This window comes from Pseudomonas sp. EL_65y_Pfl2_R96, from assembly GCF_963970905.1.
Taxonomy (GTDB): Bacteria; Pseudomonadota; Gammaproteobacteria; order Pseudomonadales; family Pseudomonadaceae; genus Aquipseudomonas.
This window is the reverse complement of record NZ_CAXAQH010000001.1, coordinates 1-56,248: the sequence shown is the minus strand read 5'-3', so window position 1 is coordinate 56,248 and position 56,248 is coordinate 1. Positions and strand designations below refer to the sequence as shown.

Genomic DNA, 56,248 nt, shown 5'->3' with positions numbered 1-56,248 from the left:
CGGCCATCGAGCGTCTGCAATCCCCAGAAGAGCGTGAAAAGCTCGACGGTCTGTACGAGTGCATCCTGTGCGCTTGCTGCTCGACTTCGTGCCCGTCCTTCTGGTGGAACCCGGACAAGTTCCTGGGCCCGGCTGCTCTGCTGCAAGCGTACCGCTTCCTGGCAGACAGCCGCGACACCAAAACGTCCGAGCGTCTGGCTTCGCTGGATGACCCGTTCAGCGTATTCCGCTGCCGGGGGATCATGAACTGCGTCAACGTTTGTCCGAAAGGCCTGAACCCGACTAAGGCCATCGGTCACATCCGTAACATGCTGCTGCAAAGCGGCGTGTGATTCAGCTGCTGTACCCGTAGGACCGCAATACCCGTAGATGCTACGGCGCAGGCTTCAACCGGCGCCGTAGTTTTAACCTGAGCAGCAGCCCATAAGGCTGCGGCTCTTATTTTGAAGAAATGAGACAAGCAGGGGCATCCGGGCTGGTACCCGGACTATCAGCGTGATCCTAAGTGGCTTGTTTTAGTCGCTGCATTCGGACTTCTGCAAGTTTGCTCGGTGTCGACGCCGGTGGTGTTCCCCTAACCGAGGGTGACCAAGCATGCAAGAAAGCGTGATGCAGCGCATGTGGAACAGCGCCTACCTTTCCGGTAGTAACGCTGCCTATGTGGAAGAGCTCTACGAGCTCTACCTGCACGACCCTAACGCTGTGCCAGAAGAGTGGCGCACCTACTTCCAGAAGTTGCCTGCTGACGGCAACACTGCTACCGATGTTTCGCACTCCACAATTCGCGATCATTTCGTCTTGCTGGCAAAGAACCAGCGCCGCGCCCAACCGGTTTCCGCCGGCAGCGTGAGCAGTGAGCACGAGAAGAAGCAAGTTGAAGTGCTGCGATTGATCCAGGCCTACCGTATGCGTGGCCACCAGGCAGCCCAGCTTGACCCGCTGGGGCTGTGGCAGCGTCCTGCACCTGCAGACCTGTCAATCAATCATTACGGCTTGACCAATGCCGATCTTGATACGACCTTCCGTGCCGGCGACCTGTTCATCGGCAAAGAGGAGGCGAGCCTACGCGAAATTCACGAAGCGTTGCAGCAGACATATTGCCGCACCATCGGCGCTGAATTTACGCATATCACCGATTCCGAGCAGCGCCAGTGGTTCCAGCAGCGTCTGGAAAGCGTGCGCGGTCGTCCGACGTACTCCGCCGACATCAAGAGCCACTTGCTCGAGCGCGTGACCGCCGGTGAAGGCCTGGAAAAATACCTGGGCACCAAATACCCGGGTACCAAGCGTTTCGGTCTGGAAGGCGGCGAAAGCCTGATTCCAATGCTTGACGAGCTGATCCAGCGTTCCGGTTCCTACGGCACCAAGGAAATCGTCATCGGCATGGCCCACCGTGGTCGTCTGAACGTATTGGTCAACACCTTCGGCAAGAACCCGCGCGAGCTGTTCGACGAGTTCGAAGGCAAGAAGAAGGTCGAGCTGGGTTCCGGTGACGTTAAATACCACCAGGGCTTCTCGTCCAACGTGATGACCGCCGGCGGTGAAGTTCACCTGGCCATGGCGTTCAACCCGTCTCACCTGGAAATCGTTTCTCCGGTGGTCGAGGGTTCGGTTCGCGCCCGTCAGGACCGTCGTAACGATCCTACCGGCGAGAAGGTTCTGCCGATCTCCATCCACGGTGACGCTGCATTCGCAGGTCAAGGCGTGGTCATGGAAACCTTCCAGATGTCGCAGACCCGCGGTTTCAAAACCGGCGGCACCGTGCACATCGTGATCAACAACCAGGTCGGTTTCACCATCAGCAACCCGCTGGACTCGCGTTCCACCGAGTACGCCACCGACGTCGCGAAAATGATCCAGGCGCCGATCCTCCATGTGAATGGTGATGATCCGGAAGCTGTATTGTTCGTGACCCAACTGGCCATCGACTACCGCATGCAGTTCAAGCGTGACGTGGTGATCGATCTGGTCTGCTACCGTCGTCGCGGCCACAACGAGGCTGACGAACCAAGCGGTACCCAGCCGATCATGTATCAGCAGATCACCAAACAGCGCACTACCCGTGAGCTGTATGCCGATCGCCTGACCCAGAGCGGTGTGCTGGACGCAGAGCGTGTGCAGTCGAAAATCGACGAATACCGCAACGCGCTGGACAACGGTCTGCATGTTGTAAAAAGTCTGGTCAAAGAGCCGAACAAAGAGCTGTTCGTGGACTGGCGTCCGTATCTGGGCCATGCCTGGACTGCGCGTCACGACACTCGCTTCGATCTGAAAACCTTGCAGGAACTGTCCGCCAAGCTGCTGGAAATTCCTGAAGGCTTCGTGGTTCAGCGCCAGGTCGCGAAAATCTACGAAGACCGTCAGAAGATGCAAGCCGGCGGCCTGCCGATCAACTGGGGTTACGCCGAAACCATGGCGTACGCGACCCTGGCGTTCGAAGGTCACCCGATTCGCATGACGGGTCAGGACATCGGTCGCGGTACGTTCTCGCACCGTCATGCTGTCTTGCACAACCAGAAAGACGCGGGCACCTACATCCCGTTGCAGAACCTGTATAACGGCCAGCCACGTTTCGACCTGTACGATTCGTTCCTGTCCGAAGAAGCCGTACTGGCGTTCGAATACGGTTACTCGACCACCACGCCTGATGCGCTGGTGATCTGGGAAGCCCAGTTCGGCGACTTCGCCAACGGTGCCCAGGTGGTTATCGATCAGTTCATCACCAGTGGCGAACACAAGTGGGGCCGTCTCTGCGGTCTGACCATGCTGTTGCCGCACGGTTACGAAGGTCAGGGGCCTGAGCACTCCTCGGCTCGTCTGGAGCGTTACCTGCAGCTGTGCGCCGAGCACAACATTCAGGTAGCCGTACCGACTACGCCGGCTCAGATCTATCACTTGCTGCGTCGTCAGGTCATTCGCCCGCTGCGCAAGCCATTGATCGTTCTGACTCCGAAGTCGCTGTTGCGCCACAAACTGGCCATTTCGACCCTGGAAGATCTGGCCGAAGGTTCGTTCCAGACCGTTATCCCGGAAATCGATGCGCTTGACCCGAAAAAGGTCACTCGCATGATCCTGTGCAGCGGCAAGGTCTACTATGACCTGCTGGAAAAACGCCGTGCCGAAGGTCGTGAAGACATCGCCATCGTGCGTCTCGAGCAGCTGTATCCGTTCCCTGAGGACGACCTGATGGAGACGCTCGCCCCTTACACCAACCTCGAAAACGTGGTCTGGTGCCAGGAAGAGCCGATGAACCAGGGCGCCTGGTACAGCAGCCAGCATCACATGCGTCGCAGCCTGACCAACCATAAACAAGGCTTGGTCCTGGAATACGCTGGTCGTGAGGCGTCTGCCGCACCTGCTTGCGGTTACGCATCGATGCACGCCGAGCAGCAGGAACAACTGCTGCAAGATGCTTTCACTGTTTAACGCCTTCGCGCACCTGAAACCGAATTTAAGGACCCACAGATAATGGCTATCGAAATCAAAGCCCCCACTTTCCCGGAATCGGTTGCCGATGGCACCGTTGCCACCTGGCACAAAAAACCGGGCGACGCCGTCAAGCGCGATGACCTGATCGTCGACATCGAAACTGACAAAGTCGTATTGGAAGTGTTGGCCACCGCTGATGGCGTGCTGGGCGCTATCGTCAAGAACGAAGGCGACACCGTTCTGTCCGACGAAGTCCTGGGCTCCATCGAAGCAGGCGGCGCTGCTGCCGCTCCAGCTGCCGCCGCTGCTCCGGCCGTTGCACAAGCTTCTGCTCCAGCCGCTGAAGGCGAAGATGATCCTGTTGCTGCACCGGCTGCTCGCAAGCTGGCTGAAGAAAACGGCATCAACATCGCTTCCGTTGCCGGCACTGGCAAAGGCGGTCGTGTGACCAAGGAAGACGTTGTTGCCGCTGTAGCTGCCAAGAAAGCCGCTCCGGCTGCCGCGCCTGCCAAGGCGGCTGCTCCTGCCGCTGCTGCTCCAGTGTTCGCTGCCGGCGATCGCATCGAGAAGCGCGTACCGATGACCCGCGTGCGGGCCACCGTCGCCAAGCGTCTGGTTGAAGCTCAATCGAACATGGCAATGCTGACCACTTTCAACGAAGTCGACATGACCGAAGTCATGGCGTTGCGTTCGAAGTACAAGGATCTCTTTGAGAAGAGCCATAACGGTGTGCGTCTGGGCTTCATGTCGTTCTTCGTGAAAGCGGCCACCGAAGCGCTGAAACGCTTCCCGGCTGTCAACGCGTCGATCGACGGTGCTGACATCGTTTACCACGGCTACGCTGACGTCGGTGTAGCTGTTTCCAGCGACCGCGGTCTGGTTGTTCCGGTTCTGCGTAACGCCGAACTGATGAGCCTGGCTGAAATCGAAGGCGGCATCGCCACCTTCGGCAAGAAGGCTCGTGACGGCAAACTGTCGATGGACGAGATGACCGGCGGTACTTTCACCATCACTAACGGTGGTACTTTTGGTTCGATGATGTCGACCCCGATCGTCAACCCGCCACAAGCGGCCATCCTGGGCATGCACAACATTCTGCAGCGTCCTATGGCGATCAACGGTCAAGTCGTTATCCGTCCGATGATGTACCTGGCACTGTCCTACGATCACCGTCTGATCGATGGCAAAGAAGCTGTGACCTTCCTGGTTACCATCAAGAACCTGCTGGAAGACCCGGCTCGTTTGCTGCTGGATATCTGATTTCGTTGCACGGGCCGTTCAGCGATGGGCGGCCCTTTTGTAATGACCAGCTTCGTCCCACGACGGTCCCCAAAAGGGGCCGTCCGGTTTGATTCGAGAAGGAATGACACATGACTCAGAAATTCGACGTGGTAGTGATTGGCGCGGGCCCTGGCGGCTACGTGGCTGCCATTAAAGCAGCGCAACTGGGCCTCACCACTGCCTGCATCGAGAAATACACCGACAAGGAAGGCAAACTGGCCCTCGGCGGTACTTGCCTGAACGTCGGCTGCATTCCATCCAAGGCGCTGCTGGACAGCTCCTGGAAGTTCCACGAAGCGCAAGACGGCTTCGCGATCCACGGCATCAACCACGCTGGCGTGACCATGGACGTACCAGCAATGGTCGGCCGTAAAGCCAACATCGTCAAAGGCCTGACCTCTGGCGTTGCCACCCTGTTCAAGGCTAATGGCGTCACTTCGATCCAGGGCCACGGCAAACTGCTGGCCGGCAAGAAAGTCGAAGTCACCAAGCCTGACGGTTCGGTTGAAGTCATCGAAGCCGAAAACGTCATCCTGGCTCCGGGCTCGCGTCCGATCGACATTCCACCGGCTCCGGTCGACCAGAATGTGATCGTCGATTCGACTGGCGCTCTGGAATTCCAATCCGTACCAAAACGCTTGGGTGTGATCGGCGCTGGTGTTATCGGTCTGGAACTGGGTTCGGTATGGTCCCGTCTGGGCGCCAAAGTCACCGTTCTCGAAGCGCTGGATACCTTCCTGATGGCAGCGGACACCGCTGTTTCCAAGGAAGCGCTGAAAACCCTGACCAAACAGGGTCTGGACATCAAACTGGGCGCTCGCGTGACCGGTTCCAAAGTGAACGGCGACGAAGTCGTTGTGAACTACACCGATGCCAACGGCGAACAGAACATCACTTTCGACAAGCTGATCGTAGCCGTTGGTCGCCGTCCGGTGACCACTGATCTGCTGGCTGCCGATTGCGGCGTGACCCTCGACGAGCGCGGTTTCGTGCACGTTGACGATCACTGCGCCACCACCGTACCGGGCGTTTACGCCATCGGTGACGTGGTTCGCGGCATGATGCTGGCTCACAAAGCCTCGGAAGAGGGCATCATGGTTGTCGAGCGCATCAAGGGCCATAAAGCCCAGATGAACTATGACCTGATCCCTTCGGTTATTTATACTCACCCGGAAATCGCGTGGGTCGGTAAAACCGAGCAGGCCTTGAAAGCTGAAGGCGTAGAAGTTAACGTCGGCACCTTCCCGTTCGCAGCCTCTGGCCGTGCCATGGCCGCCAACGATACCGGTGGTTTCGTCAAGGTCATCGCTGATGCCAGGACTGACCGCGTATTGGGTGTCCACGTGATTGGCCCGAGCGCCGCAGAACTGGTTCAGCAGGGCGCGATCGGCATGGAATTCGGCACCAGCGCTGAAGACTTGGGCATGATGGTTTTCTCCCATCCGACCCTGTCTGAAGCCTTGCACGAAGCTGCGTTGGCAGTGAATGGCGGCGCCATCCACATCGCCAACCGCAAGAAACGCTAAGACAATAAGAAACCACGGCGGTACGGCCCGTCGTGAGCCTTGCATGCAAGACTCACCGCGGAATGTCCGCTGGACGCAGTCTTGCGTAGCTGCACCGGGTACCCGGAAAGGTTACGCAAGCAGCAGTCACAGGTGGTGCGGCACTTGAATGAGTGCAGCACCGAATGCGCAGTACCTAACGAAGACGGTAATAAGCATGAATCTTCACGAGTATCAGGGTAAGCAGCTGTTCGCTGAATACGGCCTGCCAGTTTCCACCGGTTACGCGGTAGACACCCCGGAAGCAGCAGCAGAAGCTTGCGACAAAATCGGCGGCAGCGAATGGGTTGTCAAAGCCCAGGTTCACGCCGGTGGTCGCGGTAAAGCGGGCGGCGTCAAGCTGGTTCGCAGCAAAGAAGACGCCAAAGCCTTCGCACAGCAGTGGCTGGGCAAGCGTCTGGTGACTTACCAGACTGACGCCAATGGTCAGCCAGTCACCAAGATCCTGGTTGAGTCGTGCACTGATATCGCTAAAGAGCTGTACCTGGGCGCTGTCGTTGACCGTTCGAGCCGTCGCATCGTGTTCATGGCTTCCACCGAAGGTGGCGTGGACATCGAGAAAATCGCTCACGACACCCCTGAGAAAATCCTCAAGGCCACTATCGATCCACTGGTTGGCGCTCAGCCATTCCAGGGTCGCGAGCTGGCATTCCAGCTGGGTCTGGAAGGCAAGCAAGTCGCTCAGTTCGCCAAGATCTTCGTAGGTCTGGCCAAGCTGTTCAAGGATCACGACCTGGCTCTGCTGGAAGTGAACCCGCTGGTGATCAAGGCTGACGGCGATCTGCATTGCCTCGATGCCAAGATCAACATCGACGCCAACGCCATGTACCGTCAGCCTAAGCTGAAGACTTTCCACGATCCGTCGCAAGACGATCCGCGCGAAGCGCACGCTGCCAAGTTCGAACTGAACTACGTGGCACTGGAAGGCAACATCGGTTGCATGGTCAACGGTGCTGGCCTGGCCATGGGTACCATGGACATCGTCAACCTGCATGGCGGCAAACCAGCCAACTTCCTCGACGTGGGCGGCGGTGCTACCAAAGAACGCGTTACCGAAGCGTTCAAGATCATCCTGTCCGACACTAACGTCGCTGCAGTACTGGTCAACATCTTCGGCGGCATCGTTCGTTGCGACATGATTGCCGAAGGCATCATCGGCGCCGTGAAAGAAGTCGGCGTGAAAATCCCGGTTGTTGTTCGCCTTGAAGGCAACAACGCTGAGCTGGGCGCTAAAGTACTGGCAGAAAGCGGTTTGAACATCATCGCTGCTACCAGCCTGACCGACGCTGCTCAACAAGTCGTTAAAGCTGCGGAGGGCAAATAATGAGCGTCCTGATCAATAAAGACACCAAAGTTATCTGCCAGGGCATTACCGGTTCGCAAGGTAGTTTCCACACCCAGCAAGCCATCGAATACGGCACCAAGATGGTTGGCGGCGTAACTCCAGGCAAAGGCGGCACCGAGCACCTGGGTCTGCCAGTGTTCAACACCGTGAAAGACGCTGTAGCAGCCACTGGCGCCACCGCCAGCGTGATCTACGTTCCAGCTCCTTTCTGCAAGGACTCCATCCTGGAAGCAGCATTCGGCGGCATCAAGCTGATCGTTTGCATCACCGAAGGCATTCCTACCCTGGACATGCTGGATGCCAAGGTCAAGTGCGACGAGCTGGGTATCACCCTGATCGGCCCTAACTGCCCAGGCGTGATCACTCCAGGCGAATGCAAGATCGGCATCATGCCAGGTCACATTCACTTGCCAGGCAAGGTCGGTATCGTTTCCCGTTCCGGCACCCTGACCTACGAAGCTGTGAAGCAGACTACTGACGCTGGTTTCGGTCAGTCGACTTGCGTCGGCATCGGTGGTGACCCGATCCCGGGTTCGAACTTCATCGACATCCTGAAGCTGTTCCAGGAAGACCCGAAGACCGAAGCGATCGTCATGATCGGCGAGATCGGCGGTTCGGCTGAAGAAGAAGCGGCTGCCTACATCAAGGCACACGTGACCAAGCCGGTTGTTTCCTACATCGCTGGTGTGACTGCTCCTCCGGGCAAGCGCATGGGCCATGCTGGCGCAATCATCTCTGGCGGCAAAGGCACTGCAGACGAGAAATTCGCTGCACTGCAAGACGCAGGTGTTAAAACCGTGCGTTCGCTGGCAGACATCGGCAAGGCCCTGGCCGAGCTGACCGGTTGGGCCGTCAAATAAGCCTCGGGCTTAACTGACGCTTCACCAGACAAAGGCCACCTTCGGGTGGCCTTTGTTGTTTCTGAAGATCAAAAGATCGCAGCCTTCGGCAGCTCCTACAGTGAATGCGATGCCATGTAGGAGCTGCCGAAGGCTGCGATCTTTTGATTTTCAAGGAAAATTAGATATGTAAGCGCGACATTGAAATGTCGCGTATCGGATAGTTCGCCCTGTAATAGTGCGTTTGTCAGACAAATTCGTTAGGCTAGCAGCCATTTTTGCGTCCGCGGCCCACAAGGCAGCGACGCGCTAAACGGGTCGGTCCTATACGGATCGACAGCATTTCCCTCACCCATAAGGGAAATCCCTCTCTAAATTCCGATTCAGTAGTGTGGTATTTCCTTAATGAAAGTGTTGAAAGGCCAGGACATCCTGGCACTGGGTTTTATGACGTTTGCCCTGTTCGTCGGGGCCGGCAACATCATTTTCCCGCCTATCGTCGGTTTGCAGTCCGGGCCTAATGTCTGGATGGCGGCGCTGGGTTTCCTGATCACCGCAGTCGGTCTGCCGGTGATCACCGTTGTCGCCCTGGCCAAGGTCGGCGGCGCAATGGATGCCTTGAGCAGCCCGATCGGTAAAATCGCCGGCGGCCTGCTGGCAGCCGCGTGCTACCTGGCTGTCGGCCCGTTGTTCGCGACGCCGCGCACCGCGACCGTGTCGTTCGAAGTAGGTCTGGCGCCGCTGACTGGCGAGAGCCCGCTGGCGCTGTTTCTCTATAGCTCGGTGTACTTCCTGCTGGTGTTCTTCATCTCGCTCTATCCAGGCCGTCTGCTGGACACCGTAGGACGGTTCCTCGCACCGCTGAAGATCATCGCCCTGGCCGTTCTCGGTATCGCAGCGTTCGCGCTGCCGGCTGGCGACATCGGCGTGGCCACCCCTGAATACGTGGCAGCACCGTTCTCCCAGGGCTTCATCAATGGTTACCTGACCATGGATACCCTGGGCGCATTGGTATTTGGCATTGTCATCGTCAATGCGATCCGCTCTCGTGGCGTGGATTCGCCGGTGTTGATCACCCGTTACGCGATCATTGCCGGGCTGATTGCCGGCGTGGGTCTGGCGCTGGTTTACGTCAGTCTGTTCCGGCTCGGTTCGGGCAGCCATGAAGTGGCCGCCGGTGCTACCAACGGCGCGGCGGTATTGCACGCGTACGTGCAGCACACCTTCGGCTCCCTGGGCAGCGGTTTCCTCGCGGTGCTGATCTCCCTGGCCTGCCTGGTGACAGCGGTCGGTCTGACCTGCGCCTGTGCCGAATACTTCAGCGGTGTATTGCCGCTGTCCTACAAGACGCTGGTGATCATCCTGGCTGCGTTCTCCCTGTTGGTGTCCAACCTGGGCCTCACCAAGCTGATCGCGTTCTCGATCCCGGTGCTGACCGCCATCTACCCGCCGTGCATCGCCCTGGTCGCCCTGAGCTTCTGCAAGGACTTCTGGCATGAGCAGGGCCGCATCGTCGGACCGGTGATGCTGGTGTCGTTCATCTTCGGCCTGATCGACGCCCTCAAAGGCGCCGGTCTGGCCGACTGGATGCCGACGCAACTGGCTCACCTGCCGCTGAGCGAGCAGGGGCTGGCGTGGCTGGTGCCGTCGGTCATGACTCTGGCGGTCGCCGTGGTCTGCGACCGTCTGCTGGGCAAGCGCGAAGAAGCGCTGGCTTAAACTGCTTCATGGCTCGCCACAAGCGGGCTTTGAGCTGCAAATTGAAATGCCCCGTATCAATCGATATGGGGCATTTTTTATGGGCGTGCGAAGATCAAATGTGGGAGCGGGCTTGCTCGCGAAGAGGGCTTAACATTCAATAGTGATGTTGACTGGAAGTCCGCTTTCGCGAGCAAGCCCGCTCCCACAGGATCCCGGTATTTCACACTGATCTCACAAGGAACTGCATGTCGTTCATCCACGCTAATCTGATCCATATCCTCGCCGCGCTCTGGTTTGTCGTCTGCTGGGGTGGCTACACCCGTTACGCGACATGGAAGGGCCGTGACACTGCATGCCTGGCCAGTGTGCTGCACCTGTATCGTGAAGACTGGATGCGCCGCATGCTGTTGCGCGACAACCGTATTGCCGATGCCAGCGTGATCGGCAACCTTGAGCGCAACGCCTCGTTCTTCGCTTCCAGTACGTTGATTATCCTGGCCGGCATTCTCACGGTATTGGGCGCGTCCGAAAGAGCTGTGTCATTGCTGGCGGATATTCCGATGGTGCAACAGGCCTCCCAAGGCATGTCGGAGATCAAGCTGTTGTGCCTGGCGCTGGTGTTTGTCTATGCGTTCTTTACGTTCAGCTGGTGCATGCGTCAGTACAACTTTGCGGCCATTCTTGTGGGCTCGGCACCGATGATTGGTGAGCGCCATGTGTCCGAGCAAGAGCGTAAAGCCTTTGCTTCCCGAGCCGCTCGTGTCATTTCCATGGCGGCCAACCAGTTCAACTTCGGTCTGCGTTCCTATTACTTCGGCATGACCATGTTGGCGTGGTTTGTCAGCCCCTGGTTGTTCATGTTGATGAGCGCCGGTGTCGTGTTTGTGTTGTATCGCCGCGAGTTTCACTCCGACGTTCTTGACGTGATGGTCTATACCCCTACAGAGGCGCCATTGCCTGAGCTGAACAAAGAGGCGGCTTGATGAGTATTCCGTTCTGGTGTGTGTTTATCAGCGCCTTGTTGATCTTCGTGGCGCGCATGCCAGTGGCCAAGGCCATGAGCGCGCAGGGCGGTTACAACAATCACCTGCCGCGCCAGCAACAGGCGCAACTTACAGGCTTCGGTGCTCGTGCATTGGCGGCCCACCAGAACAGTTTCGAGGCGTTCATAATATTTGCAGTTGGGGTGTTGATGGCGCACACCACGCAGACGGCGGGGTGGCTGATCGATACGCTGGCAATCATCTTCGTGATCACACGCATCATTTACTTGCTGTGCTATTGGGCAGATCTGGCCTGGCAGCGCAGTCTGGTGTGGTTCGTGGGTTTAGTGTGTTCGTTGCTGCTGATGATTAGTCCGACTTTTAGGACGATTTTGATCTAATACTGCATTGCAAACAAAAGCCGCCGATAAAAGAAAACCCGCACTTGGCGGGTTTTCTTTTATCACTAAAAACGCTTTTAGTTTTTAGGTGCTTCTGGCGCGGCTTCTTTTGTCGCTGCTGCGTTCGATTCGGCCTGAGCTTTGGCAGCTTCGGCGTTTTCTTTTGCTGCCTCGTTCACTTTATCCTGAGCTTCGCTCATTTTTTCCTGAGCTTGCTCGGCATGTTGGTTAGCATCTTGAGCTTTGTCCTCGGATTTTTTATCGCAAGCAGCGAGACCGAGGGAAGCGGTCAACATCAAGGCAATAGCTAAAGTCTTACGCATGGGGTGTTTCTCCTGATGGAAAATATCTACTGGCCTTTCGAGCGCGGTGATCAGGGTTAAGTTCCTCAATTCACAGATATATATATGTTTGTTTTGCCACGGAACTTTTGCCCACTAGCCTGCTACTTTGTCTGGACACTAAGAAGAGTTTCATCAAATGGCCGAAAACCCCGTTTTTGAGCGTGCGACGCGATTCCTGTCGGCATTGCGGCATTGTCAGGTTCTCGGAATGCGCGTTCACAGTGCCAGCAGCGAAGGGCTGACGGTGATTCTGCCGTACAGCCCGCAAATCGTTGGCAACCCGCAAACCGGGGTGATTCATGGCGGTGCGCTGACCTCACTGATGGACACCGCCTGCGGCATGGCCACGCTCTGCGTGCTGCCTGAGTTCGAGGTTTGCCCGACGCTCGACTTGCGTATCGACTACATGTACGCCGCCGAGCCGCACAAGGATGTGTACGGCTTCGCCCAATGTTACCGAGTGACCACCGACGTGATCTTCGCGCGCGGTTTTGCCTATCAGGACGACCCCGAACAGCCCATCGCCCACGTGGTGGGCACCTTTATGCGTATGGGCAAGGGCGTCAAAGGCACCAAGGGCTTTGGTGGTGTCATTGCTGGAGGTGCGAAATGACCGGCACGTTCAAGGAGCAACTCCAACAGGCTCATGCGCAGGGGGACTACACAGCGCTGCTGCAGCTGATTCCTTACGCCGAGCTGATCGGCGTCGAATGTTCGCGGGTAGGAGATGAGCTGCTGTTTCGTCTGCCGGCCAACAAGGACAACATTGGTAACCCTTTATTGCCGGCGATTCATGGCGGGGTGATTGCCGGGTTCATGGAGCTTTCGGCGGCGCTGCACCTGTTGATTTTCACCGGTTCGCCCGGCGTGCCAAAGATTATCGACTTTTCCCTCGACTACCTGCGCGCGGGGCAATTTCGCGATACCTGGGCCCGATGCCTGGTTTGCCGACAGGGGCGCCGGGTGGCAAACGTGGCGATTACCGCCTGGCAAAGCACTGAAGCCGAGCCCATTGCCACGGCCCGGGCCCACTTCAAAATCGAAGAGCCCTTGAAATCCTGATCTAAGCCCCCAACTTTGATGACAACCCGCCGCCGACCCTCAAGGTCGCGGCCACTGCCATCTGATTGGAGTTTGATGACCATGAGTGTGGAAACTCAAAAGGAAACCCTGGGCTTCCAGACCGAGGTGAAGCAACTGCTGCACCTCATGATCCATTCGCTGTATTCCAACAAGGAAATCTTCCTTCGCGAATTGATCTCGAACGCCTCTGACGCTGTCGATAAATTACGTTTTGAAGCGCTGGCCAAGCCTGAGTTGCTGGAAGGCGGCGCTGAACTGAAAATCCGTGTGAGCTTCGACAAGGACGCTAAAACCGTCACCCTCGAAGACAACGGCATCGGCATGAGCCGTGAGGATGCGGTCACCCATCTGGGCACCATCGCCAAGTCCGGCACTGCCGATTTCATGAAGCACCTGTCTGGCGATCAGAAAAAAGACTCGCACCTGATCGGTCAATTCGGTGTCGGTTTCTATTCGGCCTTCATCGTCGCCGATAAAGTTGACGTATTCAGCCGCCGTGCCGGCCTTGCTGCCAGCGAAGGTGTGCACTGGTCGTCCAAGGGCGAAGGCGAATTCGAAATCGCCACCGTCGAGAAAGCCGACCGTGGTACTCGCATCGTCCTGCACCTGAAGTCTGGTGAAGACGAGTTCGCTGATGGCTGGCGTCTGCGCAACGTCATCAAGAAGTACTCCGACCACATCGCCTTGCCGATCGAGTTGCCGAAAGAAGTGGCAGCCGCCGAAGGCGAAGAGAAGCCTGCGCTTGAGTGGGAAACCGTCAACCGCGCCAGCGCCCTGTGGACTCGCCCTCGCACTGAAGTAAAGGATGAGGAATACCAGGAGTTCTACAAACACGTCGCTCACGATTTCGAGAACCCGCTGAGCTGGAGCCATAACAAGGTCGAAGGCAAGCTCGAGTACACCTCGCTGCTTTATGTACCGACCCGTGCTCCGTTCGATCTGTACCAGCGTGAAGCGCCAAAAGGCCTGAAGCTGTATGTGCAGCGTGTATTCGTCATGGATCAGGCCGAGTCGTTCCTGCCGCTGTACCTGCGCTTCATCAAAGGCGTGGTCGACTCCAACGACCTGTCGCTGAACGTGTCGCGGGAAATCCTGCAGAAAGACCCGATCATCGACACCATGAAATCGGCGCTGACCAAGCGCGTTCTGGACATGCTGGAAAAACTGGCGAAGAACGAGCCTGAGCAATACAAAGGCTTCTGGAAGAACTTCGGTCAGGTCATGAAAGAAGGCCCGGCAGAAGATTTCGCCAACAAAGAAAAAATTGCCGGTCTGCTGCGCTTCGCGTCCACTCAGGGCGACGACGGCGAGCAGGTTGTGGGTCTGGCCGACTACCTGGCCCGTGCCAAGGAAGGTCAGGACAAGATCTACTACCTGACTGGCGAAACCTACGCGCAAGTCAAAAACAGCCCGCACCTGGAAGTCTTCCGCAAGAAAGGCATCGAAGTGCTGCTGCTGACCGACCGCATCGACGAGTGGCTGATGAGCTACCTCAGCGACTTCGACGGCAAGAGCTTCGTCGACGTGGCACGCGGTGACCTGGACCTCGGCAACCTGGACTCGGAAGAAGACAAGAAAGCCGCGGAAGAAGTCGCCAAGTCCAAAGAAGGTCTGGTTGAGCGTCTCAAGACCGCTTTGGGTGAGTCCGTTGCTGAGGTGCGGGTTTCCCACCGTCTGACCGATTCCCCGGCGATTCTGGCGATCGGCGAGCAGGACCTGGGCCTGCAAATGCGTCAGATCCTGGAAGCCAGTGGTCAGAAGGTTCCGGATTCGAAGCCGATCTTCGAATTCAATCCGGCTCACCCGCTGATCGAGAAACTCGACAACGAGCAGAGCGACGAGCGCTTCGGCGATCTGTCGCACATCCTGTTCGATCAGGCGGCCCTGGCGGCCGGCGACAGCTTGAAAGACCCGGCCGCGTATGTGCGCCGTTTGAACAAGCTGTTGGTTGAACTGTCGGTTTAACCGCGTTGTAGAAAAAAACCCGCTTCGGCGGGTTTTTTGATCGTTCCTACGCTCTGCGTGGGAATGCCTCTAGGGACGCTCCGCGTCCAGTGACGCGGAGCGTCACGGGCTGCATCCCCACGCAGAGCATGGGAACGACCAGCCGATCAATTACAAGGGAGTTGGCGGGCTTCGGTGTTTCGGCAGCTCAATCCGCTCACTTTCCCCCGGCACTGTCGGCCACTCCCCGGTAGCCCAGCGTCGACGTGCTTCATCGATCAATGCCGGATCGCTGGCCACGAAATTCCAGTTGATCCGTCGCGGCCCATCCAATGGCGCTCCGCCAAACAGCACGGCATGGCAGTCACTCTCGGCGAACAACGTCATTTCTTCCCCGACCGGCAACACCACCAGCGAGTGCGGTTCCAGCAGTTCGCCGTCCAGTTGCACCTCACCGCTCAGCACATACAGTGCCCGCTCTTCATGCTCGGTGGGAATCAGCAGCGTGGTTGCCGTTTGCAGGCTCAATTCGGCATACAGCGTAGGAGAAAGCACCGGGACCGGCGACTCGAGGCAAAAGCCTGATCCGGCGATCATCCGTATCTTCACGCCAAGGTTATCGCTGACGGGCAGCGTGGTTGCCGGATGGTGGCTGTAGTGTCCTGGACCGTGTTCACGGTCCTTGGGTGACGCCAGCCAGATCTGTAAGCCGTGCATCGTACCGCCGCTATCCTTCAATGCGTCGGGCGTGCGTTCGATGTGGGCAATCGCACTGCCGGCGGTCATCCAGCTGACATCGCCGGCATTCACCAGCTGATCGGAACCGAGGCTGTCCTTGTGCTGGATTTGCCCTTCGAACAGGTAGGTCAGGGTGGACAGGCCGATGTGCGGATGCTGGCGGATGTTCATGCCTTTACCCGGTGGATAACGGGTTTCGAGCATGTGGTCGAAAAACACAAAAGGTCCGACGTTGCGGCATTTGGCTGACGGCAGCGTCCGAAGAATCGGCTGGCCTTCGACATCTTCGGCGCGGGGACGGATCACGAGCGGAGTGTTCATGGTGCTGCATTCCAGGCTGAGCGGGTGACGCCGTGAGCATAACCCGCTTGCGCAGCCCTTGCCGCTATTGGCTGAAGGCGCCTTCCGACAGATGAGTCTCGATGCTGACCTCGGAGGTGGTCATCAGCTTGTGTACCGGGCAGCGGTCGGCCACGCGGTGCAGCTCTTCGCGCTGGGCGTCGGTGAGTACGCCCTTGAGCGTGAGTTTGACGTGCAGGACGTATTTGCCTTTCTGCTCTTCACTGTTGTCGCGCTTGACCTCAACCCCGACGCCGGTCAGTGGGATGTCCTTCTTCTTCGCATACAGTTTCAGTGTCAGGGCCTTGCAGGCACCGAGGGCTGCATCGAAGTAGTCGTGTGGCTCAGGTGCCGTGCCTTCGCCGCCGGACGACTTGGGTACATCGGCAAACAGTTCATGGTCATCGATCTGGACGCTGTGACGAAAACCTTCGGCGGAGACGGTATTGACGGTAACGGTCATGGGAAACCTCGTAGGCAACAGGAAAAGTCATTCGATCAAAAAAGACCCTGAAGTTATAGAGCATTCCTTCACATTAGCGTTCCACTTTCTTGCCGGGTGATTTGACCACGAGGGGCAAGCCTCAATACTGGTGAGTTAAGACACAGAACCTGTGGGAGCGTGGCTTGCCCGCGAAGAATGCACCGCGGTTTTTCAGGTATTACGCGTCATCGTTCTTCGCGGGCAAGCCTCGCTCCCACAGGATTGCGCAGAACTCAAGGTTGTCATCGTCCTGTCACCCCCGCGTCATACCCTCGCGCTCATCTCAATCAAGGAGCGCACCATGCACCTCACCCGTTTAACCGCCCTGGCCACGTTGATGTTCGTCAGTGCTCTGGCCAGTGCCGAAGTCCGCGTCGAAGGTCCGGTGGAATACGGCGTGTTCGCCAGCGCGAAAGCCGAACTGCAATCGGGCGAGCGAGTTTTGCGCCGCAGCAATGAACAGATTCAGCAGACCGAAATCGTCCCGGCGAAACTGGGCACAAAATTCGGTATGCGTTACCAGTTGGCCGGCAAAGTCGCCGAAGGCGAGCCGCTGACTTTGCTCTATTTCACGCCGGGCATCCGCACCCCGGATGGTGTGCGTCACGACAAACTGGAAGTGATTCAGAAACTGGTGCCAGGCGCTCCGCTGGACCTGATGGCCTTCGAGTTCACTGAAAGTCACGAAGTCGTTCCTGGTGAATGGCGTTTCATGGTGTTCCAGGGCGATCGTCTGCTGGCTCAGCAACGCTTTACAGTGCGCTGATCGCTCCGCTCAACGAAACGCCAGACGAAAAAAAGCCCCGCGTTTGCGGGGCTTTCATGTCGTTGCGGATCAGCTGCCTTTCACCGTCTTGCCGTTGACCGTACCGTCGAGGAGCATGATGTTGTACTCCTTGCCGTCGGTTTCGACCTGTTGCAGACGGACCAGCAGGTAATCCCAATCCTTGGCGAACCACAGCACGGTGATGCGCTTGCTTTGTGTCGGATCGCGCACGCGCTCGACCTTGATCGCATCGATCTGGCCAGCCTTGGTGTCGACTTTCTCCGAACCCAGCACGCGGAAGTCGTAGGTATCGACTTCGCCGTCATCGACGACCTGATAGCTCATGCTTTTCTTGCCGGCGGCCACGTCATGCTGCAGCGCCAGCTGATAGGTGGACTTGTCGACCATTCCGCGGTTGAGCGGGAGCTTGACGGCGTCACCGCGATCGGTGCCGGTGACCATCTTGTTGGTCCAGTCGAAGTCCAGATCAGCCTTTTTGGCCTTGCCCAGGCCACCGCGTTCGAAGTGGTAGGACTGTGGCAGCAGCGTGTCCTTGTCCAGGGTGAGGGTGCTTTCTTCGGTCAGGCTGGCGATCATCATCGACGCCTTGAAGCTGAGTTTCCAGATGCCGTTGGCTTCCTTGGTCAGGCTGCGTTCGGCGGTGCCGCTCATGGGCAACTGCTTCCAGTCGGCGGTGTAGCTGGCGGAGAAGGGTTGAAGGTCTGCGGCCTGCGCAAACGGCAGGGCGAGCAGAGCGCAAGCGAAGAGCAGGGCACGACGCATAAAATCTCCTAGGTTCGAATCAAGTGGCCGCTGGCTGCGAGTAACTGTCCGTCCAGTAAAGCACCTTGTTCGCCAAGCGATAAACGACCTTCGGCAAACCAGCGTACGGCCATCGGGTAGATCAGGTGTTCCTGGGTGTGGACTCGCTGCGCCAGACTCTGCGGCGAATCGTGCAACTCTACCGGTATTACTGCCTGTACGACCAGTGGTCCGCCATCGAGTTCCTCGGTGACGAAGTGCACGGAGCAGCCGTGTTCCGTGTCGCCGGCCTCCAGCGCGCGCTGATGAGTGTGTAACCCTTTGTACTTGGGCAGCAGCGAGGGATGGATATTAAGCAGGCGACCCTGATAGTGGCGCACGAAGTCAGCGCTGAGAATGCGCATGAAGCCGGCCAGTACCACGAGTTTGGGGTTGAAGGCGTCGATCAGTTCGATCAGCGCGGCATCGAAGGCCTCGCGACCTTCGAACGCCTTGTGATCCAGGGTGCGGGTGTCGATACCCGCGTCCCTGGCGCGTAGCAGGCCGTAGGCGTCGGCGCGGTTGGAAATCACCGCAGCGATGCGAACCGGGCTTTCGCCGGTCCGCGTGCTGTCGATCAAGGCCTGCAAGTTACTGCCGGTGCCGGAGAGCAGCACCACGACATCACAGGTGGCGGACATCAGTGCGCCTTAAGGTTCTTCAGTTCGACCTGAGCCGCGCCTTCGGCAGCGGTGGCGATCTGACCGATGACCCAAGGCTGCTCGCCGGCTTCACGCAGGACGTTCAGGGCGGTTTCAACGTGCTCTTGAGCCACGCAGATAACCATGCCGACGCCGCAGTTCAGCACACGGTGCATTTCGGTTTCGTCGACGTTGCCTTTCTCTTGCAGCCAGTCGAACACCGCCGGGCGGGTCCAGCTCGCAACGTCAACTACCGCTTGAGCGCCTTTTGGCAGTACGCGCGGGATGTTGTCCAGCAAGCCGCCACCGGTGATGTGGGCCATGGCTTTGACGGCACCGGTGTCTTTGATCAGCTTGAGCAGCGGCTTCACGTAGATACGGGTCGGGGCCATCAGCAGGTCGGTCAGCGGTTTGCCGTCGAGCTGGATGTTCTCGATGTCGGAACCCGACACTTCGATGATCTTGCGGATCAGCGAGTAGCCGTTGGAGTGCGGGCCGGAAGACGGCAGGGCGAGCAGGGCATCGCCGGCAGCGACTTTCGAACCGTCGATGATTTCGGATTTTTCAACGACGCCGACGCAGAAGCCGGCCAGGTCGTAGTCTTCACCTTCGTACATACCTGGCATTTCAGCGGTTTCGCCGCCGACCAGGGAGCAGCCGGACAGTTCGCAGCCTGCGCCGATGCCGGTCACAACTTGTGCGGCGGTGTCGACGTTCAGTTTGCCGGTGGCGTAGTAGTCGAGGAAGAACAGCGGCTCGGCGCCGCACACCACCAGGTCATTCACGCACATGGCAACCAGATCGATGCCGATGCTGTCGTGTTTGTTCAGGTTCAGCGCCAGGCGCAGCTTGGTACCGACGCCGTCAGTGCCCGAGACCAGCACCGGTTGCTTGTAACCGGCCGGGATTTCGCAGAGGGCGCCGAAACCGCCCAGGCCGCCCATGACTTCCGGGCGCGCAGTGCGCTTGGCGACGCTCTTGATGCGTTCGACCAATGCTTCACCGGCGTCGATGTCTACACCGGCGTCCTTGTAGCTCAGGGAGGGTTGCTTGCTCATGATCCAGGCCTTTAGGGGGGATTCAGGGGTAACGACCGAGTCCAGTGGGGCCACTGAAGCTGGCGAAGGGCAATTGCCGTACGCGAATTTCAGGGCGCCCGGCTGTTGCCGGTCTGCGAAGGCGCGCGATTTTATCAGGCTTGAGGGGCAGCGGCCATCCTCGTGCCGACGGGCAGGGGCATATTGCGTTAAAAAAAATCCATACTGCCCGTGTTGGTGGCGTCCCACATGGCTGTATAAGGTATCGACGTTAACCGTCTATCGTTATGACAGTGCGAAAACTTACCGGGATCGGGTGAATGTTTTGCTTGGGCGTGTGGTCACAGCCTAGTTCATGCGGTCTGTTCCAGCCGCTCTTGTCGTCAGGAATCTTTCATGCGTTTTCTTAAATTCTTGTTCGTGGGCTGTTTAGCCGTGGTCAGCCTGACCAGCCATGCCGAAACCGTCAAAGGCCTCTATCAAGTGCGCGAGCCCGTCAGCGGCCAGACGCCGGAGGAGCGCGATCAGGCGACTCAGCGGGCGCTGGATACGTTGGTGTTGCGCCTGACCGGCGATCCCAGGGCGGCGCAAAGCCCCGGTCTGGCGGCCGTGCGCAAAGAACCTCAGCAAATCATCAGTCAGTTCGGTTACGACGCCGGGCCGCCGGAGGTGCTGAAAGTCGATTTCGATCCGGCCACCACCGAACAGGCCTTGCGCCGTGCCGGGTTGGCCGTGTGGGGTGCCAATCGGCCGTCGATCCTCGGCTGGTGGTTGAACGACTCCGCCGAAGGCTCGAGCCTGGTGGGCGATGGTCAGGCCAGCGCTGCGCCCCTGCGTCGGGCGGCTCAACACCGTGGCCTGCCGCTGCGTTTGCCGCTGGCGGACCTGAATGAACAGATCGTCGCTACCGCGCCGAATCTGGAAAGTGCTGACCCTGCGCCGCTGCAGGGCGCCTCCGACCGTTACAATGCCGACGCCTTGCTGGCGGTGCATGCCCGTGAAGAGGGTGGCCAATGGCAAGCCAAGTGGCGTCTGTGGTTGGGCGATCAGAAAGAGGCCGGTAGCGTGCAGGGCGCCGATGCCGCCGCCGTGGCCGATGCGGTGATGCTGGCGGTCAGCGAGCGTCTGGCGTCGCGTTTCGTCGCTAAACCGGGTGCGTCCGGCGAGCAATTGCTGGAAGTGCAGGGAATGAATCTGGAGCGTTATGCCACGCTGGGGCGTTTGCTGGAGCCTTTTGGCGCGCGTTTGCTGAGTGTCGATGGCGACCGCGTGCTTTATCGCGTCAACGGCAGTGCCGATCAGCTGCGAGCTCAGTTGTCCCTGGCGAAATTGCAGGAAGTTCCGGCCGGTCAAGCCCCGGCACCCACGGCAGCTGTTCCCTTGGCTGCTGGTTCGGCGCCGGCCGCAGCGCCAGGCCCGGCACCTACGCCGCAGTTACGTTTTCGCTGGTAGTTTTTCTTTATATAGAAGCAGGAGTGGTACATGGCCGATACGCGGCGTTGGTTCTGGCTTGGTGGGGTGGTCCTGCTTTGCGCGTTTGTTTACCTGTTGCATCCGATCCTGACGCCGTTCCTGGTGGCGCTGCTGTTGGCCTATCTGTTCGACCCGCTGGTGGATCGGCTGGAGAAGTTCGGTCTGTCGCGGACCTGGGGCGTGGTGGCGGTGTTCGCCTTGTTCACGTTGATCCTTACCACGCTGCTGTTGGTGTTGGTGCCGATGCTCGCCAAGCAGCTGTTTCGCCTGTATGAACTGGCGCCGCAGATGCTCGACTGGTTGCAGCACACCGCGTTGCCGTGGGCGCAATCGAAGTTGGGTTTGTCGGAGGGCTTCTGGAAGTTCGACAAGCTCAAGGCGGCGATCAGCGAGCACATGGGCCAGACCAGCGACATTGTCGGCGTGGTGCTGAGTCAGGCGACGGCCTCAGGCCTTGCGCTGATTGGCTGGCTGGCCAATCTGGTGCTGATCCCGGTGGTGAGTTTTTATCTGCTGCGCGACTGGGACCTGATGATGGCCAAGATCCGTAGCCTGCTGCCGCGTGATCGTGAAGAGCGCGTCATGTCCCTGGCCGGGGAATGCCATGAAGTGCTTGGAGCGTTCGTGCGTGGGCAGTTGCTGGTGATGCTGGCGCTGGGTGTGATCTATGCCTCAGGCTTGATGATCGTCGGGTTGGAGTTGGGGTTGTTGATCGGTCTGATCGCCGGTCTGGCGGCGATCGTGCCGTACATGGGGTTCGTCATCGGGATTGGCGCGGCATTGATTGCCGGTCTGTTCCAGTTCGGGGGCGATCTGTACCCCATGATCGGTATCGTCGCGGTGTTCATGGTCGGCCAGGCACTGGAAGGCATGGTCCTGACGCCGTTGCTGGTGGGGGATCGGATCGGTTTGCATCCGGTGGCGGTGATCTTCGCCATCCTGGCCGGCGGCGAGCTGTTCGGTTTTACCGGTGTGCTGCTGGCATTGCCGGTGGCGGCGGTGATCATGGTGCTTGTGCGCCACGTGCATGATTTGTACAAGGATTCGGATATCTATGGCGGTGTCGACGAGTCTGGGCAGTAAGGCTTTTTGATCGCTCGTAGCGGGCATCCTGGTTTCATGCCAGGTTTGCCCGCCTCCCTCGCGCGGCTGTCACATGCGCCGCCAAAGAAACTGGTTAACGCAAACCTTTGATTTTGCTTGTGGTCTGTCGCATTGTGCGGTCAGCTTCACGGGTATAAACTTCGCAAACTTTACACAGAGGCCACTAACGGTTCCTTTGGAACTGTTCAGTCAGCATGAAACCGATTCAGCTGCCCCTAGGTGTGCGTCTGCGTGATGACGCTACCTTTATCAATTACTACCCAGGCGCCAATGCCGCTGCACTCGGCTATGTCGAGCGGCTCTGCGAAGCCGACGCCGGCTGGACGGAAAGCCTGATTTACCTCTGGGGCAAGGACGGGGTAGGGCGCACGCATTTGTTGCAGGCGGCGTGTCTGCGCTTCGAACAGCTGGGGGAGCCGGCGGTGTACCTGCCGTTGGCCGAGTTGCTGGACCGCGGTATCGAAATCCTCGACAACCTCGAACAATACGAGCTGGTCTGCCTGGACGATTTGCAGGCGGTCGCCGGTAAGGCGGATTGGGAAGAGGCGCTGTTCCATCTGTTCAATCGTCTGCGTGACAGCGGTCGACGTCTGCTGATCGCCGCCTCGACATCCCCGCGCGAACTACCGGTGAAGCTGGCGGACCTCAAGTCGCGGCTGACACTGGCACTCATCTTCCAGATGCGCCCGCTCTCTGACGAAGACAAATTGCGTGCCTTGCAGTTGCGCGCATCTCGTCGTGGCCTGCACCTGACCGATGAAGTCGGGCATTTTATTTTGACCCGCGGGACTCGCAGCATGAGTGCGCTTTTCGAGCTGCTTGAGCGCCTCGATCAGGCCTCCCTTCAAGCTCAGCGCAAGCTGACAATCCCGTTCCTGAAAGAAACCCTCGGTTGGTAAAAAAACCTGGTAAAGCCCAGGTTTTACGCGGGTTCGGCATATTTCAGGCGTCAACAAATCCGCTTTCCTGCAAGGGGGCAGGCTGCGCAAAGATTCAAAATGGGCTTAAGCGCTTAGATGTAAACGAGAAACCGATAAGTCACATAAAGATCGATTGAATTTGCAAATGAGGTTGATAGCGGGCATAGTCTCGGCTTCTTTACAACTATCAGCCACGGTCGTGCCCATGCTAAATCGCTTCGCACCCCTCGTGCCTCTCGCACTCGTCACCCTGTTGTTCGGTTGCGCTGCCCACTCTCCAGTGTCTCAGCAAGAGCAACAACAGCGGGTTTCAAATTCAGTTACCGCGCAGTCTTCTTCCGTTCTTTTCCAGGAAGAGCTAGCCACCAATAAAGAACTGGCAGACTTCGCCGGCGGCAAGTTATACCAACTTCCGGTTCTGGCCGACAGCATCCTCGAACGTGGCATGTCCCTGATCGGTACCCGTTACCGTTTCGGCGGCACCTCCGAGGCAGGCTTCGACTGCAGCGGCTTCATCGGTTATCTGTTTCGTGAAGAGGCCGGCATGAACCTGCCGCGCTCCACCCGCGAAATGATCAACGTTGACGCTCCGCAGGTTGCTCGCAGCGCCCTCAAGCCGGGTGATCTGCTGTTCTTCGCCACCAATGGCCGTCGCGGTCGTGTCAGTCACGCCGGGATCTACCTGGGTGACAACCAGTTCATCCACTCCAGCAGCCGCAAAAGCGGCGGTGTCCGGATCGATAGCCTGGGCGACAGCTACTGGAACAAGACCTTCATCGAAGCCAAGCGCGCACTCGCGATGGCGCCGACTGTGGCCCCGGCTATCGTCACTGCACGCAAGTAAGCAGACAGTTTATAAGGTGAACTTAAAGTCTTACTTGAAGTTTGCCGCGTAGCCGCTAGAATCCTGATCTATTATTGATGGCAAACCGCCTGCGTTCTGCGCAGGCGGTTTTCTTTTCTGCCTTTGTGGCAGAAAAAGCCGCAGCCAGATCAGGATGTTCTGTTTATGACGATGTCGGCCCGCCTCGCACTCATGGTCTTCGCAGCGCTGCTCAGCGCCTGCGCCAGCCGCACACCGCCACCTGCGCCGGTAGTCCGCGCGCCCATTGTTTTCGGTTCCTCCCAAGCCTTTTCCCCGGCGGCAGAAGATGTGTTGTTTCGCGCGCTCGGCCTGGTGGGAACACCTTATCGCTGGGGCGGCAACACGCCGGATTCCGGGTTTGATTGCAGTGGTCTGATCGGTTACGTCTATCGCGATGTCGCGGGCATTTCCTTGCCGCGGTCCACACGAGAGATGATCGGCATGCAAGCCCCCAATGTCGGCAAGGAAGGCCTGCAAACCGGCGACCTGATTTTCTTCGCCACCAATGGCGGCTCCCAGGTCAGCCATGCTGGCATCTACGTCGGCGAAGGCCGCTTCGTCCATGCGCCAGCCACGGGTGGCACGGTCAAGCTGGACAGCTTGTCCAAAGCTTATTGGCAGAAAGCCTATCTGAGCGCCAAGCGCGTCCTGCAGCCTGAGCACTTGGCACATAATCCATAGGGGGCGTTCTCAATGAATTCCCGGCGCGATGGGGAAGCTCATTGAGAATGGCTTAACGGAGGTTGTCATGACCGCTCGCACGCTCAATCTCGACGATTCCCTGTACCACTACCTGCTCGACGTTTCCCTGCGAGAAACGCCGCTGCTCAAGCGCCTGCGCGACGAAACCCAGGCGCTGCCCATGGCTCGCTGGCAGGTGGCGCCGGAGCAGGGGCAGTTCCTCGCGTTGCTGGTCAAACTCATCGGCGCCAGGCGTTTGCTGGAAGTCGGTACCTTCACCGGTTACAGCGCCTTGTGCATGGCCGCTGCATTGCCGGATGACGGTTCGCTGATCTGTTGCGATATGCCTGGCGATTACAATGCCACTGCTCGTCGTTACTGGCAGGAAGCAGGTCTCGCCGGGCGCATTGATCTGCGTCTGGCTCCTGCGCTGGAAACCCTCGCGCAGCTTGAGCGGCAAGGGCAAGGCGAGCACTACGATCTGATTTTCATTGATGCCGACAAGGCCAATTATCCGGCTTACCTGGAGCATGCGCTGCGTTTGCTGCGGGTCGGTGGTCTGGCAGTGTTCGACAACACGCTATGGAGCGGGCGGGTGCTTGAGGCGAATCCCGAGAGCGAAGACACCCGAGCCATCCAGGCACTCAATCGCGCCTTGAAGGATGACTCGCGTGTGGATCTGTCGTTGTTGCCGCTGGGGGATGGCCTCACGCTCTGTCGTAAACGCTGATCTCTTGTGGGAGCGAGCATGCTCGCGATAGCGGTGCGTCAGGCCACATCGTCTTTGAATGTGCTGACCCCATCGCGAGCAGGCTCGCTCCCACAGTGATGTGTGTCGCAGTTATTGAGCCGCCGAAACGCGCCACACCTTGTTCCCCACATCATCCGCCACCAGCAGGCCGCCCTGCTGATCGATTACCACGCCCACCGGCCGGCCCATGGCTTTTTCCTCGTCGTTGAGGAAACCGGTGAGCACATCCACTGGCTTCCCGGTCGGTTTGCCGGCGCTGAACGGCACGAAAATCACTTTGTAGCCGCTGTGTGGCTTGCGGTTCCACGAGCCGTGCTGGCCGATGAAGGCACCTTGGGTGAACGGCGCCGGCAGTTTGCTGCCTTCGGCGAACGTCAGGCCCAGCGACGCGGTATGGGGCCCCACCGCGTAATCTGGCGCAATGGCCTTGGCGACCAGAGCAGGGTTTTGCGGCTCGACGCGAACATCGACATGCTGCCCGTAATAGCTGTAAGGCCAGCCGTAGAACCCGCCATCCTTCACTGAAGTGATGTAGTCCGGCACCAGGTCGCTGCCGATTTCGTCACGCTCGTTGACCGCGGTCCACAGTGCGCCGCTCTGTGGCTCCCAGGCCAGACCGTTTGGGTTGCGAATCCCTGAGGCGAAGATCCGATGGTTGCCGGTGGCGCGGTCCACTTCCCAGATCGCCGCGCGGCCTTCTTCCTGATCCATGCCGTTTTCGCCGACGTTGCTGTTCGAGCCTACGGTGACGTACAACTTGCTGCCGTCCTTGCTGGCGATGACGTTTTTGGTCCAGTGGTGATTCAGCGTGCCGCCCGGCAGATCGACCACCTTGATCGGCGGCAACTTGATCGCCGTTTCGCCGTTTTCATAGTGGAAACGCAGCAGGCGGTCGGTGTCGGCAACGTACAGGTCATTGCCGACCAGGGTCATGCCGAAGGGCGAGTTGAGGTTTTCCAGGAACACCGTGCGGGTTTCGGCGACGCCGTCGTGGTCCTTGTCCCGCAGCAGGGTGATGCGGTTCGGGCTGGGGACGCCGGCACCTGCGCGCCCCATGACTTTGCCCATGACCCAGTCGCGAATGCCTTTGCCGTCGTCAGGTTTAGGTGGTGCATTGGTTTCGGCCACCAGCACGTCGCCATTGGGCAACACGTAGAGCCAGCGCGGATGATCGAGGCCTTCGGCAAACGCCGCCACCTGAGTCCCCGCCGCGGCGACAGGTTTTGCACCTTGAGGCCAGCCGATCGCCGGGGCGATGTTCACCGTCGGGATCAGGGTTTTGTTCGGTTCTGGCAGCTTGGGCGACGGTCCGGTGCCGTCCGAGACTTGCAGGCTGGAGGTTTCACCACAGGCGGCGAGCCCTCCGGCGAGCGCGATGATGAAAACGAGCTGGGGTTTGCGCATTACTGATCTTCCTTATGAATGCATTGACGTAATCATAGAGAAGCGTAGGCACCCGATGGTTCAACCGGTCAGCCGCGGGCTTCCTTGAACAGCACGGCGATGCCCGGGTGGTAGTTGCCGGCTTCATTGCGCAACTTGCGATAGGCGTAGGGGAAATACCAGGCCACGGCGCAGGTGTGTTCCTTTTGCAGATCGTCGAGCATGTCCTGGAGCTCTTCCGGGGTGGCGCTGTGCTGGGCTTTTTGTGGCGCGACAAACAGACAGCCGAGCTTCAGGTCGCTGGCATAGCTGATTCGCTTTGCGTCGCTGGTGATGTCCGCCAGTGCCTGGGTCAGGTTCAGGCTATTGACTCGCGGCCAACGCTGGGTCACCTGGAGGTACGCGCGTTCTTCGCTGGTGGCGATGAACAGATCGGCGCGGGCGTTGCGCTCGCCTTCTTCGGTCTGTTTGTGGGTCGGTGTTTGTTGCAGCGTGATCATTTCCGCCATCCAGGCCGCGGCAGAGAGCAGGCCGAGGTTGGCGTTTTCGTCGTGCCAGTAAGGCGTATCGTTATCGCCGCGCACGGCATTGTAGCGGTCGATACAGTCAAACCAGCGTTCCAGCACCGGGCGCAGGAATTCCAGCTTCGGATTGCTGATGATCATGCCTTGCATGTGGCTCACCTTTGTTATTGTGTTGTGAGGTTGTGGCTCTTTGATATCACTGCTGGCGGTGTGGCACAAGATTGACGTCAGTTAATTGATCGACGGCAGTTATTCGCTGGCAGGCGGTCCGGCTTTAATTGACGCTCCACCCCCAACCCTCTAACCTTCGCGGCTTGTTTCAGGTGCTCTGTGGCCTTGGTCGACAGAGTGAAACAGGGAAGTCGGTGAGTGACTATCTTCAAGCAACGAAGAGTCATGATCCCGACGCTGCCCCCGCAACGGTAAATGAGTGAAGGCTGCGCCTGGAGCCACTGTGTCGAGTCTCGACATGGGAAGGCGCGCAGTTGGGCCAAGTGCCGCTCATGAGCCCGGAGACCGGCCTGATCCATCCAACGGCATCACGGTGGGCGATGCCAGGCTTCTTGCCGTCTATTCTTGTGCCTGCCCGCCGTTATCCAGCCTCAACGGAGAGCTCCCCCATGACTGATACCCCCGATCGTGACGAACGCCACCTGGCGCGCATGCAGCGCAAAAAAGCCGTGATCGACGAACGCATCGCCAACTCCCCGAATGAATGCGGCCTGCTGCTGGTGTTGACCGGCAACGGCAAAGGCAAGAGCAGCTCGGCGTTCGGCATGCTCGCCCGATCCATGGGCCACGGTATGCAGTGTGGCGTGGTGCAGTTCATCAAGGGCCGCAACAGCACCGGCGAAGAACTGTTCTTCCGGCGTTTCCCGGAGCAAGTGCGTTTTCATGTGATGGGCGAGGGCTTCACCTGGGAAACCCAGGACCGCCAGCGCGACATCGCCGCCGCCGAAGCCGCCTGGGCTGTGTCTCAGGAACTGCTGCGCGATCCGTCCATTGGTCTGGTGGTGCTCGATGAACTGAACATTGCCCTCAAGCACGGTTACCTCGATCTCGATCAGGTGCTCAGCGACTTGCAGGCCCGTCCGCCGATGCAGCACGTGGTGGTCACCGGTCGTGGCGCCAAACCGGAGATGATCGAGCTGGCCGATACCGTCACCGAAATGGGTGTGATCAAGCACGCGTTCCAGGCCGGGATCAAAGCGCAAAAAGGCGTCGAGCTGTGAATCAACCACGTCATTGCCCGGCGGTGCTGATTGCCGCGCCGGCCTCCGGTCAGGGCAAGACCACCGTCACCGCCGCGCTGGCCCGGTTGCACCGCAATCAGGGGCGCAAGGTCCGTGTGTTCAAATGCGGCCCGGACTTTCTCGACCCGATGATTCTCGAGCGTGCCAGCGGTGCGCCGGTGTATCAACTGGACATGTGGATGGTCGGCGAGCAGGAAAGTCGCCGCCTGTTGTGGGAGGCTGCCGGTGAGGCGGACCTGATCCTCATCGAAGGCGTCATGGGGCTGTTCGACGGTACGCCATCCAGCGCCGACCTGGCGCGGCACTTCGGTGTGCCGGTGCTCGGCGTGATCGACGGCACCGCGATGGCGCAGACCTTTGGCGCACTGGCCTTGGGCCTTGCGCGCTATCAGCCGGATTTGCCGTTTGCCGGTGTGTTGGCCAACCGGGTCGGCACCTTGCGTCACGCGCAATTGCTTGAAGGTAGCCTGACGGAAGGCTTGCGCTGGTACGGCGCGTTGTCCCGGGAGACCGGGATCGAATTGCCGAGCCGGCATCTCGGCCTGGTTCAGGCCAGCGAACTGAATGACCTCGACCTGCGCCTTGATGCGGCGGCCGCCTCACTGGCCAGCAGTTGCGATGTGGCGTTGCCGCCGGCCGTAGAGTTCGCTGCGCCTGAAATGATCGCCGCCGAACCGTTGCTGGCCGGTGTGCGGATTGCCGTGGCCCGGGACGAAGCCTTCGCGTTTACCTATGGCGCGAGCCTGGATCTGCTACGGGCCATGGGCGCCGAATTGTCGTTCTTCTCGCCTATCCGCGACACCGGCTTGCCGGAGGCAGACAGTCTTTATCTGCCGGGCGGCTACCCCGAATTGCACCATGTGGCGTTGTCGCAAAACACATCGATGCTGACCGCCATCCGCGCTCACCACGCGGCGGGCAAGCCGTTGCTGGCCGAGTGTGGCGGCATGTTGTATCTGTTGGATTCGTTGACCGATGTCGAGGGCTCTCGCGCTGAACTGGTTGGCTTGCTGACCGGTGACGCGGTGATGCAGAAGCGTCTTGCCGCGTTGGCTTTGCAGGCGGTCGAATTGCCGGAAGGTTTGCTGCGTGGGCACACCTATCACCACTCGCTGACCAGCACCGAACTTGAGCCGATTGCTCGAGGTTTGAGCCCCAATGGCGGGCGAGGGGCGGAGGCGGTTTATCGTGAGGGGCGGATGACGGCCTCTTATGTGCACTTTTATTTTCCGTCCAATCCATCGGCGATTGCCGCGTTGTTTGTGCCTGACCGCCAGGACGCCTTCGCGAGCAGGCTCGCTCCCACAGTGGACCGCGTTTCGTCAGACAACACCGTTTCTAATGTGGGAGCGAGCCTGCTCGCGAAGAGGCCATGACTGACAACGCATTCTCCGAAGCCGAACGCGAAGCGGTCTATCGGGCAATCGCTGAACGCCGCGACATGCGCCACTTCAGCGGCGGCACCGTCGAGCCTGAGTTACTTCGTCGTCTGCTCGAAGCCGCACACCAGGCACCGAGCGTCGGCCTGATGCAGCCCTGGCGTTTCATCCGCATCAGCGACCGGGCACTGCGCGGCAAGATCCAGCACCTGGTGGAAGACGAACGCATCCGCACCGCCGAAGCCCTCGGCGAGCGCTCCGACGAATTCATGAAGCTCAAGGTCGAAGGCATCAATGACTGCGCCGAGGTGCTGGTCGCCGCGCTGATGGACGATCGCGAGCGCCACATTTTCGGTCGTCGGACATTGCCGGAAATGGACATGGCCTCGCTGTCCTGCGCTATCCAGAACCTTTGGCTGGCGTCCCGCGCCGAAGGCCTGGGCATGGGCTGGGTGTCGCTGTTCGAGCCGCAAGCCCTGGCGGATTTGCTGGGTTTACCGACCGGGGCCAAGCCTTTGGCCGTTCTTTGTCTGGGGCCGGTCAAGGAATTCTATCCGGCGCCGATGCTGGTACTCGAAGGCTGGGCGCAGGCGCGTCAGCTCAACGAGTTGCTGTATGAAAATTATTGGGGAGTGAGTCAATGAGTGTGGCGTTGTTGAGTGTCGCCGCGGTCGCGCTGGATGCGCTGCTGGGTGAACCTAAACGCTGGCATCCGCTGGTGGCGTTCGGTCGTTTTGCCGATCGCATCGAACAACGTTTCAACTCCGCTGGCCGCGGCTGGCGCAGTCATGGTGTGACGGCCTGGGTGATGGCGGTCGTGCCGCTGACCTTGCTGGTCACCGCGCTGTCCTGGGCGCCTTACGTTGGCTGGATCGTCGAGATTCTCGCGCTCTATTGTGCTCTGGGCATGCGCAGCCTCGGCGAGCATGTCGAGCCGGTGGCCAAGGCTCTGCGCAGCGATGATTTGGTTGAGGCGCGCACACGCGTCGGTTATCTGGTCAGCCGCCAGACCAGCGAGCTGGACAAAACCGAAGTCGCCCGCGCCGCCACCGAATCGGTGCTGGAGAACGGCAGCGATGCGGTGTTCGCCGCACTGTTCTGGTTTGCCGTGGCGGGTGCGCCCGGCGTGGTGCTCTATCGTCTGAGCAATACCCTGGATGCGATGTGGGGTTATCGCAACGAACGCTTCGAACGTTTCGGCTGGGCCGCGGCAAAGATCGACGATGTCCTGAACTACATTCCCGCACGCCTGGTGGCGTTGACCTACGCGCTGCTGGGCAAAACCCGGCTGGCGCTGAAATGCTGGCGTACACAAGGGCCGACCTGGGACAGCCCGAATGCCGGGCCGGTGATGGCGGCCGGTGCCGGTGCGCTGGGTGTCGAGTTGGGCGGGGCGGCGATTTATCACGGTGAACTGCATCAACGTCCGCAATTGGGCGAAGGCGTGCCGGCGGATGCCGATTCCATCGACCGTGGCTGGCAATTGGTCCAGCGCGGGGTATGGTTATGGCTGCTGATTCTCTGCGTGGGGGCTGAATTCTATGCTTGAGCACGGTGGCCGGTTGCGCAAGGCTGCGCGTGAATACGGTATCGCCGAAGCCGATTGGCTCGACCTGTCCAGTGGCCTGGCGCCCTGGCCATTCCCGGTTCCGGACATCCCGTTGCGGGCCTGGGCGCGGTTGCCGGAAACCGATGATGGTCTGGAGCAGGCCGCCTGTGACTATTACGGTGCGGCTCAGGTGTTGCCAGTGGCGGGTTCGCAAATGGCTATCCAGTTGCTGCCGCGCCTGCGCCGGGCCGGCAAGGTCGGCGTGCTGTCACCGTGTTACGCCGAACACGCCGAAGCCTGGCGCCGCAACGGTTACATCGTGCGTGAAGTGCTGGAGTCGGAAGTCGATTTCTTTCTCGACAGCCTTGATGTGCTGGTGGTGGTCAACCCGAACAATCCCACGGGGCTGAGCCTGACCCCGGCTCGCCTGCTGGATTGGCATTCACGGCTGGCCCGACGCGGTGGCTGGCTGGTGGTTGACGAAGCGTTCATGGACAACACGCCGCATTTGAGCCTGGCGCCGTTTGCCAACCAGATCGGCTTGATCGTGCTGCGCTCCTTTGGCAAGTTTTTCGGCCTGGCCGGTGTGCGGCTGGGGTTTGTGCTGGCTGAGCGCAAGTTGCTCAAGCTGCTGGCCGAGCAAGTGGGGCCATGGGCCGTCAGTGGGCCGACCCGAGTGCTGGGCCAGGCGTGCCTGACGGATACGCACGGGCACACCCGACAGCGCATTCGCACTGACGAGGCTGGCGAGCGTCTGGCACTGTTGCTTGAACAGTATGGTTTCAAACCTCAGGGCGGCTGCGCGTTGTTCCAATGGCTGATCACCGAGCGCGCCGAAGCACTGCATGAGTTCATGGCCCGACGCGGCATTCTGCTGCGATTGTTCACCCACAACAGCAGCCTGCGGTTTGGCTTGCCGGCGGATGAAGCGGATTGGTCGCGCCTCGAACAAGCCCTGCAAACCTATGCCAAGGAAAACCCATGACAACGTTGATGGTGCAAGGCACCACATCCGACGCCGGTAAAAGCACACTGGTGACGGCGCTGTGTCGCTGGGTCACGCGTCAGGGCGTGAGTGTCGTGCCGTTCAAACCGCAGAACATGGCCCTCAACAGCGCCGTGACCGCCGACGGTGGCGAGATCGGCCGTGCTCAAGCGGTGCAGGCCCAGGCCGCCAACCTCGAACCGCACACCGACATGAACCCGGTGCTGCTCAAACCCAACAGCGATACCGGTGCCCAGGTGATCATTCATGGTCGCGCGGTCACTACGATGAATGCCGTCGCCTATCACGACTACAAAGCCATCGCGATGCAAGCGGTGCTGGCCTCTCATGAGCGTTTGAGCGCGGCGTATCCGCTGGTGATGGTCGAAGGGGCGGGTTCGCCGGCAGAGATCAACCTGCGCGCCGGCGACATCGCCAACATGGGGTTTGCCGAGGCGGTGGATTGCCCGGTGGTGCTGATCGCCGACATCAATCGCGGCGGGGTTTTCGCGCATTTGGTCGGGACGCTGGAGCTGCTGTCGCCCAGCGAACAGGCGCGGGTCAAAGGCTTCATCATCAACCGTTTTCGCGGCGACATCGCTTTGCTGCAACCGGGGCTGGACTGGCTGGAAGCACGCACCGGCAAACCGGTGATCGGCGTGTTGCCTTATGTGATGGACCTGCACCTGGAGGCCGAGGACGGCCTCGATCAGCGTCAGAACGACAAGGCCGATCAAGTGCTCAAAGTGGTGGTGCCGGTACTGCCGCGCATCAGCAACCACACCGATTTCGATCCACTGCGCCTGCATCCGCAAGTGGACCTGCAATTCATCGGCCCCGGCCAGACGATTCCGCCGGCCGACCTGATGATTCTTCCCGGTTCGAAAAGCGTGCGCAGCGACCTCGCGTATCTGCGGGCCAACGGCTGGGACACGGCTATCTCGCGGCACTTGCGCTACGGCGGAAAGGTGCTGGGGATCTGCGGCGGTCTGCAAATGCTCGGCGAGCAGGTGCATGACCCGCTGGGCCTCGAAGGCGCACCGGGCTCCAGTGCCGGTTTGGGCTGGCTGTCGTTCGAAACGCAACTTGAAGAAGAGAAGCAGTTGCGCAATGTGCGTGGGCGCCTGGCACTGGAAGATGCGCAGGTCAGCGGCTATGAAATTCATGCCGGCGTGACCACGGGACCGGCGCTGGAAAACGCCGCCGTGCGGCTGGACGATGGTCGCTGCGACGGCGCGCAAAGTGTCGATGGACAGATTTTCGGCACGTATCTGCATGGCCTGTTCGAATCCCCGGCGGCGTGCAGTGCGTTGTTGCGCTGGGCCGGTTTGCAGGATGTGCAGGAAGTCGATTACCACGGGCTGCGCGAGCGCGATATCGAGCGACTGGCGGATCTGGTGGAGAAGCATCTGGATACTTCATTGCTGCGTGAACTCTGTGGGATTTGAGGTGGCTGCACAGGCCCCATCGCGGGCAAGCCCGCTCCCGTTCCCTGGGTGGACCAAAATCTGTGCACAGCCTCGATCCTTGTGGGAGCGGGCTTGCCCGCGATGACGCCCGTCGCCTCACCGCACATTTGAAGGACTGAACCATGCTGCAACTGATCCTCGGCGGCGCCCGATCCGGCAAAAGTCGCCTGGCTGAAAAACTGGCGACAGACAGTCAGCTACACGTCACCTACATCGCCACCAGCCAACCCCTGGACGGTGAAATGAACGAACGAGTTGCCCATCACCGCGCCCGTCGTCCGGCCGAATGGGCGTTGATCGAGGAACCGCTGGAACTGGCCCGCGTGTTGTGCGAAAGCGCCAGTGCCGATCGTTGCTTGCTGGTGGATTGCCTGACGCTGTGGCTGACCAATCTGCTGATGCTCGACGACGCCGAGCGCCTCGCCGCCGAGCGCGAAGCCCTGCTGGACTGCCTGGCGTCGTTGCCGGGTGAAATCATTTTTGTCAGCAACGAGACCGGAATGGGTGTCGTGCCGCTGGGCGAATTGACTCGCCGCTATGTCGATGAAGCCGGTTGGCTGCATCAAGCCTTGGCCGAGCGCTGCCAACGTGTCGTCCTGACCGTCGCCGGCCTGCCCCTGACTTTGAAAGGAACTGCGTTATGACTCACTCCTGGTGGCTGAACCCATGCAAGCCGATCGATGCGCAAGTGGTCGAACAGGCGCAGGCGCGTCAACAGCAACTGACCAAGCCTGCCGGCTCGCTCGGCCAGCTCGAATCGGTGGCGGTGCAACTGGCCGGGTTGCAGGGGCAGGTCAAGCCGACGCTCGATCAGCTGTGGATTGCGATTTTTGCCGGTGACCATGGCGTGGTCGCCGAAGGGGTGTCGGCGTTTCCCCAGGAAGTTACCGGGCAGATGCTGCACAACTTTGTCAGCGGTGGCGCGGCGATCAGCGTGTTGGCGCGACAGTTGGGGGCTTCTCTTGAAGTGGTCGACCTCGGCACCGTTACACCGTCGTTGAATCTGCCGGGTGTGCGTCATCTGAACATCGGCCCGGGCACGGCGAATTTCGTCCAGGGGCCGGCGATGACTCAGGCCCAGGGCGAGCTCGCCTTGCAGGTCGGCCGCGACAGTGTGCAGCGCGCTATCGCAGCAGGCGCGCAATTGTTCATCGGTGGCGAAATGGGCATCGGCAACACCACGGCGGCCAGCGCGTTGGCCTGTGCCTTGCTCGATTGCCCGGTGGTGCACCTGGCCGGGCCGGGCACCGGACTGAACGCGGCGGGTGTCAGCCATAAAGCCCAGGTCATCGAGCGTGCCTTGGCGTTGCATGGCACTCAGCGTGGCGATGCGCTGCAAACCTTGTTCAATCTCGGTGGCTTCGAAATCGCTGCGCTGGTCGGTGCGTATCTGGCCTGTGCCCAGGAAGGTGTCGCGGTATTGGTCGACGGGTTTATTTGCAGTGTTGCCGCTCTGGTGGCGGTGCGTTTGAATCCGGCTTGCCGTGAGTGGTTACTGTTCGGTCATCGTGGCGCCGAGCCGGGCCATCGCCATGTGCTGGAAACCCTGAACGCCGAACCGTTGCTGGACCTCGGTCTGCGGCTGGGCGAGGGCAGTGGTGCGGCGTTGGCCGTGCCATTGTTGCGGCTGGCCTGCGACCTTCACGGGCAGATGGCAACGTTCGCCGAAGCCGCGGTGGCGGATCGCCCGGCATGACCTTGCGCCTGGACCTGTTGCGCCATGGCGAAACCGAACTCGGCGGCGGTTTGCGCGGCAGCCTCGACGATGCGCTGACCGGTAAGGGTTGGGAGCAGATGCGCGCTGCGGTGGTCGAGCAGGGCCCTTGGGATCGCTTGGTCAGTTCGCCGTTGCAGCGCTGTGCACGCTTTGCGCAAGAGCTTGGGGCACAACTGGGTTTGCCGGTGCAGCTGGACAAAGACCTGCAAGAGCTGCACTTCGGTGCCTGGGAAGGGCAGAGAGCAGCGGCGCTGATGGAAACCAGCGCCGAGGCGTTGGGCTTGTTCTGGGCCGATCCCTATTCGTTCACACCGCCTGACGGTGAACCGGTGGCGGACTTTTCGGCACGGGTGTTGGCGGCGATCGAGCGGCTGCACGCGGCCTATGCGGGTGAGCGAATCTTGCTGATCAGCCATGGCGGCGTCATGCGCTTGTTGCTGGCGCAAGCACGCGGATTACCGCGTGAGCAGTTGCTCAATGTTGAGGTCGGCCATGGTGCGCTGTTCTCGCTATCGGTTGAATCCGGCACCTTGTTAACGGAAGCGATCTGACCATGTTGCCGTTCTGGATCGCCCTGCAATTTCTGAGCAGCCTGCCGATTCGCCTGCCGGGCATGCCGACGCCCGAGGAATTGGGCCGGTCGCTGCTGTTCTATCCGCTGGTCGGTTTGCTGTTCGGCGCGATTCTGTGGGCACTGAACTGGCTGTTGCTAGGCACGCCATTATTGCTTCACGCCGCACTGCTGCTGAGCGTCTGGGTATTGCTCAGCGGTGCGTTGCACCTGGATGGCCTGGCCGATAGCGCCGATGCATGGCTCGGTGGTTACGGCGACCGTGAACGCACCCTGACCATCATGAAAGACCCTCGCAGCGGGCCGATCGCGGTGGTGACGCTGGTGCTGGTGTTGCTGCTCAAGTTTGCCGCATTGCTGGCATTGATCGAGCAGCAGCACAGCGTGGTCCTGATCATCGTTCCGTTGATTGGCCGCGGCGCGTTATTGGGGTTATTCCTGACCACGCCTTATGTGCGTCCTGGCGGATTGGGGCAGGCGCTGGCCGATCATCTGCCGCGTTTGGTCGGGCGGCAGGTGTTGGCGATCAGTGCGGTGGCTTGTGTGTTGATGGCGGGCCTCAGTGGTGTATGGGCGCTTGTGCTGGCCATTGTGGTGTTTGTCTGGTTGCGGCAAGTGATGTTGCGGCGACTGGGCGGGACGACGGGCGATACCGCCGGGGCGTTGCTGGAGTTGCTGGAAGTGGCGCTACTGGTGGGCTTGGCGCTGCTCTGAATCCCACAGGTAATATGTATCAAAAATTTGCTTTCATTTAACCGCGGGTATATACACGCACCATGCTTCCTTCTCAATGTTTGTGCACCAACCTGCGTCGCGCCGCTCGTGGCGTCACCAGGCATTATGACGGCGCTCTCGACGGCTTCGGGATCAACGTTGCCCAGTATTCTCTGTTGTGCAATCTGCAGCGTCTGGATCAACCGAGCATCTCGTCTCTGGCCGAGGCCATGGGCCTGGATCGCAGCACCCTGGGGCGCAATCTGCGGGTGCTGGAGGGTGAAGGCCTGGTGACGCTGGTCGAGGGCGAAGACATGCGCAATCGCATCGTCCTGCTCACTGAAACGGGGCGCGAACGTCTGGCAGCGGCCTTGCCGGCCTGGGAAGCGGCGCAGCAGCGGTTGATCGACCGTCTGGGTGCCGAGAAGCGTGAAACCTTGCTGAAACTGCTGGACGAACTGGCTTGAGGCCAGTTTGTTCGATCTTAAGCGGGTATATACCCGCTACCGGAGAACAAGAATGACATCAATGTGGCGTACATGCGGTTGGGTGCTGTTGGGCAGTGCGCTGATTCTGGCGTTGTCCCTGGGGGTGCGACACGGCTTCGGGTTGTTTCTGGCGCCCATGAGTGCCGAGTTCGGCTGGGGCCGCGAAGTGTTTGCCTTCGCCATTGCCCTGCAGAACCTGATCTGGGGCCTGGCGCAGCCGTTCACCGGTGCACTGGCCGACCGCTTTGGCGCCGCGAAGGTGGTGTTGATCGGGGGTGTGCTGTACGCCCTGGGTCTGGTGTTCATGGGCTTGTCCGATTCGGCGCTAACCTTGTCCTTGAGCGCAGGGTTGTTGATCGGTATCGGTCTGTCCGGCACTTCGTTCTCGGTGATTCTCGGCGTGGTCGGCCGTGCCGTGCCACCGGAAAAACGCAGCATGGGCATGGGCATCGCCAGTGCTGCCGGTTCCTTTGGTCAATTCGCCATGTTGCCCGGTACGCTGGGGTTGATCGGCTGGCTTGGCTGGTCCGCGGCTTTGCTGGTGCTGGGCCTGCTGGTGGCGCTGATCGTGCCGCTGGTGAGCATGCTTAAAGACAAACCGCTGCCGATCCTCGGGCACGAGCAAACCCTTTCTGAAGCGCTGCGCGAAGCCTGCTCCCATTCGGGGTTCTGGCTGTTGGCGTTCGGCTTTTTTGTCTGTGGTTTTCAAGTGGTGTTCATCGGTGTGCACCTGCCGGCCTATCTGGTGGATCAACATTTGCCGGCCTCCGTCGGCACCACGGTGCTGGCGCTGATCGGGCTGTTCAATATTTTCGGTACTTATACCGCGGGCTGGCTTGGCGGGCGGATGTCCAAGCCGCGCTTGCTCACCGCTCTGTATCTGTTGCGAGCGGTGGTGATTGTGCTGTTCCTCTGGGCGCCGGTCACTCAAGTCACGGCTTATTTGTTCGGCATGGCCATGGGGTTCCTCTGGTTGTCGACGGTGCCCTTGACCAACGGCACGGTAGCGACCTTGTTCGGCGTACGAAATCTGTCCATGCTCGGTGGGATTGTTTTCCTGTTCCACCAACTGGGCTCGTTCCTTGGTGGCTGGTTGGGCGGGGTGGTGTATGACCGAACCGGGAGCTACGACTTGATCTGGCAGGTGGCGGTTCTCTTGAGTCTGGTGGCGGCAGCCCTGAACTGGCCGGTGCGCGAGCAGCCGGTGGCGCGTCTGCAAACCCGGATGAGTGCCGCATGAACAGTCTCTGGCCGCGGATGGCTGCAATCGCCCTCGGCATATTGCTGCTGGCCTTGGCATGGTGGGGCTGGCATCGGGGTGGGCTGGCGTTGATGCAGTTGGGCATGGGGGCTTGCTAGCAAGCGGCGAAGGCGCGTAATTTCGTTTTCTGACGATTGCTCAAGGATGCACCGACATGCTGATGCGCTGGCTTGCAGTCCCCGCGTTGCTGACGGTTTTTGCCGGGTTGGCCCAGGCGGCAGAATGCCTGGAGTTGTTGCAAGGCTCATTGCCCAAGCTGCGTGCCAAGGAATCCATCGATCTGTGCCAGCGCTTCGCCGGCAAGCCACTGGTGGTGGTCAATACCGCGAGCTTCTGTGGCTTCGCCCCGCAGTTCAAAGGGCTTGAGGCGCTGTATCAGCGTTACAAGGATCAAGGGCTTGAGGTGATCGGTGTTCCGTCCAATGACTTCAAACAAGAGTCCAAAGATGGCGCAGAGACTGCCAAGGTCTGCTACGTGAACTACGGCGTAACCTTCACCATGACCGAGCCGCAAAAGGTCCGCGGCGATGACGCAACGCATTTATTCAAGGTTCTTGCTGAACAAAGCAGTTCGCCGAAGTGGAGTTTCTACAAGTACGTGGTTGATCGCCAGGGCAAGGTGATCGCCAATTTCTCCAGCCTGACCAAGCCCGACAATCCCGAGTTCATCGAGGCGGTGGAGAAAGCCCTTGCCTCGAAACCCTGATCGACGCGCACTAAAAAGCCCCGCCTCTATACAAGAGTGCGGGGCTTTTTCAATTCAGGCGGCGAGGGGTTCAGGTTCGCCGTGAATCATCAGAAACGGTAGGTCGCGCCTACACCGAAACCGTTCGCCGAGTTTTCATACGTGGCGTTGTAGGTCTGGCCACGGTTGTTGCTGTTGTTGATCTTGACCGACTCTTCACGCAGGTACGAGTACGCCACATCGATGGTCAGGTCGTCGGTCGGGCTCCAGCCGGCGCCCAGGCTGAAAATCTTGCGATCGCCCGTCGGGATCCGTGGGGAACGGTTGACGTTGTTGGTCGGTGCCTGGTCGAAGGACAGGCCGGTACGCAGTACCCATTCCTTGTTCAACTGGTAGGACGCGCCGATGGCGTGAGCCCAGGTGTCGTGCCAGTTCTGCTCTTCGGTGATGGTGCCGAACTGGCCATTCAGGATGGTCGGCACGCCTTTGTTTTCGGCGGAGATTTCTTTCAGGCGGCTCCAGCGAGTCCAGGTGCTGCCTGCGTAGAGGGTCCACTTGTCATCCAGCTGATGAGTGAGCGAGAGGTCGACCGACTCAGGCGTGGTCACGTCCAGCGAAGCATCATACTTCTGGCTTGGGCTTTGGCCCACGGCCGCGAGGACGTTGTAGTTGACCTTGGTGTCGCCTTCGAGCTTGTACTTCACTTTCGAGTGGTAGGTCAGGCCGACGCGCGTGCTGTCGGTGGCTTGAACCAGTACGCCGACGTTGTAGCCCAGCGCGGTGTCGTCACCCTTGATCTTGACCTTGCCGTCCGGCGCGGCCTGGGTGATCGACAGATTCGATTCCAGGGTGCCGGTAATGCGGTTGATGGTCGGACCGAAGCCGATCGACACCTTATCGTTGAAGGCGTAGCTGACAGTCGGTTGCAAGGTCATGACTTTTACGTCGCTCTTGCTGCCGAAGTAACGGCCGGCAAAGCCTTTCTCGTAGTCAGTCACCAGGCCGAACGGGGCGTACATGCCAATACCGAATGCCCAATGGTCATCGATTGGCTTGACGTAGTAACCCATCGGCACGGCGAGGAGGGGAACCATGTCGCCATCGTTGCTGCCGCTGTTCGGGCGGGAGCTGGCGTGGCTGATATCCGTGTGTGCGTCGAGCAGTGCGACGCCGCCGGTCACTTGTTCGCGCTTGAGGCGAGACATGCCAGCAGGGTTGCCGAAAATGGTGCTTGCGTCGTCGGCAGAGGAAGATCGCCCGGCAAAACCTGTACCCATCCCGCTGATGCTTTGTTCGTTGATGGCAAAGCCAGCTGCAAAGATCTGGGTGGATGCCAAGGCAACGGCGAGGCTAAGGGTGGTTTTGAGCATTACTTTTTTCATTATTAGAACTCCTGGTGATCACCGGAGCGGAAATTACCAATATTTTCGTCCGGGCGCTATAGCCCGTATCGCTTGAGTTAGAGCGGTTTTGTAGGACAATCCGACCAAATTCGCGCCTATTTGGCGATTTTTGAAACGGGGGTGGTCAGCAGGCGACCTGATTCAGCGGTGAAACACAGGTTTGCCAGGCGCAGGTGAAATCTCTGAGACGTCCTTGGGGCTGGAAGGTCTGGCGCCAGATTCGGGCCATTCCCAACAAGTCATCGGCGGCGGGGAGGGGAGTGTTCTGTTCTTCTACCAGCAGCCAGGCGATGGCGGTGGCGTAGCGCAGGTTGACGGTCAATTCGAGGTGCGGTCCGCTTAAAAAAGCATGCTGACTGGCCAGTCCGCGGACCAGGCTCGCCCGTTCCGGGTCCAGGGCCAGGTAGTGATCCCAAAGGGCCTGGTGGCGGGGTTCGGCGATTCGGTACAGGCCATGTCCACGGCGGTCATGCAGGGCTGAGCCAAGGGCAGACTGACTGGCGGCAATGCCCAGCAGCAGGGATTCGGCAGTCGCGCTATGGCGTCCGAGGTAGATCAATGTCGGACGGATCACATAACGGCACAGTTCGCTGGCAGCGATACCCATAACGCCCTCGAAACATGAAGTGGTCGGCGATACCTGAAGGAGGCCTTGGCAGCAATGAATCGAATCAGGTTCGCCGGAAGCGGCTCAAGCCGCTTGAGTTGAAGTGTAGTGTCATTATTTTGCTGTAAAGGACTGTTTTTAAAATATTTCCGGCTTCGAGTTATAACCGTTATATCGGTTGGTGCTTAGCCGTGGGGCACGAAATGAGAAATATCGGGCAATAAAAAGCCCCGCTTTTCAGCGGGGCTTTTGAGGTTTTCAGCCTTTCTGGCGTCTCAGGCAACCAGTGCCTGGCGAGTACGCTCGATCACAGCCTGCAGCGGTTCTGCGCTGGAGTATTGATCGGGGTACAGGCGTTCGCTATGACGAGCGATGCCGTGTTCGTTGACCAGAGTAAAGCTGAAGCAGCCTTTGCGAGCGGCCATGATCAGGCAGTTCATTGGTGCAAAAGCGTTGGTTAGGGTGCGAATGGCATCCTGAGTGTGGATTTGAGTAGACATGATTGGGTGTTCCTACAAGCGACACGGATAAGAACCGTGCAAAGTTAAAACGTTCCAGTGACGACGACCACCATTGGTCGAACGAAGAACCCGACTGGAACAAAGCAGCCAGTTTGAAGCGCTGATAAGTTGGCGCGCTTGGGCTGGCAGGTAGGTACTTAGGAGGGCAGGCGACACATCAAGGGCAAAGGTTCTGGGCCCGGGGTGAAGATCCTGATCAATTTGCAGGTTGGTTCGGTCAGAGTAAGTGAGCTTCGCAACACCCTTTGCTTTCGATTCAAAGGCTGTGTTGGCGCAAGATTTACCTGGAAACCATCGAGGTGGTCGATCCCGCTTTGTCGGTGGAGGCTTCTTCAGGAAGGCTGACCGGGGGGATTTGTTCGACCAGAATTGACTTTCAGCTTGGTACTAACGCCGCGGATACTAACGGATTGAATGGCCGAAGGGAAGCCTGTTCGTAAAAAGATCGCTGGAGTGCCTGCCGACCACGTCTGGATGAGTTATCGGAAAAGTCTACTTGCAGACATGTGCCCCCTAATAGCCCGGAACCCGGCTGTTGTCCTGAGAGGACGATCGAGCCAGGATCAATCGGTAGCGCGGGTTGCCCGGGTTTATCCCCAGGTGTTGCCGACAAAACGCGCCGAAAAAGCGCATCGATATAACCGCCTCGCAGGGACTTGTGCACATAAGTTGCGCGGGTTGTCATTCCACTGTCATCCTCGCCTCAACGGGGGTGGCTGCCTGTAACGAAAATTTAAGTCAATGAAAAACATCGCTTTTTTTTACTGGTGAAAAAATCGTCAGTTTGACTGCGGGCCCCATTCCACACGGCTTTGCGCGAGTTCAAGGGCGGTTGTCCACTGAGTTATCCACAGCTTCTGTGGATTGTCCCAAGCACTTGCTCTAGGACGGGCGTGCAGGCTTTTTCCGGCTTTACCTGTACGAAAAAAAGAGTAGAGTGCGCGCCTTCCGATCTGCCCCACAGTGCTTTATGAAGTTTCGCTCAGTATCAGTCTCTGCTGCCTCAACAACCTCCAGTGTTACCCCACCCAAGCGCTTTTCGATGCGTGTGGCCGAGTGGCTACTGGACAGCCCGCGCCTGGGCGAAAATTCCAACGTCAAACACTTGGCCGGACGTCTGCTCAAGCAGCCTGCCCGTGACGGCGTCGTGGCCGCGCAAAGCCGCCTCGGCCAGCTGATGTGCCGCGAATGCGGTAATGCCCGGGATCGCCGCATTGGCCAGGAGCTGTTGCGCCAGGCCGCGCGTGCCGGGGACCGACGCGCCCGACAGGAACTCGGCCTGATCGAAGACTGAGCTGTCCAAGACCTGACGCCTTGGTTAACCTTCACGCTTTATCGAATCGGCAGGAGTGGCTATGGCGATGGACTTGACCAGCGCATTGCTGGGGCTGGCGGGCGCTGCGTTGCCGTTACTGGTACTGGCCTGGCAACTTCAGCGTCGGGCGAGCGCGGGGCAGGCCGAACTGGCGTTGCTGGAAGAGCGCCTCGCCATGGCCCAGCTGACGCAGGACGGCTTGAATGCCCAGCTCGACACCTGCCGTGATGAAATCGCTGACCTGAGCCAGGCCAACGCCGCCAAACAGGCTGATCTGGCCGCCGTGCGCCGTGAGGTCGAACTGCTCCAGATCGAACGCGACGACGCCCGCGACGCGGCCCACGCCTGGAACATCGAACGCGCCGGCAAAGAGGCTGAGTTGCGTCGCCTGGACGCTCAGGCCGCCTCCCTCAATGCCGAGCTGCGCGAGCAACAGGAAAGCCATCAACAGCGCCTCAACGACCTGCAAGGCTCGCGAGACGAGCTGCGGGCGCAGTTCGCCGAGCTGGCGGGCAAGATTTTCGATGAGCGTGAGCAGCGCTTTGCCGAAACCAGCCAGCAGCGATTGGGGCAATTGCTCGATCCGTTGAAGGAACGTATCCAGTCGTTCGAAAAACGCGTCGAGGAAAGTTATCAGGCCGAGGCCCGCGAGCGCTTTTCCCTGGCCAGGGAACTGGAACGGCTGCAACAACTGAACCTGCGCCTGAGCGACGAAGCCACCAACCTGACGCGCGCCTTGAAAGGGCAGAAAACCCAAGGCAATTGGGGCGAACTGATTCTCGAACGGGTGCTTGAGCACGCGGGCCTGGAGAAGGGGCGTGAGTACCAGACTCAGGTCAATCTCAAGGGGCCGGATGGTGAGCGATTCCAGCCGGATGTGATTATTTATCTGCCCGGCGACAAACAGGTTGTGGTCGATTCCAAGGTCAGCCTCACGGCCTATCAACAATATGTGGCGGCAGAGGACGACAGCATCGGCCAGATCGCCATCAAGCAGCACGTGCTGTCCCTGCGAAATCACGTCAAAGGCCTGGCGGGTAAGGACTACAAGCGGCTCGACGGTTTGCACAGCCTGGATTTCGTCCTGCTTTTCGTCCCGATCGAAGCGGCATTTTCCGCGGCGTTGCAAGCTGAGCCAACGCTGTTTCAGGAGGCTTTCGACCGCAATATCGTGATTGTCAGTCCGACCACGTTGCTGGCCACCTTGCGGGTCATCGACAGCCTGTGGAAACAGGAGCGGCAGAGCCAGAACGCCCGGGAAATCGCCGAGCGTGCCGGTTGGCTGTACGACAAGTTCGTGTTGTTCATTCAGGATCTGGACGAGGTCGGCAATCGCTTGCAGCAACTGGACAAGGCCTACAGCTCTGCACGCAATAAACTGACAGAAGGCCGTGGCAACCTGGTCAGTCGCAGTGAACAGCTCAAATTGCTTGGGGCGCGGGCCAGCAAGAGCTTGCCGGCGGACCTGCTGGAGCGGGCGATGACCGATGTCGATGGCTTGGCCGAATTGCCGGAGTAGCCGAAAAGCTTCGCGGGCAAGCCCGCTCCCACAGTGGATTGGTGTTGTTGCACAAATAGAGTGAAACACCACAAACCCCTGTGGGAGCGGGCTTGCCCGCGAAGGCGTCAATCGCCCCACTACAGGGTGCAAGCTTGCCGCTTTACAACGGCAAATGCCGACTCAACAACGCCCGCAACGCCGCCGGTTTCACCGGTTTGGCCAGGTAATCCAGGCCCGCGGCATGCACCTGGGCCACCGTCTCTGGCCGTCCATCGGCACTGATCACCACCCCCGGCACCGGCTCGCCCAGTTGCGTGCGCAACCACGCCATCAACTCGGTTCCGGTCTCGCCATCGTCCAGGTGGTAATCCACCAGTGCCAACTGCGGGCGCACCCCGTCGCCAAGCAGCGTCGCGCATTCATCACGGTTGCGTGCGGTCCAGACCTGGCAACCCCAGCGTGTCAACAAACTGTTCATGCCGATCAGGATGCTGTCTTCGTTATCGATACACAGCACCTGCGCGCCGCTGAGCAAATGACCATTGAGTTCGGCGACTTTGGCCGGCGTCGCGGTTTGTGCCCGAGCCAACGGCACGCTGACACTGAACACGCTGCCGCGACCCGGCCAGGAACGCACGCGCAAGGAGTGACCCAGTACGCGACACAACCCATCGGCAATCGCCAGCCCCAGGCCCAGCCCTTTCTCGGCCCGGGTCTGGTGGCTGTCGAGGCGTTTGAACTCTTCGAAAATCACCTGCTGTTTGTCTTCCGGAATGCCCGGTCCACGGTCCCAGACTTCCAGGCACAGCTCACCCTTGCATCGCCGAACGCCAAGCAGTATTGGCCCTTTGGCGTAGCGGAAGGCATTGGTCAGGAAGTTCTGCAAGATCCGCCGCAACAGTTTGATGTCGCTGTCGACCCGCAGCGAACTGCCCCGGACGCGGAATTTCAGCCCTTGTTCTTGCGCCAGAGCCTTGAACTCGGCACCCAGCGTGTCAAACAACTCATTGAGCACGAAGGGCTTGCGATCAGGGTTGATCTTGCCGCTTTCCAGGCGGGAAATGTCCAGCAGGTCGCTGATCAAGTCTTCGGCCGAGCGCAGTGAACTGTCCAGGTGATGAACCAGTTTCCGGGTCTCGCTGGACAAGCCGTCTTCCTGATGGGAGAGGGCGGCAGAGAACAGTCGCGCGGCGTTCAGCGGTTGCATCAAGTCATGGCTGACGGCGGCCAGGAAACGGGTTTTCGACTGGTTGGCCGATTCGGCGGTGCCCTTGGCTTCGGTCAGGGCAAGGTTGAGTTGCGACAATTCGTGGGTCCGTTCGGTGACCCGTTGTTCGAGGCCTTCATTGGCTTCGGTCAGCGCCTTCTCGGCCTCGCGGAACGCGGTGATGTCGGTGAAACTCATGACGAAACCACCGCCGGGCATCGGGTTGCCGATCAGCTCGATCACTCGGCCGTTGGGGAACAGCCGCTCGGAGGTATGAGCCCGGCCCTGACGCATCCAGTGCAAGCGGCGGGCAACGTGCACTTCCGCTTCGCCGGGGCCGCACAGGCCGCGCTCGGCGTTGTAGCGAATAATGTCGGCGATCGGCCGGCCAACGCTGATCAAGCCGTCGGGGTAGTTGAACAGCTCAAGGTAACGCCGGTTCCAGGCCACCAGTTTCAGCGACTGGTCGACCACGCTGATGCCCTGGGTGATGTTCTCGATGGCGCCTTGCAGCAGGGCGCGGTTGAACTGCAGCACTTCCGAGGTTTCGTCGGCGATTCGCACGACATCCTCGAGTTGCATCTCCCGACCTTCGATGGCGGCTTTTACCACCGCCCGAGTCGATGACGCGCCGAGTACACCGGCCAGCAAGCGTTCGGTATGGGCGATCCATTCACCGTCGGCGTTCAGGTTCGGGTTGAAGCCTTTGCCCTGGCGGTAGGCGAAACGGATGAAACTCTGACGAGCCCGTTCTTCGCCGACGAAACGGGCGGCCAGTTGCAGCAAGTCGTTGATCTGTACCGCCAGCATCGAACGAGCGTTGGGGCGGGCGCTGATTTCCTGGCCAATGAAGCGACCGGCCTGCCAGTGCTCCGAAACCCGCGTGCGCGACAACACTGAGACCCAGGCGAACAAAGTGAAGTTGCCCGCCAGGGACAGCACCACGCCTTGAGTCAGCGGCGTGATCGGCAGGTTCAACGGGTTGCCTTGCAGCCAGGCCAGGCCCGGAAAACTGCTCAGGGGCAAGCCGAGACTGTTGGCGGCGATCGGCAACACCAGGGTGTAGAACCAGAGGAACGTCCCGGTGGCCAGCCCGGCGAACACGCCACGACGGTTAGCCTGTTTCCAGTACAGCGCGCCGAGCATGGCGGGGGCCAGTTGGGTCACGGCGGCGAAGGCGATCTGGCCGATGGTCGCCAGGCTCGCGGTCGAGCCCAGAAGACGATAGCTGACGTAGGCCAGCAGCAGAATGACCACGATGCTGACTCGGCGTACCGAAAGCATCCACTGGCGGAACACTTCGAATGGTCGCTCGGCGTTGTTACGCCGCAGCAACCACGGCAGCAGCATGTCGTTGGAGAGCATGGTCGACAGCGCCACGCTGGCGACGATCACCATGCCGGTCGCCGCCGAAGCGCCACCGATAAACGCCAGCATCGCCAGGGCCGGGTGAGATTGGGCCAGGGGCAGGCTGATGACGAATGAATCCGGCAGCACCGAACTGGGCAGCATCATCTGACCGGCCAGCGCGATCGGCACGACAAACAATGCCGCCAGCGCCAGATAGGCCGGGAACACCCACTTGGCCAGACGCAGGTCCTGGGGATCGATGTTTTCCACCACGGTCACATGGAACTGCCGGGGCAGGCAGATGATCGCCATCATCGCCACACCGGTCTGCACCACCATGGACGGCCAGTTGATGGTTTCTTTCCAGTACGCTTCAAGGCGCGGGGCGAGCATGGCCTGGTCGAACAGGTCGTCGAAACCGTCGTACAGGCCGTAGGTCACGAAGGCGCCAACCGCGAGAAAAGCGAACAGCTTGACCAGCGATTCAAAGGCAATCGCCAGCACCATGCCACGGTGGTGTTCCGTGGCGTCGAGGTTACGAGTACCGAAAACGATGGTGAACAGCGCCAACACCAGGGATACGATCAGCGCCGTGTCCTGTGCGCGCGTGCCCATGGCGTCGGCGCCGGCGCCGATCAACAGGTTTACACCCAGCACGATGCCCTTGAGCTGCAAGGCGATGTAAGGCAATACGCCGACCAGGCAGATCAGCGCCACCACCACCGCCAGGGACTGGGATTTGCCGTAGCGGGCGGCGATGAAGTCGGCGATGGAGGTGATGTTTTCCTGTTTGCTGATCATCACCATTTTTTGCAGGACCCACGGCGCGCACACCAGCAGCAGGATCGGCCCGAGGTAGATCGGCAGGAATGACCAGAGTTGTTCGGCCGCCTGGCCCACGGCGCCAAAGAACGTCCAACTGGTGCAATAGACGGCCAGCGACAGGCTGTACACCCAGGCACGCACCCGTGGCGGCAACGGCGTGCTGCGACGGTCGCCGTAAAAGGCGATGGCGAACAGGATGGCCATATAGGCCAGGGCGACGGTGGCGATCAGCCCGGTGGACAGCGACATGGGAACTCCAGACAGAAGACACCCGGGACTGCTCCCGGTCCAGACAGTCTCGCATGAGTGCCTGAGTTAGTCAGTGTCGACCAAGGTCGTGGCGTGGCGGGGTGTCGCAGGTTGTGTATCCGTCAGATCCTGGTCGTCATTGCGGGCCTCATCGCGAGCAGGCTCGCTCCCACAGTTGATCTTCAGTGAACACAAAATAGGTGGGCACCCTCAATCCAATAATGTGGGAGCGAGCCTGCTCGCGATTGGCGGTATCACTGACTCAACGCAATATCGATCAACCGATGCAGTCCGTCAAAGCCTGTGGCGTCGATGTTCGATGACCGTTAGCCTTGGCGCTGCCATTCATTTCGACGGACCGCCCCATGAAGATCATCCGCAGCAAATCCTTCACCGGCGATCGTGCCTGGGCGGCGCTGGACATTGCCAACATGAACGGCATCACCACTCGTTTGCACTGGACCGATCAGCCCTATAAATGGCACGTGAACGATGGCCAGGAAGTGTTCGTGGTGCTCGATGGGCAAGTGCAAATGCGTTATCGCGAAGAGGGCCTGGAGAAGGAAACGCTGCTCGAGGTCGGCGATATTTTTTATGCGTCGGTGGGCACCGAGCATGTGGCTCATCCGTTGGGTGTGGCGAGAATATTGGTGGTCGAGACGGAAGGCAGCGTCTGATCTATTATCTGCAAAATAGATAACAGATAGAGATATTACCCGTTATATCGATATTCGATTTGGATCTACCATGAGCTCCACCTCACTAGAGGACAGGAGTTCGCCATGACCTGCACCCAAAGCGTTAAGCCCGGTATCAAACCGTTCAGTCATTTGCAGCACCCTCGAGAAGCCATCCGCCAATTCACCCCCAACTGGTTCGCAGCGACCATGGGCACGGGTGTATTGGCGCTGGCGCTTGCGCAATTGCCGGTGTCGATTCCCGGTTTGCATGCGTTTGCCGAAAGCCTGTGGCTGTTCAATATCGCCTTGTTTGTTTTGTTCACGACCCTGTATGCCGCGCGTTGGGCAATGTTCTTCGACGAGGCGCGGCGGATTTTCGGCCATTCCACGGTTTCGATGTTTTTCGGCACCATTCCCATGGGGCTTGCGACCATCATCAATGGCTTTCTGTTGTTCGGTCTGCCGCGCTGGGGCGACGGCGTGATCCATGTCGCCGAAGTACTGTGGTGGCTGGACGTGGCGATGTCGCTGGCTTGCGGCGTACTGATTCCCTACATGATGTTCACCCGTCAGGAACACAGCATCGACCAGATGACCGCCGTCTGGCTGTTGCCGGTGGTGGCGGCGGAAGTGGCGGCTGCCAGCGGCGGCCTGCTGGCACCGCACCTGGCCGATGCTCATTCACAATGGGTGGTGCTGGTCACCAGCTATGTGCTCTGGGCCTTTTCCCTGCCGGTGGCGTTCAGCATTCTGACCATCCTGTTGTTGCGCATGGCGTTGCATAAGTTGCCCCACGAGAATATGGCTGCCTCGAGCTGGCTGGCCCTCGGCCCGATTGGCACCGGTGCGTTGGGTATGTTGCTGTTGGGCGCCGACGCGCCGGCGATCTTTGCCGCCAACGGTCTGCCGGGTATCGGTGAAATAGCGGCGGGGCTTGGGTTGGTGGCCGGCATCACGCTGTGGGGCTTCGGGCTTTGGTGGATGCTGATGGCGCTGCTGATCACCGTGCGTTACTTGCGCGCCGGTATCCCGTTCAACCTCGGCTGGTGGGGCTTCACGTTCCCGCTGGGCGTCTACTCCCTGGCCACGCTGAAACTGGCCAGCACCTTGAACCTGGCGTTTTTCAGTGTCTTTGGTTGCGTGTTGGTGGCCATGTTGGCGGTGATGTGGCTGATTGTCGCCAAACGTACCGTGCAGGGGGCGTGGCGGGGCGAGTTGTTTGTGTCGCCGTGTATCGCAGGATTAAAGAAATAACCGGCAAAGATTAGGTAATGTGTGGCCTGGATGGACGTTCGATATTCCAATAACAGCATTCACACCACTCTCTACCCAAAATCAGCTACCCAAAATCAGGGACACATGGAAGATGAGTCACCCCTCGCAGTTCACCTTGCTTCGCACTCGGCGCTTCCTGCCGTTTTTTGTCACGCAGTCCCTCGGGGCCTTCAACGACAACATCTTCAAGCAGTCGCTGATCCTCGCCATTTTGTACAAGCTGACGATTGAGGGTGACCGTTCGATCTGGGTCAACTTGTGTGCGTTGCTGTTTATCCTGCCGTTCTTCCTGTTCTCGGCGCTGGCCGGGCAGTTCGGGGAAAAATTCGCCAAGGACGCGCTGATCCGTCTGATCAAGCTCGGGGAAATCGTCATCATGACGGTGGGCGCGGTCGGTTTCATGTTCGATCACCTGTCGCTGATGCTGGTGGCGCTGTTTGCCATGGGCACCCACTCGGCGCTGTTCGGGCCAGTGAAATACTCGATCTTGCCGCAGGCCTTGCGCGAAGAAGAGCTGGTGGGCGGAAACGGTCTGGTGGAAATGGGCACCTTTCTGGCAATTCTCGCCGGGACGATTGGCGCCGGAATCATGATGTCCGCCAGCAACTACGCGCCGGTGGTGTCCACGGCAATCATCGGTATTGCGGTGCTCGGTTACCTGGCCAGCCGCAGCATTCCCCGGGCCGCGGCGGCATCGCCGCAAATGCGCCTGAACTGGAACATCTTCAGCCAGTCCTGGGCCACCTTGAAACTGGGCCTGGGGCAAACCCCTGCGGTATCGCGCTCGATTGTCGGCAACTCCTGGTTCTGGTTCGTCGGGGCGATTTATCTGACGCAAATCCCGGCGTATGCCAAGGAATGGATGCACGGCGACGAGACTGTGGTGACGTTGATTCTTACGGTGTTCTCGGTCGGTATCGCACTGGGTTCGATGCTCTGCGAGAAACTCTCCGGACGCAAAGTAGAGATCGGTCTGGTGCCGTTCGGCTCGTTCGGTCTGACCGTATTTGGCCTGTTGCTGTGGTGGCATTCCGGTGGGATTCCGGACAGCGTTGCCGGCCATGGCTGGATCGAAGTTCTTGGCTTCGGTCACACCTGGCTGGTGTTGATCGACATCCTGGGGCTTGGGGTCTTCGGCGGTTTCTACATCGTGCCGCTGTATGCGTTGATCCAGTCCCGCACCGTCGAGAACGAACGGGCCCGAGTGATCGCCGCCAACAACATTCTCAACGCTCTGTTCATGGTGGTGTCGGCGATTGTGTCGATCGTCTTGCTGAGCATCGCCAAACTGTCGATCCCGCAGCTGTTTCTGGTGGTCTCGCTGCTGAACATCGGCGTCAACGCTTACATCTTCAAAATCGTCCCGGAATTCAGCATGCGCTTCATGATCTGGCTGCTTGGCCATTCCATGTACCGTGTCGAGCATCGCAACCTGGACCTGATTCCCGATGAAGGCGCGGCGCTGCTGGTTTGCAACCATGTGTCGTTCGTCGACGCGTTGCTGATTGGCGGCGCAGTGCGTCGGCCGATTCGCTTTGTGATGTATTACAAAATCTACAACTTGCCGGTGCTGAACTTCATCTTCCGCACGGCCGGGACAATTCCGATAGCGGGGCGTCAGGAAGACATCCAGATTTACGAAAAAGCCTTCACCCGTATCGCCCAGTACCTGAAGGACGGTGAGTTGGTGTGCATTTTCCCTGAAGGAAAATTGACCGCCGATGGCGAGATCAATGAGTTCAAGGGCGGGCTGACGCGGATTCTCGAAGAAACGCCGGTGCCGGTGATTCCATTGGCGTTGCAGGGTTTGTGGGGGAGTTTCTTCAGCCGTGATCCGGACAAGGGCGTGTTTCGCAGGCTGTGGTCGCGGGTGACCCTGGTGGCGGGGCCGGCGGTGGCCGTTGAAGCGGCTGAACCGGCGACATTGCAAGGGTTGGTGGGGGAGTTGCGTGGGGCGGTTAGATAGTCGGTGACTTTGCGGGCCTCATCGCGGGCAAGCCCGGCTCCCACAAGGATTGATGGTGTGTCCACACTATGTGGCACAACAAAAAACCTGTAGGAGCGAGGCTTGCCCGCGAAGACGGTAGTGGCCTAAGCGCTGACCTTGAGCCCAACCAACCCGGTAATGATCAACGCCACACTGGCCAGCCGAAACAGCGCCATGGACTCACCAAACAGAATGATCCCGGCGATCACCGTTCCGACTGCACCCACACCCGTCCAGATCGCATAGGCTGTGCCCAGCGGCAACTCCTTCATGGCAAGGCCCAGCAGGCCAAGGCTGATCGTCATGGCGGCAACGGTCAGTGCGGTAGGAAGAGGGCGGCTGAAGCCGTCGGTGTATTTCAGGCCCACAGCCCAGCCGACTTCGAACAGGCCGGCAAAAAACAGAATGATCCAGGACATCAAGGACCTCCATCGATGGATGGGGTCGTCCCCGGATTAATCACTCGATCGAGCCGCGAGGTCGTCCTCGCGTTGCGCAATAGAGTGCCGATCATTAACCCGAGGATCAAGTTTCGGCTTAGTCAGTGGCCTGCTGAGCCGCGATTTGCCGATCTTGTTTCTCGCTCATGCGACGGAAATACGTCGAGAGCAGCTTCTTCCATGCGCCGTTTCAGTTTGGCACTGGTGAAATTGCGGTCGCGGTTGTTGACTGCTTTGAATTTACTGCCATCGATGGCGACCAGATGTTCTCCGAACAGTCCCAACGGCTGACACAGCACCACGAACTGGCGACAGACGCCTCGGATGGCCTTGCTGTTGTCTTTTCGGAAGTTGGCGATGGTCTTGAAGTCCGGCATCAAACGCCCGGTCAGCCACATCAGCTCGACGTTGCGCTGGGCTTCTCGCTCCAAACGTCGGCTCGACTGGATGCGGTTGAGATAACCGTAGATGTAGATCTTCAGCAGGATCGCCGGGTGGTAAGCAGGCCGGCCAGTTTCGGCTGGAATGGCACCTTCAAAGCCCAGATTGACCAGGTCGAGGTCATCGACGAAGACGTCGACTACGCGCACCGGATTGGTATCGCTGACGTAGTCGTCGAGGCTCTCGGGAAGCAAGGTGCCTTGGCCTCGATGTTCACCTTGGATAAAGCGCTTCATGGGCGATCCCTGCGATGAAATCCTCAGAAATCATAGCAAGTGTTCGCGAAGGCGTTTTTACACACTCTGGGCCGATAGCTGCTGGTCAGAAAGGGAAGCAACCACCCATCACGCGAAGCTGTACTGAAAATAGTATTTCATCGGTGCTAAAGCACACATTGGCGCTGACGATGAGTCGGACTTGGTGTACAGAGTGTTCGTCACAGCGGCGAATGTCACGGGCGATACCCAAGTCGATAAGTTGCTGCACTGCGAGCGAAACGTAGTGTGTGCCGATGCCTTTTATACCGGAGTTGAGAAGCGCGGATCGCATGCAGGGCGCCCGTTCATCTGGCAGGTTGAAGCATGACGCAGTACCTACAAGGAACTGGGCAAGCATAGTGCCTTGTACAAAGCGATCCGCAGGACCGCGTAAGCCATGGCTCAAGTGCGGGCGAAGGAAGAGCATCCATTTCGAGTGATCAAGTGTCAGTTCGATTGTGTGAAAGTGCGCTTCCGCGACCTCGCTCGTCGACATTGTATTGGCGAATGTAGGAGAGGTGCGCCTATAACGCGAGGACTGCTTGCTGCGAGGAGCTCGCAGCAGTCGAAAAGCATGCAATAGGCGACGGGTTTGATTGTATTTTGACCTACCGTCATTTTTGATATCGCTGATGGTGAAGTTTGACAATGGCGACCAGGCCAAGAGGGATCCAGTGCTTGTTGATCGGAGTTCTCCGCTTCTGTGACTGTGAAGCCAGGTTGGCTTCTACTGGCCCTGCGTTGCGTGCTGATTGAGCCGAATATTTTTGGCGTGCCACTACGGTATCGCATAGACCTTGAACAACTTTTTGGCCGTGTCACTGGCGCCACCCAGGTATTTGTCGAATGCCTGCTCAATCTCCCCGGAGCGGTACATTTCACTCAGCGCGGTGTCGACCAACAAACGGAAATTTTCATCGTTTCGATCCACTGCCATTGCAGTCGGTGCGTACTCAAAAATACGCTCCAGCAGGACCAGATTTCCTGCGGAGTAATGGGTACTGAGGAGGTTCTGGAGCATCATGCGTTCAGCGAAGTAAGCATCGGCTTTGCCTTCGGAGACCAGCTTGAGGCCAGCCGCGGTGTTTTCGACGGTGACCAGCGTGGCGACCACCCCGAGTAATCGCATCTGCTGACGGATCCATGCCTCGGTGACTCCGCCAGCGGTGGCAGCATAGGTTTGGTTGGACAGCCCGCGGTTGACAGTCGCTCGCCAGGTTGGCCCGGTACGAGCCACCTTGCCATTAAGCACATTGAGCAACGCCTCTGATGCATCCTTGCGCACCACGACCGAGAGGCCGGCCGTGTAGATCGGTACCGAGTAGCTCACAGCCTTGCGCCGCTCCAGTGTGGGGGGCGTGGGCGTACAAAGAATGTCGATCTTCCCGGAGCTGACGGCGCTCATGACGTCGGTGACCGTGACGGGCTGGTAACGTATTTGCAACCCGGGCAAACCCAACTCGGTCTTGACCTTGTCGGCGATTTTCAGACAGAGATCGATGGCATAACCGCTGGCTTTATCGGCAGCCTGGACGCTAAAAGGTGCAACGTCCGGCAGGTAACCGAGGGTGAAGGTATTGCTCGTCCGCACGCGTTCAAGCGTATTGGCATTGGCCAGTGCCGGTACCAGCGTGAGCAGGCAGACGAGCAGCAGGTTGTTGGTTTTGGTCAGTTTCACGTTCATATCCTGGTTCCCCGAATTCAGAGGTTTGTGCAGTCCTGAAAGCAATGGTCAAGGGTTGTCGGCCCGGGTCTGAGCGGTTGGAGATGGGTCGACAAAACGTTTGGCGAGGAAACCGTAGAGCAGGTAGCCGAACACCAGGACGAGGGTGCCGCCGAACACGGCGTCTCTGCCGCAGGCATACAGGGCGTACAAGGAATAGGCCACGGCAACCAGTAATAGCACTGTGTTGCGGGTGTATACGCCGGCACTGACGTTGGCTTTGTACATCATGACCAACAGACCGGTGGCCGCTGTCACATAGGGAATCAGGTTGGTCACTGCCGCCAGGCTGACGAGCTTTCCGAATTGGGCACTGGCGTTGGGCGAAATGGTCGATAGCGCCAACAAGGTCTGCAACACACCACAGACCAGCATTCCGACTATAGGGGCATCCCGTGCGCTGACCTTGGCGAACAGTTTCAGGAACATGCCCTGGTCAGCCGTCATCTTGGCGGTTTGCGCCAGGGTGAACTGCCAGCCCAGCAGCGAACCAACACAGGCCATCACCGCCAGCGCCATGATGATGTTGCCGACAGTGGGGTTGAACATGTGTGCATAGACGAGCGCGAAAGGGGCCGATGAGTTAGCCAGTTCGGCATTGGGTATGATCCCCTGAATAACCGTGGTCGACAGCACATAAACCACTGCCGCACCCAGCGTGCCAAACAGGCAGGCCAGCGGCACGGTGCGTTTGGGATCCTCCACTGCATCGGAGGCCTGTGCCGCCGATTCCATGCCGAGGAAGGCCCACAGGGTCAGGGGAATCGCCTTGCTGATGGCTTCGGAGATGGGCAGGTTATTCGGGTTCCAGGCGGCAGCCAGCACATCGGGTTTGAACCAGAACCAGCCGATGATGCTCAAGCCGGCCACCGGGATGATCACACCCCAGACGGTAATCGCACCGATCTTGCCCGTGATGCTGGGGCCACCAAAGTTGGCCACGGTGGTTAACCAGAGCAAGCCGACCGTTCCGA

Annotated in this window: 53 protein-coding genes, 2 pseudogenes and 1 riboswitch (1 of these 56 cut by a window edge); of the genes and pseudogenes, 39 read left to right on the top strand and 16 right to left on the bottom strand. The window is 59.5% G+C overall.

The window, feature by feature from the left end; all coding sequences use genetic code 11:
• The 9 genes from AACY49_RS00275 to AACY49_RS00235 form a co-directional block, all read left to right on the top strand.
• On the top strand, positions 1-332 hold the end of the coding sequence (locus AACY49_RS00275) for a succinate dehydrogenase iron-sulfur subunit (protein WP_018925107.1). The gene continues 373 nt to the left of window position 1, outside the view; 332 of the gene's 705 nt are visible here — the last part of the coding sequence; the start codon falls outside the window, past its left edge; the stop codon is at positions 330-332.
• 262 nt (positions 333-594) lie between these two features.
• Complete coding sequence (locus AACY49_RS00270; protein ID WP_258696905.1) at positions 595-3,426, top strand: 2-oxoglutarate dehydrogenase E1 component; 2,832 nt, start codon at positions 595-597, stop codon at positions 3,424-3,426.
• A 42-nt stretch (positions 3,427-3,468) separates the two neighbouring features.
• Entirely contained in the window at positions 3,469-4,689 is a 1,221-nt protein-coding gene (gene odhB, locus AACY49_RS00265; RefSeq protein WP_339521340.1) for a 2-oxoglutarate dehydrogenase complex dihydrolipoyllysine-residue succinyltransferase, read from the top strand.
• Between the two features lie 110 nt (positions 4,690-4,799).
• Positions 4,800-6,236 carry a dihydrolipoyl dehydrogenase gene (lpdA, locus tag AACY49_RS00260; RefSeq protein WP_339521339.1) on the top strand — a complete coding sequence of 479 codons (1,437 nt, stop codon included), beginning with the start codon at positions 4,800-4,802 and terminating at the stop codon, positions 6,234-6,236.
• A 196-nt stretch (positions 6,237-6,432) separates the two neighbouring features.
• Positions 6,433-7,599 carry an ADP-forming succinate--CoA ligase subunit beta gene (gene sucC, locus AACY49_RS00255; RefSeq protein WP_007919879.1) on the top strand — a complete coding sequence of 389 codons (1,167 nt, stop codon included), beginning with the start codon at positions 6,433-6,435 and terminating at the stop codon, positions 7,597-7,599.
• Entirely contained in the window at positions 7,599-8,480 is an 882-nt protein-coding gene (gene sucD, locus AACY49_RS00250) for a succinate--CoA ligase subunit alpha (protein WP_008032672.1), read from the top strand. The genes sucC and sucD overlap by 1 nt, the downstream gene beginning before the upstream one ends.
• Positions 8,481-8,864: 384 nt before the next feature.
• A complete protein-coding gene (brnQ, locus tag AACY49_RS00245; protein ID WP_258696902.1) occupies positions 8,865-10,178 on the top strand; it encodes a branched-chain amino acid transport system II carrier protein in 1,314 nt (437 codons plus the stop codon).
• Positions 10,179-10,405: 227 nt separating this feature from the next.
• Positions 10,406-11,143, top strand: coding sequence for a DUF599 domain-containing protein (locus AACY49_RS00240; RefSeq protein ID WP_007936050.1), 738 nt, complete (start codon positions 10,406-10,408; stop codon positions 11,141-11,143).
• Complete coding sequence (locus AACY49_RS00235) at positions 11,143-11,544, top strand: MAPEG family protein (protein WP_258696901.1); 402 nt, start codon at positions 11,143-11,145, stop codon at positions 11,542-11,544. The genes AACY49_RS00240 and AACY49_RS00235 overlap by 1 nt, the downstream gene beginning before the upstream one ends.
• A gap of 77 nt (positions 11,545-11,621) precedes the next feature.
• Here AACY49_RS00235 and AACY49_RS00230 read toward each other — a convergent pair whose 3' ends face one another.
• Positions 11,622-11,867, bottom strand: coding sequence for a hypothetical protein (locus AACY49_RS00230; RefSeq protein ID WP_123496139.1), 246 nt, complete (start codon positions 11,865-11,867; stop codon positions 11,622-11,624).
• Positions 11,868-12,024: 157 nt separating this feature from the next.
• On the opposite strand from AACY49_RS00230, the gene AACY49_RS00225 reads away from it, so the two are divergent.
• The 3 genes from AACY49_RS00225 to htpG all read left to right on the top strand — a co-directional run bounded on the left by AACY49_RS00225 (position 12,025) and on the right by htpG (position 14,936).
• Positions 12,025-12,501: a PaaI family thioesterase gene (locus AACY49_RS00225; protein ID WP_320391352.1), complete on the top strand. Its 477-nt coding sequence runs from the start codon at positions 12,025-12,027 to the stop codon at positions 12,499-12,501.
• Positions 12,498-12,950, top strand: coding sequence for a PaaI family thioesterase (locus AACY49_RS00220; RefSeq protein ID WP_339521338.1), 453 nt, complete (start codon positions 12,498-12,500; stop codon positions 12,948-12,950). Before AACY49_RS00225 ends, AACY49_RS00220 begins: the two co-directional genes overlap by 4 nt.
• Before the next feature lie 81 nt (positions 12,951-13,031).
• The gene (gene htpG / locus AACY49_RS00215; RefSeq protein WP_320391350.1) at positions 13,032-14,936 is read left to right on the top strand and encodes a molecular chaperone HtpG; all 1,905 of its coding nucleotides are present in this window, start codon (positions 13,032-13,034) and stop codon (positions 14,934-14,936) included.
• A 150-nt stretch (positions 14,937-15,086) separates the two neighbouring features.
• On the opposite strand, the gene AACY49_RS00210 is transcribed toward htpG, so the two are convergent.
• Together AACY49_RS00210 and AACY49_RS00205 are read right to left on the bottom strand one after the other, a co-directional pair.
• Entirely contained in the window at positions 15,087-15,974 is an 888-nt protein-coding gene (locus AACY49_RS00210; protein ID WP_339521337.1) for a pirin family protein, read from the bottom strand.
• A 64-nt stretch (positions 15,975-16,038) separates the two neighbouring features.
• The gene (locus AACY49_RS00205; RefSeq protein ID WP_258696896.1) at positions 16,039-16,455 is read right to left on the bottom strand and encodes an OsmC family protein; all 417 of its coding nucleotides are present in this window, start codon (positions 16,453-16,455) and stop codon (positions 16,039-16,041) included.
• 322 nt (positions 16,456-16,777) lie between these two features.
• On the opposite strand from AACY49_RS00205, the gene AACY49_RS00200 reads away from it, so the two are divergent.
• On the top strand, positions 16,778-17,242 hold the full coding sequence (locus AACY49_RS00200) for a DUF3859 domain-containing protein (protein ID WP_339521336.1): 465 nt from the start codon (positions 16,778-16,780) through the stop codon (positions 17,240-17,242).
• Positions 17,243-17,311: 69 nt separating this feature from the next.
• Here AACY49_RS00200 and AACY49_RS00195 read toward each other — a convergent pair whose 3' ends face one another.
• Genes AACY49_RS00195 through purM form a run of 3 tightly spaced genes read right to left on the bottom strand, consistent with a single transcriptional unit; the run spans position 17,312 to position 19,742 of the window.
• On the bottom strand, positions 17,312-18,025 hold the full coding sequence (locus AACY49_RS00195) for a DUF3108 domain-containing protein (protein ID WP_258696894.1): 714 nt from the start codon (positions 18,023-18,025) through the stop codon (positions 17,312-17,314).
• 8 nt (positions 18,026-18,033) lie between these two features.
• Entirely contained in the window at positions 18,034-18,684 is a 651-nt protein-coding gene (gene purN / locus AACY49_RS00190; protein WP_258696893.1) for a phosphoribosylglycinamide formyltransferase, read from the bottom strand.
• Complete coding sequence (gene purM, locus AACY49_RS00185; RefSeq protein WP_007936066.1) at positions 18,684-19,742, bottom strand: phosphoribosylformylglycinamidine cyclo-ligase; 1,059 nt, start codon at positions 19,740-19,742, stop codon at positions 18,684-18,686. The genes purN and purM overlap by 1 nt, the downstream gene beginning before the upstream one ends.
• A 375-nt stretch (positions 19,743-20,117) precedes the next feature.
• Here purM and AACY49_RS00180 point away from each other — a divergent pair, with 375 nt between their 5' ends.
• The 6 genes from AACY49_RS00180 to AACY49_RS00155 all read left to right on the top strand — a co-directional run bounded on the left by AACY49_RS00180 (position 20,118) and on the right by AACY49_RS00155 (position 25,494).
• Complete coding sequence (locus AACY49_RS00180; protein ID WP_339521335.1) at positions 20,118-21,173, top strand: DUF2066 domain-containing protein; 1,056 nt, start codon at positions 20,118-20,120, stop codon at positions 21,171-21,173.
• A 30-nt stretch (positions 21,174-21,203) separates the two neighbouring features.
• Positions 21,204-22,277, top strand: coding sequence for an AI-2E family transporter (locus AACY49_RS00175; RefSeq protein WP_258696891.1), 1,074 nt, complete (start codon positions 21,204-21,206; stop codon positions 22,275-22,277).
• Between the two features lie 215 nt (positions 22,278-22,492).
• The gene (hda, locus tag AACY49_RS00170; protein WP_007898944.1) at positions 22,493-23,197 is read left to right on the top strand and encodes a DnaA regulatory inactivator Hda; all 705 of its coding nucleotides are present in this window, start codon (positions 22,493-22,495) and stop codon (positions 23,195-23,197) included.
• 226 nt (positions 23,198-23,423) lie between these two features.
• The gene (locus AACY49_RS00165; RefSeq protein WP_339521334.1) at positions 23,424-24,062 is read left to right on the top strand and encodes a C40 family peptidase; all 639 of its coding nucleotides are present in this window, start codon (positions 23,424-23,426) and stop codon (positions 24,060-24,062) included.
• 165 nt (positions 24,063-24,227) lie between these two features.
• Entirely contained in the window at positions 24,228-24,764 is a 537-nt protein-coding gene (locus tag AACY49_RS00160; RefSeq protein ID WP_258696889.1) for a C40 family peptidase, read from the top strand.
• A 67-nt stretch (positions 24,765-24,831) separates the two neighbouring features.
• A complete protein-coding gene (locus tag AACY49_RS00155; RefSeq protein WP_339521333.1) occupies positions 24,832-25,494 on the top strand; it encodes an O-methyltransferase in 663 nt (220 codons plus the stop codon).
• A 111-nt stretch (positions 25,495-25,605) separates the two neighbouring features.
• Here the strand turns inward: AACY49_RS00155 and AACY49_RS00150 are convergent, their stop codons facing one another.
• Both AACY49_RS00150 and AACY49_RS00145 read right to left on the bottom strand, forming a co-directional pair.
• On the bottom strand, positions 25,606-26,919 hold the full coding sequence (locus AACY49_RS00150) for a PQQ-dependent sugar dehydrogenase (RefSeq protein WP_339521332.1): 1,314 nt from the start codon (positions 26,917-26,919) through the stop codon (positions 25,606-25,608).
• 68 nt (positions 26,920-26,987) lie between these two features.
• A complete protein-coding gene (locus tag AACY49_RS00145; protein ID WP_339521331.1) occupies positions 26,988-27,572 on the bottom strand; it encodes a hypothetical protein in 585 nt (194 codons plus the stop codon).
• A gap of 154 nt (positions 27,573-27,726) precedes the next feature.
• Positions 27,727-27,961, top strand: a riboswitch (cobalamin riboswitch).
• 81 nt (positions 27,962-28,042) lie between these two features.
• Between AACY49_RS00145 and cobO the strand changes: the two genes are divergently transcribed.
• The 14 genes from cobO to AACY49_RS00075 all read left to right on the top strand — a co-directional run bounded on the left by cobO (position 28,043) and on the right by AACY49_RS00075 (position 39,514).
• Positions 28,043-28,654, top strand: a complete 612-nt coding sequence (gene cobO, locus AACY49_RS00140; protein WP_059402199.1) for a cob(I)yrinic acid a,c-diamide adenosyltransferase — start codon at positions 28,043-28,045, stop codon at positions 28,652-28,654.
• Entirely contained in the window at positions 28,651-30,051 is a 1,401-nt protein-coding gene (locus AACY49_RS00135) for a cobyrinate a,c-diamide synthase (RefSeq protein ID WP_339521330.1), read from the top strand. The genes cobO and AACY49_RS00135 overlap by 4 nt, the downstream gene beginning before the upstream one ends.
• Positions 30,048-30,698 carry a 5,6-dimethylbenzimidazole synthase gene (bluB, locus tag AACY49_RS00130; protein ID WP_258696884.1) on the top strand — a complete coding sequence of 217 codons (651 nt, stop codon included), beginning with the start codon at positions 30,048-30,050 and terminating at the stop codon, positions 30,696-30,698. Before AACY49_RS00135 ends, bluB begins: the two co-directional genes overlap by 4 nt.
• On the top strand, positions 30,695-31,603 hold the full coding sequence (cbiB, locus tag AACY49_RS00125) for an adenosylcobinamide-phosphate synthase CbiB (protein ID WP_018925130.1): 909 nt from the start codon (positions 30,695-30,697) through the stop codon (positions 31,601-31,603). Before bluB ends, cbiB begins: the two co-directional genes overlap by 4 nt.
• Positions 31,596-32,588, top strand: coding sequence for a threonine-phosphate decarboxylase CobD (gene cobD, locus AACY49_RS00120; RefSeq protein ID WP_258696883.1), 993 nt, complete (start codon positions 31,596-31,598; stop codon positions 32,586-32,588). Before cbiB ends, cobD begins: the two co-directional genes overlap by 8 nt.
• Complete coding sequence (locus tag AACY49_RS00115; RefSeq protein WP_258696882.1) at positions 32,585-34,036, top strand: cobyric acid synthase; 1,452 nt, start codon at positions 32,585-32,587, stop codon at positions 34,034-34,036. The genes cobD and AACY49_RS00115 overlap by 4 nt, the downstream gene beginning before the upstream one ends.
• Before the next feature lie 143 nt (positions 34,037-34,179).
• Complete coding sequence (gene cobU, locus AACY49_RS00110; RefSeq protein ID WP_258696881.1) at positions 34,180-34,701, top strand: bifunctional adenosylcobinamide kinase/adenosylcobinamide-phosphate guanylyltransferase; 522 nt, start codon at positions 34,180-34,182, stop codon at positions 34,699-34,701.
• The gene (gene cobT, locus AACY49_RS00105; protein ID WP_339521329.1) at positions 34,698-35,753 is read left to right on the top strand and encodes a nicotinate-nucleotide--dimethylbenzimidazole phosphoribosyltransferase; all 1,056 of its coding nucleotides are present in this window, start codon (positions 34,698-34,700) and stop codon (positions 35,751-35,753) included. Before cobU ends, cobT begins: the two co-directional genes overlap by 4 nt.
• Positions 35,750-36,325 (top strand): alpha-ribazole phosphatase family protein, encoded by a 576-nt coding sequence (cobC, locus tag AACY49_RS00100; protein ID WP_339521328.1) that lies wholly within the window; start codon positions 35,750-35,752, stop codon positions 36,323-36,325. The genes cobT and cobC overlap by 4 nt, the downstream gene beginning before the upstream one ends.
• Positions 36,326-36,327: 2 nt before the next feature.
• Positions 36,328-37,059, top strand: a complete 732-nt coding sequence (locus AACY49_RS00095; RefSeq protein WP_339521327.1) for an adenosylcobinamide-GDP ribazoletransferase — start codon at positions 36,328-36,330, stop codon at positions 37,057-37,059.
• Positions 37,060-37,121: 62 nt separating this feature from the next.
• Complete coding sequence (locus AACY49_RS00090; RefSeq protein ID WP_339521326.1) at positions 37,122-37,526, top strand: MarR family winged helix-turn-helix transcriptional regulator; 405 nt, start codon at positions 37,122-37,124, stop codon at positions 37,524-37,526.
• A gap of 52 nt (positions 37,527-37,578) precedes the next feature.
• Positions 37,579-38,787 carry an MFS transporter gene (locus AACY49_RS00085; RefSeq protein WP_258696876.1) on the top strand — a complete coding sequence of 403 codons (1,209 nt, stop codon included), beginning with the start codon at positions 37,579-37,581 and terminating at the stop codon, positions 38,785-38,787.
• On the top strand, positions 38,784-38,906 hold the full coding sequence (locus AACY49_RS00080) for a hypothetical protein (protein WP_339521325.1): 123 nt from the start codon (positions 38,784-38,786) through the stop codon (positions 38,904-38,906). The genes AACY49_RS00085 and AACY49_RS00080 overlap by 4 nt, the downstream gene beginning before the upstream one ends.
• A 56-nt stretch (positions 38,907-38,962) precedes the next feature.
• Positions 38,963-39,514, top strand: coding sequence for a glutathione peroxidase (locus tag AACY49_RS00075; RefSeq protein WP_339521324.1), 552 nt, complete (start codon positions 38,963-38,965; stop codon positions 39,512-39,514).
• 89 nt (positions 39,515-39,603) lie between these two features.
• Here AACY49_RS00075 and AACY49_RS00070 read toward each other — a convergent pair whose 3' ends face one another.
• From AACY49_RS00070 to AACY49_RS00060, 3 genes are all read right to left on the bottom strand, one after another.
• A complete protein-coding gene (locus AACY49_RS00070; protein WP_258696873.1) occupies positions 39,604-40,875 on the bottom strand; it encodes an OmpP1/FadL family transporter in 1,272 nt (423 codons plus the stop codon).
• A gap of 145 nt (positions 40,876-41,020) precedes the next feature.
• Positions 41,021-41,503, bottom strand: coding sequence for a hypothetical protein (locus AACY49_RS00065; RefSeq protein WP_046032924.1), 483 nt, complete (start codon positions 41,501-41,503; stop codon positions 41,021-41,023).
• Positions 41,504-41,778: 275 nt separating this feature from the next.
• Entirely contained in the window at positions 41,779-42,003 is a 225-nt protein-coding gene (locus AACY49_RS00060; protein ID WP_007898912.1) for a hypothetical protein, read from the bottom strand.
• Between the two features lie 991 nt (positions 42,004-42,994).
• Here AACY49_RS00060 and AACY49_RS00055 point away from each other — a divergent pair.
• Positions 42,995-43,318: a sel1 repeat family protein gene (locus AACY49_RS00055; protein ID WP_258696872.1), complete on the top strand. Its 324-nt coding sequence runs from the start codon at positions 42,995-42,997 to the stop codon at positions 43,316-43,318.
• Between the two features lie 175 nt (positions 43,319-43,493).
• Complete coding sequence (rmuC, locus tag AACY49_RS00050) at positions 43,494-44,858, top strand: DNA recombination protein RmuC (protein ID WP_258700770.1); 1,365 nt, start codon at positions 43,494-43,496, stop codon at positions 44,856-44,858.
• A gap of 142 nt (positions 44,859-45,000) precedes the next feature.
• Here rmuC and AACY49_RS00045 read toward each other — a convergent pair whose 3' ends face one another.
• Positions 45,001-48,471 (bottom strand): hybrid sensor histidine kinase/response regulator, encoded by a 3,471-nt coding sequence (locus tag AACY49_RS00045; RefSeq protein ID WP_258696871.1) that lies wholly within the window; start codon positions 48,469-48,471, stop codon positions 45,001-45,003.
• Positions 48,472-48,836: 365 nt separating this feature from the next.
• Here AACY49_RS00045 and AACY49_RS00040 point away from each other — a divergent pair, with 365 nt between their 5' ends.
• From AACY49_RS00040 to AACY49_RS00030, 3 genes are all read left to right on the top strand, one after another.
• Positions 48,837-49,148, top strand: a complete 312-nt coding sequence (locus AACY49_RS00040; protein WP_258696870.1) for a cupin — start codon at positions 48,837-48,839, stop codon at positions 49,146-49,148.
• Positions 49,149-49,253: 105 nt separating this feature from the next.
• Positions 49,254-50,405, top strand: coding sequence for a TDT family transporter (locus AACY49_RS00035; protein ID WP_258696869.1), 1,152 nt, complete (start codon positions 49,254-49,256; stop codon positions 50,403-50,405).
• Positions 50,406-50,517: 112 nt separating this feature from the next.
• Complete coding sequence (locus tag AACY49_RS00030) at positions 50,518-52,392, top strand: MFS transporter (RefSeq protein ID WP_339521323.1); 1,875 nt, start codon at positions 50,518-50,520, stop codon at positions 52,390-52,392.
• 125 nt (positions 52,393-52,517) lie between these two features.
• On the opposite strand, the gene sugE is transcribed toward AACY49_RS00030, so the two are convergent.
• Both sugE and AACY49_RS00020 read right to left on the bottom strand, forming a co-directional pair.
• Positions 52,518-52,832, bottom strand: coding sequence for a quaternary ammonium compound efflux SMR transporter SugE (gene sugE / locus AACY49_RS00025; RefSeq protein ID WP_339521322.1), 315 nt, complete (start codon positions 52,830-52,832; stop codon positions 52,518-52,520).
• A 194-nt stretch (positions 52,833-53,026) separates the two neighbouring features.
• Positions 53,027-53,530 (bottom strand): annotated as a pseudogene (locus tag AACY49_RS00020) (transposase); the annotation flags it as partial.
• A gap of 133 nt (positions 53,531-53,663) precedes the next feature.
• Between AACY49_RS00020 and AACY49_RS00015 the strand changes: the two are divergent.
• A pseudogene (locus AACY49_RS00015) lies at positions 53,664-54,081 on the top strand (transposase); the annotation flags it as partial.
• A gap of 248 nt (positions 54,082-54,329) precedes the next feature.
• On the opposite strand, the gene AACY49_RS00010 reads toward AACY49_RS00015, so the two are convergent.
• Complete coding sequence (locus AACY49_RS00010; RefSeq protein WP_339521321.1) at positions 54,330-55,235, bottom strand: amino acid ABC transporter substrate-binding protein; 906 nt, start codon at positions 55,233-55,235, stop codon at positions 54,330-54,332.
• A 48-nt stretch (positions 55,236-55,283) separates the two neighbouring features.
• Positions 55,284-56,248 (bottom strand): putrescine-ornithine antiporter (gene potE / locus AACY49_RS00005; protein WP_339521320.1); only part of this gene is annotated, 965 nt, incomplete at its 5' end.

Coding starts and splice junctions, on each gene's coding strand:
- AACY49_RS00240 (WP_007936050.1), top strand. CDS start 10,406: ATGTCGTTCATCCACGCTAATCTGATCCATATCCTCGCCGCGCTCTGG.
- bluB (WP_258696884.1), top strand. CDS start 30,048: ATGACTGACAACGCATTCTCCGAAGCCGAACGCGAAGCGGTCTATCGG.
- AACY49_RS00155 (WP_339521333.1), top strand. CDS start 24,832: ATGACCGCTCGCACGCTCAATCTCGACGATTCCCTGTACCACTACCTG.
- AACY49_RS00085 (WP_258696876.1), top strand. CDS start 37,579: ATGACATCAATGTGGCGTACATGCGGTTGGGTGCTGTTGGGCAGTGCG.
- AACY49_RS00175 (WP_258696891.1), top strand. CDS start 21,204: ATGGCCGATACGCGGCGTTGGTTCTGGCTTGGTGGGGTGGTCCTGCTT.
- AACY49_RS00200 (WP_339521336.1), top strand. CDS start 16,778: ATGCACCTCACCCGTTTAACCGCCCTGGCCACGTTGATGTTCGTCAGT.
- AACY49_RS00090 (WP_339521326.1), top strand. CDS start 37,122: ATGCTTCCTTCTCAATGTTTGTGCACCAACCTGCGTCGCGCCGCTCGT.
- cobC (WP_339521328.1), top strand. CDS start 35,750: ATGACCTTGCGCCTGGACCTGTTGCGCCATGGCGAAACCGAACTCGGC.
- AACY49_RS00045 (WP_258696871.1), bottom strand. CDS start 48,471: ATGTCGCTGTCCACCGGGCTGATCGCCACCGTCGCCCTGGCCTATATG.
- htpG (WP_320391350.1), top strand. CDS start 13,032: ATGAGTGTGGAAACTCAAAAGGAAACCCTGGGCTTCCAGACCGAGGTG.
- AACY49_RS00270 (WP_258696905.1), top strand. CDS start 595: ATGCAAGAAAGCGTGATGCAGCGCATGTGGAACAGCGCCTACCTTTCC.
- purM (WP_007936066.1), bottom strand. CDS start 19,742: ATGAGCAAGCAACCCTCCCTGAGCTACAAGGACGCCGGTGTAGACATC.
- AACY49_RS00035 (WP_258696869.1), top strand. CDS start 49,254: ATGACCTGCACCCAAAGCGTTAAGCCCGGTATCAAACCGTTCAGTCAT.
- AACY49_RS00195 (WP_258696894.1), bottom strand. CDS start 18,025: ATGCGTCGTGCCCTGCTCTTCGCTTGCGCTCTGCTCGCCCTGCCGTTT.
- AACY49_RS00115 (WP_258696882.1), top strand. CDS start 32,585: ATGACAACGTTGATGGTGCAAGGCACCACATCCGACGCCGGTAAAAGC.
- odhB (WP_339521340.1), top strand. CDS start 3,469: ATGGCTATCGAAATCAAAGCCCCCACTTTCCCGGAATCGGTTGCCGAT.
- lpdA (WP_339521339.1), top strand. CDS start 4,800: ATGACTCAGAAATTCGACGTGGTAGTGATTGGCGCGGGCCCTGGCGGC.
- AACY49_RS00230 (WP_123496139.1), bottom strand. CDS start 11,867: ATGCGTAAGACTTTAGCTATTGCCTTGATGTTGACCGCTTCCCTCGGT.
- AACY49_RS00060 (WP_007898912.1), bottom strand. CDS start 42,003: ATGTCTACTCAAATCCACACTCAGGATGCCATTCGCACCCTAACCAAC.
- hda (WP_007898944.1), top strand. CDS start 22,493: ATGAAACCGATTCAGCTGCCCCTAGGTGTGCGTCTGCGTGATGACGCT.
- AACY49_RS00055 (WP_258696872.1), top strand. CDS start 42,995: ATGAAGTTTCGCTCAGTATCAGTCTCTGCTGCCTCAACAACCTCCAGT.
- AACY49_RS00065 (WP_046032924.1), bottom strand. CDS start 41,503: ATGGGTATCGCTGCCAGCGAACTGTGCCGTTATGTGATCCGTCCGACA.
- cobO (WP_059402199.1), top strand. CDS start 28,043: ATGACTGATACCCCCGATCGTGACGAACGCCACCTGGCGCGCATGCAG.
- AACY49_RS00095 (WP_339521327.1), top strand. CDS start 36,328: ATGTTGCCGTTCTGGATCGCCCTGCAATTTCTGAGCAGCCTGCCGATT.
- purN (WP_258696893.1), bottom strand. CDS start 18,684: ATGTCCGCCACCTGTGATGTCGTGGTGCTGCTCTCCGGCACCGGCAGT.
- AACY49_RS00220 (WP_339521338.1), top strand. CDS start 12,498: ATGACCGGCACGTTCAAGGAGCAACTCCAACAGGCTCATGCGCAGGGG.
- AACY49_RS00225 (WP_320391352.1), top strand. CDS start 12,025: ATGGCCGAAAACCCCGTTTTTGAGCGTGCGACGCGATTCCTGTCGGCA.
- AACY49_RS00070 (WP_258696873.1), bottom strand. CDS start 40,875: ATGAAAAAAGTAATGCTCAAAACCACCCTTAGCCTCGCCGTTGCCTTG.
- AACY49_RS00235 (WP_258696901.1), top strand. CDS start 11,143: ATGAGTATTCCGTTCTGGTGTGTGTTTATCAGCGCCTTGTTGATCTTC.
- AACY49_RS00080 (WP_339521325.1), top strand. CDS start 38,784: ATGAACAGTCTCTGGCCGCGGATGGCTGCAATCGCCCTCGGCATATTG.
- sucD (WP_008032672.1), top strand. CDS start 7,599: ATGAGCGTCCTGATCAATAAAGACACCAAAGTTATCTGCCAGGGCATT.
- AACY49_RS00210 (WP_339521337.1), bottom strand. CDS start 15,974: ATGAACACTCCGCTCGTGATCCGTCCCCGCGCCGAAGATGTCGAAGGC.
- AACY49_RS00160 (WP_258696889.1), top strand. CDS start 24,228: ATGACGATGTCGGCCCGCCTCGCACTCATGGTCTTCGCAGCGCTGCTC.
- sugE (WP_339521322.1), bottom strand. CDS start 52,832: ATGTCCTGGATCATTCTGTTTTTTGCCGGCCTGTTCGAAGTCGGCTGG.
- AACY49_RS00180 (WP_339521335.1), top strand. CDS start 20,118: ATGCGTTTTCTTAAATTCTTGTTCGTGGGCTGTTTAGCCGTGGTCAGC.
- AACY49_RS00165 (WP_339521334.1), top strand. CDS start 23,424: ATGCTAAATCGCTTCGCACCCCTCGTGCCTCTCGCACTCGTCACCCTG.
- AACY49_RS00030 (WP_339521323.1), top strand. CDS start 50,518: ATGAGTCACCCCTCGCAGTTCACCTTGCTTCGCACTCGGCGCTTCCTG.
- AACY49_RS00040 (WP_258696870.1), top strand. CDS start 48,837: ATGAAGATCATCCGCAGCAAATCCTTCACCGGCGATCGTGCCTGGGCG.
- AACY49_RS00010 (WP_339521321.1), bottom strand. CDS start 55,235: ATGAACGTGAAACTGACCAAAACCAACAACCTGCTGCTCGTCTGCCTG.
- AACY49_RS00145 (WP_339521331.1), bottom strand. CDS start 27,572: ATGCAAGGCATGATCATCAGCAATCCGAAGCTGGAATTCCTGCGCCCG.
- cobD (WP_258696883.1), top strand. CDS start 31,596: ATGCTTGAGCACGGTGGCCGGTTGCGCAAGGCTGCGCGTGAATACGGT.
- sucC (WP_007919879.1), top strand. CDS start 6,433: ATGAATCTTCACGAGTATCAGGGTAAGCAGCTGTTCGCTGAATACGGC.
- brnQ (WP_258696902.1), top strand. CDS start 8,865: ATGAAAGTGTTGAAAGGCCAGGACATCCTGGCACTGGGTTTTATGACG.
- AACY49_RS00205 (WP_258696896.1), bottom strand. CDS start 16,455: ATGACCGTTACCGTCAATACCGTCTCCGCCGAAGGTTTTCGTCACAGC.
- cobT (WP_339521329.1), top strand. CDS start 34,698: ATGACTCACTCCTGGTGGCTGAACCCATGCAAGCCGATCGATGCGCAA.
- AACY49_RS00075 (WP_339521324.1), top strand. CDS start 38,963: ATGCTGATGCGCTGGCTTGCAGTCCCCGCGTTGCTGACGGTTTTTGCC.
- AACY49_RS00150 (WP_339521332.1), bottom strand. CDS start 26,919: ATGCGCAAACCCCAGCTCGTTTTCATCATCGCGCTCGCCGGAGGGCTC.
- cbiB (WP_018925130.1), top strand. CDS start 30,695: ATGAGTGTGGCGTTGTTGAGTGTCGCCGCGGTCGCGCTGGATGCGCTG.
- cobU (WP_258696881.1), top strand. CDS start 34,180: ATGCTGCAACTGATCCTCGGCGGCGCCCGATCCGGCAAAAGTCGCCTG.